Raw genomic sequence first — 57671 nt, 5'->3', positions numbered from 1 at the left:
CCCACCCATGGCGAATTGATCGTCGCTTTTTCACCTGAAGCCTTTGCCAAGGGCCGCCCCGGCGACCCCTTCCAGCGCGCGGAAGTGCTGTTCGACGCCATTATCGGCCAGGGCGCCCGCCTGCCCTCGGGCCGCCGCTTCACTGCCCGCGCTAAATCCGAAAGCGAAGGCATTACGCTTACCGCCGCCGAAATGGCCGGGCTCGACCGGCTGCTGGAAAAGGGGCTGGACGCGGTTTCCTGACCATTTGGATGGGGAAATGGAAAAAAGGCCCGCAATTGCGGGCCTTCATAACGACAACGTCACCCAGCGTTTTTTTGCGACTGCATAGCATCCCCGCCCTGTCAGCCCGGACTAGATCCGGGGTCCAACGCGATCAAGTCCTTGACCGCGGAAGAGACCTTTCATGACGCAGACGCGCCCCGGCTGGATGCCGGATCTAGTCCGGCATGACGGAGGAGAGACATCAAACCTCATCGCATGCAAAAAAGGCCCGCAGTTGCGGGCCTTTTTTTCACAGCAGCAATATCTCAGGCGGCCTTGCAGGCCTGCACTGCGCCCGGCAGCTTGCTCCAGTCGGCGTACCAGCTCTTGAACAGCTTGAACTGTGCTTCGACATAACCCCGCTGGCTGTCCGTCAGTGCATCTGTTTCGTTGAAGTGCAGCGTGTATTCCTTGTCGCCCTTCAGCACCATCATGTGCTTGAAATAGAGAACCAGATCCGGGCCCTCGTCGAAGGACGAAAGAACGGCCAGCGCCTGTTCCAGTTCCAAGGCGCGTGCGCGGGCATCGGCGTCACCCTTGGCGGCAGCCTGCGACAGCTTGCAGAGGTGGATGACTTCCTTCGGCAGCACGTTGCCAATGCCGGTGATGGCGCCGGTTGCGCCGCAATTGACGAAGCCGTGGAAGACAGCGGTGTCGACACCGATCATCAGCGTGACTTCATCGTCACGGCTGGTGATGTTTTCAGCCGCATAACGCATATCCGCCGGGCCGCCGAATTCCTTGAAACCAACGAGGTTCTTGTGCTCGGCGCGCAGCGCGAAGAAGAGATCGGCGCGGGTCGCAAAACCATAATAGGGGCTGTTATAGATGACGGCAGGGATTTCCGGTGCAGCCGAGAGGATTGCCTTGAAGTGAGCCTTCTGGGCGGCGATGACCGAACCGCGCGACAGAACGCGGGGAATGACCATCAGGCCCTTGGCGCCAACCTTCTGGGCGTGGGCGGCATGGGCAACGGCAGACGCCGTGTTGACCGCTCCGGTGCCGACGATGACGGGAACACCGGCCTTCACCAGACGCTCCACGCCTTCCATGCGCTGCTCGTCCGTCAGGAGCGGCCAGTCGCCCATGGAGCCGCAATAGACCACGGCGGACATGCCATCGGCGATCAGTTCCTTGCCCTTGCGAACAAGCGCATCGAAATCGGGGGTGCGATCATCCTTACAGGGGGTCATCAAGGCGGGAATCACGCCGGAAAAAATGCTGGCCGTCATTACTAGCTCCTAAGGGACATGTTTTTCGGGAATGGACGCACGTCCGCGCCACCCTTTCGAGAGGGACATTACTATCTTGTATTTTATTTGTCGACAAGAAATCGACAAGCTACAGATTTATTTCCAGCCGTTCGTTTCGCACCAGCAGTTTCTGCACCTGCCGAACGATCTGTTCAGCGTGCTCCCGCGCCAGTCTTTCGGAAAGAGCGATATCGCGTGCGGCAATCGCCTCGATCATCTCTTCATGATCATCGACAAAGCGCTTCGGCAGACGATCGTCATAGGACTGGTAATAAAGCCTGAGAATGCGCCGCCCCTCGTCCAGCAGCCGCTTGAACAGGCTGGTGAAATAGGGGTTGCGCCCGGCCTCCGCGATGGAAAGATGAAGGGCGGCGTTGGTGGAAATCATCGCCAGCGCATCCTGCTCCTCCACCGCAACGGCGAATTCCGCATTATGGGCGCGAATGCCAGCCAGATCTTCCGGACGGTGATATTGCGCGGCAAGCTGGGTCGTTACCCGGTACATCAAGACCAGCGCATCGAAATAGGTGTGCATGTTGAGGAAATCGATGTTCGACACCATGGTAGAGCGGTTCGGCAGCGTATCGATCAGCCCCTCGCCCGAAAGCCGTACCAGCGCCTCACGGATCGGCGTTCGCGACATCTTGAACCGTTCGGCAAGCTGCACTTCATCGATGGGACTGCCGGGTGGCAGGACGAGATCAAGAATCTCGTCGCGCAGCAGATCGTAGACCATCTTCACACCGGAGCCGCGCTTGCGCTCGGCAGAAGCAATTATATCCGTCATAATCAAATCCTTCTTGTCGACATAAAGAGTACTATTATATTTTTTCGTTATCAACGACGTGTCACCGGGTCGCTGGCTTGCATGACGGAATAATTGTTCAAAAACAACAAAAAGCCGTCGCGAAAATTGCCCGCGACGGCTTTCGATCGTTCGGTTTGTGGCGCAGACGTCTTCATCGCGCTTTCACGGCCGAAGCGGCGGATAGCGGCTTCCAGCGACGACGCGACGCCTTAGTCGGAGATCAGTTCCGCAGGCCGGTGGCCACGACGGAAATCTTGAAAGCACCGTCCAGCGTTGGGTCGAACGAAGCGCCCATCACCACATCGGTTTCCTCGCTGACAGCCTCACGTACCAGCGTCATCGCTTCATCAATCTCGTAAAGCGTCAGGTCGTTGCCGCCGGAAATGGAGACCAGCGCGCCACGGGCTTCCTTCAGCGAGGGCTCGCCGAGCAGCGGATTGGCAATGGCCGCTGCCGCTGCTTCCGAAGCACGCTTTTCGCCCTTGGCCTGTGCGGTGCCCATGAGCGCCCGGCCGCCATTCTTCATGACGTATCGCACATCGGCGAAATCGAGATTGACCAGACCTTCACGCAAAATGAGATCGGTGATGCAGCGCACGCCGAGCGACAGTACCTTGTCGGCGGTTTTGAGCGCATTTTCGAAGGTGGTGCCGGCATCGGCAATGCGCAGCAGGTTCTGGTTGGGAATGACGATGACGGTATCGGCCGTGTTGAGCAGATTGGCAAAACCGTACTCAGCAGCCCGCATGCGGCGCACGCCCTCAAAGCTGAAAGGAAGCGTGACGACACCAACTGTGAGAATGTTCTTTGCACGGCAGGCTTCGGCAATAACGGGTGCCGCACCCGTCCCGGTGCCGCCGCCCATGCCGGCGGTGATGAAACACATATCATAGCCGCTCAGGTGATCCATGATCTCGTCGAGGGAATCGATCGCAGCCTGCCGGCCGACCTCGGGATCAGCACCCGCTCCAAGCCCGCCCGTCAGTTCTGAACTGAGCTGCACGAGCCGTGGCGCATTGGTCTTCTTCAGCGCCTGCGCATCCGTATTGGCCGCGATGAAATCGACGCCGCCAATACCCTCGGCAATCATGTTGTTGATCGCGTTTCCGCCACCGCCACCAACTCCGACGACGGCGATGTTGGGAGTGTTGCGGGCAATGGTGGCGCGCGGAGACTGTGTCATCGTCTAATTCTCTTTCCAAATTCATAGGGTCCCGCGCCGGTTTTGACCGCGGCACGCGATTGATCGGTGGCGTTCCCGCTCTTCCTTCCTGGCGCGCGAAGGAGGCCGTAACGTCTTGAATTTCCATGTAAGCCTTAAGGACCGATTGCGGCCAAAAGACTGGTGCTCCAGTGGCGAGAGATGCGCTACGGCGACGTTCCTCCACCCTTCCCCCGGATGAAAACCAAACCGAATCAACTGCTTCGCTATCAAGAGGTGATAGCCCAAAAGGCACGTTGTTTACACTCCATTCACTATGTTTATCTCACTTTGGAACGAGTTGGCCCGCCGGGTGTTTGCTTGCCGACCGTGCTGAGGCGGCGGGTGATGAGATCAAACAGTCCCGACGCTCCAGATATTGTCGAAGCACCAGACGACCCCAAACCGCGGCGTATTTTTTCAGTTCGGTGCTTGGTAGCGTACTCAATGGAGGCAGGCATATGTTGGCAGACGTTTTGCAGAGTGAACCCGGCTTCCGCATGGAGCAGCCGCGGGTACTGATCGTGGAAGACGAGTTCCTCATCGCCATGGACATAGAGGATTCCATTCTTCAGGCGGATGAAGAGGCAGACGTCATCGGCATCGCCAACAAGCTGGATGATGCCGTGGCACTTGGCCGCCGCGCCGATATTGCATTTGTCGACGTCAATCTTGCCGATGGACAAACCGGGCCGGAAATCGGGCGACGGCTTTCCGAAGAGCACGGTGTGGTGGTCATCTTCATGACCGCAAACCCCGAGGTCGTGGTTAATCTCGGCATCGGCGCCGGCGTCATCGCCAAGCCCGTTCCGCAGGATGCAGTCGAACAATGCCTCACTTATGCACTCGCCAGACGCGCAGGCACCCGTGCCGTGACGCCCATCGGCATGATGGCATTCGACTGAGATATACCAACAAGGAAAACGGTCAAAAACAAAAAAGCCTGCCGCGGGAGGAGGTGCGGCAGGCTTTCTGAAAAGATGAACAGCGATATGGGAGGAGGAAAACCGCTGTCCCCGGCGCAATCCTTTGGGAGGAGGAGTAGGATCACCCGCTTTACGAACAGGATGTGGGAGGAGGTACATCCGTTTCGATGAGAGGAACATACCATTTCCCTGCGCATTTGACAGGCACAAGGTTGCAGCACAGATATGCGCTGAGCGCATGGCGTCCGTCACGAAGGAAGATACCGGGCACCCACCCGCTTATCGCGGACCCGGCCTTTACCGATTTCCCAACCTGCACGGAACCTCGACAGCAATCGAGAAGAATGCGGCACATCCGGTGAGAGCGCCGCCTCGCTGTCAGACACCCCAAATGAAGTGCCTTCATTTTCAAACCAAACAAAAACGCCCGCAAAGCGGGCGTTGAAGCATTCAGAATGTGGCGGTATCGCCCTATTTACTTGCCAACAGCGGCGCGAGCGACACTGGTGATCTGGCTGCGATCGATACCGAGATCGTGCAGTTCACGGGTGCTCATGCGGCCGAGTTCGGTGATGGTCTGACGATATTTGCGCCAATTGTTGAAGCTGCGTGCTACGTTCATGACATTACCCTTTCTGAGGTTTAGGTGACGTCAGTAACGTTTTCGTTCCGGCGTCCTTCGATGACCTCTATATGCGCTTTCCAATGGGGAATTAACAGGCAGAATAAGGCAATCCACCCATGCGTCAGACGCAAGGGTTGCCGGCGCCGGTTTGCGTTGAAACAGAAACGTGGCTGAAATTCAGACAGTTCACAGGACCTTATAACGTCGCGGCGGCTCAGAACTTGTAGCGGACTCCGAACACGTTGGCGTTTGTGGCGCCCTTCATGTTGCCAAGTGTTTTGCCGCCACCGGAACGGTGGTGGAGGCGCCAGAAGAATTCCGTCGAGGAACCCTCGCTGAAAGACACGTTGATTTCCGGCCCCAGATAAAAAAGGACATTGGCGTTGCCGTCGTCCTTGATTTCCTGTTCGCGCTCGCGGCCGGGCTGCGCATCCGTAACAAGGCTGAGCCCTGCTGTAAAACTTGGGGTGATGAACAGTCGCTCTCCAAGCCTGATCTGTTCATAACGCGCGACCGGGCCCGCCCACACCTCGCCGGTGAAGCCCTTGCCGAACCTGACGGCCATGCCGACCTCACCGCCCAGTTTTATATTGCCGATACGGTAAGGATAGAACTGATAGCCGCCGCCGATGACAGCGTTTCTTTCATAGTCCACGGGAATAAGCGCCGCGCTTTTCAGCATGTCTTCTTTTGTCATGGCGCCAGCGAAGCCGAATATCGCCTCACTCGTCTCAGAGGTCATATCCTCCGACGCGAAAGATGATGTGGTAGCCAGTGCGACCATGGCTGCCGTCGACAGACGTGCTGCAATATTCATCGTGCTACTCCTGAACAAAGCCCGCTTTACCCAGCCGTCCTCATAGGCATAATCGCGCAAGGCGAACATACCGTTACCGAACACAATTAATTCAACTTACGTGGAATCGGCTGAAACATGCGCGTGATCCCGATGCTGTCAGCGCAGGAAACGCCTGAACCGGCGAAGCGCAAAAACGAAAAGAGCCGAGCCGATGGCCAGCAGCGCCAGCAGTTGCGGCCAGACCACATCCAGCCCCGCCCCTCTGAAAAGCACCGATTGCGCCAGGATGATGAAATGGGTGTTTGGCGCAAGAAGCATGATGTACTGGATGATATCAGGCATGCTTTCGCGAGGCGTCATGGCGCCGGACAGCACCTGCAACGGCAACAAAAACAGGATCAGCAACATGCCGAATTGCGGCATGGACCCGGCGACTGTCGCGAGAAAAATTCCCATGGAAGTCATGGCGAAGAGTTGCAATGCCGTTCCGAGCAGGAAAAGAGAAAGCGAGCCTTCGATGGGAATGGCAAGCAGGCCCCTCACCACCACGAACAGCGAAAATGCAGAGGCCACCAGCACGACCAGCCCCATGGACCACACCTTGCTGAGCATGATTTCCAGAGGCGTCACTGGCATGACCAGCAGATGCTCGACCGTTCCGTGTTCTCGCTCGCGAATGAGCGCCGCGCCCGTCAGCACGATGGATAGCATGGTAATGGCGGTGATGATGTTGTTGATCGAGCCGAACCAGGACTTGTCCAGTTCCGGATTGAAGCGGGAACGTAGCGTGAGGTCAACCGGCACCGAGGTCGCGCCGCGATAGCGGTCGACATACTCCTGTACTTCGCTCGTCACGATGCTCTGCACGTAACCACCACCGCTGAAAGCCTGGCTCATGCGGGTGGCGTCGATATTGAGCTGGATGGCCGGCTGCTGTCCGGCCATCAGCCGGCGCTGGAAATCCGGTGGAATGTTGAGCGCGAAGGTATCGAGGCCCGCATCCATGCGCTTGTCCATTTCAGCGATGGAAATCTGCTTCGGCGGGGAGAAATAGGGCGGATAAAACGCCGTGCTGATGCGGCTGGAAAGCGGCGACTGATCCTCATCGACAATGGCGATGGCCGCGTTGTTCAGCGTCTCCGGCAGCGCGCTGGAACCGGTATAGATCTGCAGCGTGAAGGCATAGACGATAAGCAGCATCAGCATTCCGTCTCGCGCGAGACCGCGCAGTTCCTTTATGCCGAGCTGGAAGATGTTGGACGAAAAAAGCCTCATGACGCCTGCTTTCTCAAAAGTGCAGCGCCGGCAATGAGGAGCAGTGGAATGGCAATGAGAAGCGGTAGAAACGAGCCGGAAAGTCCGGCGAAATCCAGGCCCTTGGAGAAAGTTCCGCGTGAAATGGTCATGAAATAGGTGGCAGGATAGACGTTGCCGATAAAGGCGCCCGCCCCTTGCAGCGACGAGACGGGATCGATCATGCCCGAATATTGCGTCGCCGGAATGAGCGTCAGAAGAGCCGTGCCGAAGATTGCCGCAATCTGGCTCTTCATGAAGGAAGACATGAGGAGGCCGATGGATGTGGCGATGATGACATAGAGCAGCGCGCCCGTCGCATAAGCGAGATAACTTCCGGTGAACGGCACCTGAAAGATGAAGACCGCAAATGCCGTCAGAAGCACGAAATTGAGCATGCCAAGGGCGACATAGGGAAGCTGCTTGCCGATCAGGAATTCCAGCCGCGTGGTCGGCGTCACGTATAGATTGACGATCGAACCGAGCTCTTTTTCCCTGACGACGCTGAGGGCCGCCAGCATTGCGGGGATGAGCATGAGAAGCAGCGGAATGACCGCCGGCACCATGGCGACAAGGCTCTTGACGTCGGGATTGTAACGATAGCGCGTTTCGATGCTGAAGCCGCTTTGCGTGGCCGCGCTGCCGTAAATCTCGGCGGCCTTCCGCGCCAGCCATGTCTGATGCATGCCCTGCACGTAACCGCGAACGGTCTCCGCCCGCTGCGGCATGGCGCCGTCTATCCAGGCCCCTACCTCCACAGTCTTGCCGCGCAAGACATCGCGGCCAAAGCCAGGAGGAATTTCTATGGCAAGGCTCAGTTCGCCATCACGCATGCGCCGGTCCATATCGGCATAGTCCCGGATAGGTTCCTTCTCGATGAAATAACGGGAGCCGGCAATGTCGAGCACGTAATCGCGGCTGATAGTGGAATCGTCGCGATCCAGCACCGCGAAAGTCAGGTCCTCGACATCGAGATTGATGCCGTATCCGATGACGAACATCAGGATGACGCTGCCGAGCACGGCCAGCGTGCCGCGAATGGGATCGCGCTGCAGTTCCAGTGCCTCGCGGCGCGTATAGCTGAACATGCGCCTGAAATCGAAAAATCTCTTGCGGGAGGGCGCCGCATGTTGCGTCACCGGCACGTCCGCTGCTGCCACAGATGCTGTCGCAGGCGCGTCCCTCGTAACCCCGGAAGCATCTTCCAGATAGGCGACGAAAGCCTCTTCAAGTGTTGCGGCATTACGGCTCCTGGTGATCGCATCGGGCGTATCGCTGATCAACACCTTGCCGGCATGCATCAGCGAAATCCGGTCGCAGCGCTCCGCCTCGTTCATGAAATGGGTGGAGATGAAGATGGTGACATTATCGTTGCGCGAGAGATCGGCGAGGATTTGCCAGAAGCCGTCACGCGCCACCGGGTCGACACCAGAGGTCGGCTCATCTAGGATGAGAATATCGGGCGAATGGATCATCGCCACCGCCAGCGACAGCCTCTGCCGGATGCCAAGCGGCAGGTCGTCTGGCAGCGTGTCCATGACCGCGCCAAGATCGAAACGCTCCGCCATTTCGGCGATACGCGGTTGAATTGCCTCTTCAGGCAGCTTGAACAGGCGGGCGTGCAGATCAAGGTTCTGCCGCACCGTCAGTTCGGAATAGAGCGAGAAGGCCTGGCTCATGTAACCGACGCGGTGGCGGATCGCCATGTCGCTCGCATCCACCTTGTGTCCGAAGAGCTTCGCCTCTCCTTCGCTGGCGGCCAGAAGGCCCGTCAGCATCTTCATGGTGGTGGATTTTCCGCAGCCATTGGAGCCGAGAAAGCCAAAAATCTCGCCGCGAGGAATCTTGAAGCTGACATTGTCGACGGCGGTGAAATCGCCGAAACGCATGCTAAGGTGCGATGCCTCGATGGCATAATCACCCTCAGCGGTCGGCTTTCGTGGCGCGATATGGACTTCGTGGTAATCCTTGCGCTTTTCTTCGGGAAGAAGCGCGATGAAGGCGGCGTCGAGATTGGGTGCCGCGGTGCGGTCGAGAAGTTCGGCGGGCGAGCCGGTGGCAAGAATCTTGCCGCCATCCATGGCAACCAGCCAGTCGAAACCGGCGGCCTCCTCCATATAGGCCGTTGCGACGATGACGCTCATGCCCGGACGCCCGGCACGGATAGAGTCGATCAGTTCCCAGAACTGCCGCCGCGATAAAGGATCAACGCCTGTCGTCGGCTCGTCCAGGATCAGCAGGTCCGGGTCGTGGATGAGCGCGCAGCAGAGCCCCAGCTTCTGTTTCATGCCGCCGGAGAGCTTCATCGCGGGACGATCGGCAAAAGGTTCGAGGCCGGTACTCTTGAGCAATTCGGCGATACGCGCCTGCCGTTCCCTTCCGTCCTGTCCGAACAGCCGGCCAAAAAAGTCGATGTTTTCAAAGACCGACAGGGTGGGATAGAGGTTCTTGCCAAGGCCCTGCGGCATATAGGCGATACGCGGGCAGGTATCCTCGCGGTGGCGCGGATCGGACATGTCGCCACCCAGAACCTCCACCTTGCCCTTCTGGATGGCGCGTGCGCCCGAAACCAGCGACAACAGGCTCGATTTGCCGACGCCGTCAGGCCCGATGAGCCCTATCATCAGCCCGGCGGGTATCTCGACCGATATGTCGTCCAGCGCAACCGTGCTTCCGAAGGTCAACCGCACATCGGTCAATTGCGCAACGGGTGCGTTTCTGTCATTCGTTTCGGGAGGCGCGACCATAGCGGCCACCCTCACTTGACGAGATTGCGTTCGAGATTCTCCGGCCAGACGGCCTCCGGATCAAGCCGGACATAGGCCATGCCGGGCAGCCCGGTTTTCACATATTGAATATATTTCTGCAGAAGTGCCTGGGGGATTTGCGCCCTTACCCGGAATGTCAGCTTCTGGCGTTCCTCTTCGGTCTCCACTGTTTTCGGCGTGAACTGCGCGACATCCGCGACGAAGGACACTTTTGCCGGAATGGTGTATTGGGGGGCGGCATCCAGTATCAGTCGAACATCAGACCCCATGGACGTGCGGCCAGCCTCGGCCGTTGGCAGGAAAAACGTCATATAGACGTCGCCGAGATCGACGAGGTTCAGAACCCGTCCACCGGCGGAAAGCACTTCTCCGGGCTGGGCGATGCGATATTGCACGCGACCGTCGCGGGGCGATTTCAGCGTCGCATCGGCTATGTCAGTCTCGATGCTCTCGATGTCAGCCTGTGCGGCGTCTACCGCCGCTTCGGCGTCGACGATCTGCGCCTTGGCGGCGTTGATCGCGGCGTCGGAAGCCGCAAGCGAGGCCTGCGCAGAGGCGAGCGTTGCGCGGGCGGACTGCTCGGCGGCCTCGCTGTCATCAACGATCTGCTGCGAGACCGCATTGCCCGTCAGCAATTGTTTCGAGCGTGCATTGGTCTTGGAGGCGGAATCGAGCTGGGCCTTGCGCTGTTCCACCACCGCAAGCGCCGACGTCTTTTCCGCTTCACGCTGGGCGACAAGACTGTGGGCCGTGTCGATTGCTATTTTCGCACGGCGAAGCTGTGCTTCCGCCTGGCGTTTCCTCGCCTCCAGCTGGGCCGTATCCATCTGCGCCAGAACCTGTCCGGCCTTCACGAAATCACCCTCACGGACCATAATATCCTGAAGGCGGCCGGCGGTCTTGGTGGAGATATCGATCTCGACGGCCTCGATGCGGCCGTTACTGGCCACGAAACCCGAAGGCAGGCCCTCGGCCGTCAGCTTCGACCAGGCGAAATAGGCAGCCACGGCCAGAACCACAACCGCCAGACCAATGAGCAAGCCCTTTTTAGACATCCGTCTTCCCCATGAACCCTTCAGATTTCAACCGTAGTACGATAAAACCGAAGAAGCCAGCCACCATCACGTTCATAATTCGTACCTGGTATTTCCCGCACTGAAAGCGGAATAACCGGTTTCCGGGACTTTCTACGCGAGAGAGCGGCTTGCAGCCTTGACACAAGTCAAGCGGCGAGAGGATTTAATGGAGAGCGTCATCAAGGCGCCCGCCGGTTCGCCGGCTGTTAACCGGCTCACCTTTGAGAACACCGACGGCACCAAGCGATCATACCGATGCCGCGCCATCCCCTCGACAATCGGACGTCATCCTCGAGCTTGTCCCGAGGATGACAGAGTAGGGTCTTCTATAGCGCTTGCGGAAGGATGATGTGGGCTCGCTGCACACCTCCGACCCGTTATTGAGAGCGATGATGTTTACACAGCCCGCGCCCGTTTCACCTCCGCCTGCGTCCATTCCGGCAGCCAATCGCTATGGGCCAGCAGCAGATCGTCCACCAGCGACCAAATCTGATCGAGATCGAGTTCCGCCGCAGTATGCGGGTCCATCATCGCAGCGTGAAAGATGTGGTCGCGGTTTTCGCTCATCAACGCCCGCACGGTCAGCTCCTGAACATTGATGTTGGTGCGCATCAGCGCGGTGAGTTGCGGTGGCAATTCGCCGATGAAGGTGGGCTGCACGCCGTTATGATCGACCAGGCACGGCACTTCCGCCGCGCAATCCGATGGCAGCGAGGTGATGCATCCATTATTGCGCTGGTTGCCGTAGATGACGGAGGGCTCGCCGGTCCAGACCGAATTGATGATCGAGGAGGCATATTCCTTCGACTGCTTGACCTCGATCTTTTCGGCCGAGCGATAGGCGGCTGCCTGGCCCTTCCAGCGCTCGATCTGTTCGATGCAGCGCTTGGGATATTCATCGAGCGGAATGCCGAATTTCTCGATCAGGTCTTCACGTCCCTCCTTGATGAAATAGGGCGTGTATTCCGCGAAATGCTCGGAGCTTTCGGTGACGAAATAACCGAGCCTCGTCAGCATCTCGTACCGCACCTTGTTGGGGCAGCGCGGATTCCAGCCGGGTTTTGGCGCGCGGCCTTCGCGATAGGCGCGCACGAGATCGGGGTAAAGGCTCCTGTAGCTGCCATCGGGCTGGCGATGCTCGAATTCCAGGAAAAACGCCATATGGTTGATACCGGCCGAACGATAGCGGATTTCCTCATAGGGAATATCGAGATCATGGGCGAGTTCCATCGCCGTGCCCTGCACGGAATGGCAAAGACCCACCTGCCGGATCGTCGGGTATTTTTCGGCAATCGCCCAGGTGTTTATCGCCATGGGATTCACATATTGCAGCATGATGGCATTCGGGCAGACGGCCAGCATGTCCTCGCAAATCTTCCAGAGGTGAGGCACGGTGCGCAAGCCGCGCATGATACCGCCGACGCCAAGTGTGTCAGCAATGGTCTGGCGCAGCCCATACTTACGCGGCACTTCGAAATCAGTGACCGTGCACGGCTCGTATCCGCCGATCTGGAACGCCACGACAACAAAATCCGCGCCGGAAAGCGCCTTTTTCTGGTCGGTATAGGTCTCGGCCTTCGCCTTTGCACCGAGCGTCGAAATCAGCTTGTTGACGACGATGGCGCTTTCTTCCAGCCTTTCACGGTTGATATCCATCAGCGCGATTGTGGCGCCGGAAAGGGCCGGACGCTGCAGCACGTCACCGATGATGTTCTTCATGAACACCGTGGAACCTGCGCCGATGAATGCAATCTTGGGATCTCTTGCCATGTCTACCTCCGGCAATTGGGAATTCAAGCGATTTCGAAGGCGGCTCGCAGAAGCCGCTGTGTATATTCAGTTTTCGGCTGACTGAGAACGTCCTCGACAGGGCCCTCTTCGACAATCCGCCCGCGTTGCATGACGATGACGCGATGGCAGAGGGCGCGGACCACTTTCAGGTCGTGCGAGATGAACAGGTAGCTCAAGCCACGCTCATCCTGCAGCTTGCGCAGGAGATCAATGATCTGCGCCTGCACGGAAAGATCGAGCGCCGAGGTCGGCTCATCGAGCAGGATGAATTCCGGCTCCAGCGCCACGGCACGGGCAATGGCGATGCGCTGGCGCTGGCCGCCGGAGAATTCGTGGGGGAAACGTGAGAGGATATTGCCGGGCATACCCGCCGCCTCCAGTGCGTCACGCACCCGGTCCAGCCTTTCAGCTTTCGTTTTTCCGAGACCGTTGATGATGAGGCCTTCCTCGATGATCTGGCCAATGGTCATGCGGGGGTTGAGCGAGGCAAAGGGATCTTGAAAGACGATCTGCATGCGCGAACGCAAGGGGCGCATTTGCGCGCGGGAGCGGCCATCGACCCTTTCGCCATCAAAAATCACCTCGCCTCCGACAGGCTCGTTAAGCCGCAGCAGCGATTGCCCGAAAGTCGTCTTGCCGGAACCGGATTCACCGACAAGCCCCAGCGTCTCGTGCCGCCTCAGCGTAAGGCCGAGGCTGTCGACGGCGATCAGTTCCTTCAATTCCGGTTTGAACAGCCCGCCGTAACGCATCATGAAAGAAACGCGCACGCCGCTCGCCGTCAGCAGCACGCCGGAATTTTCCGGCAGCGGCTTTGCCGTGCCATGCGGTTCGGAGGCAAGCAGCCTTTTCGTATAGGGGTGCTGCGGCGCTGCAAACAGCTTCTCCGTGGTGTTGTGCTCACGCATCTCGCCGTGCTGCATGACATAGACGTAATCGGAGAACTGCTTCACGATCGTCAGATCATGGGTGATGAGGACCACGGCCATGCCGCGCTTCTTCTGGAGATCGCGGATGAGGTTGAGGATCTGCGCCTGCACCGTCACATCGAGCGCGGTGGTGGGTTCGTCGGCAATCAGCACGTCGGGATCATTAGAGAGCGCCATGGCGATCATGACGCGTTGGCGCTGGCCGCCGGAAAGCTGGTGCGGGTATTGTTTGAGCCGCGCTTCCGGCTCCGGTATCTGCACCTGCCGCAGCAGATCGAGCGCCCTCGCCTCTGCCTGCTTCTTGCCGAGTTTCGAATGAACCCGGATCGCCTCAACGATCTGGCTGCCGATCGTATAGATCGGGTTCAGCGAACTCATCGGTTCCTGAAAGATCATCGAGATACGATTGCCGCGCAGCGCCCGGCGCTGGCGCGAGGAGAATTTCAGGATGTCGTCGCCGTTGAAGCGTACCGTTGCGGATTTCGAGACAAAAGCCCGCTTCGTCAGAAGGCCCATGACGGTGCGGGCGGTGACCGATTTTCCCGAACCGGATTCACCGACGATGGCGATGGTCTCACCCCGGTAAAGCTGGAAGGAAATGTCCTTCACGGCCTCCACCGTTCCGTGTTCCACCTTGAAGGTCACGGCAATGTTGCGGGCATCGATGATGGCGTTATCCTGACGATCATCGGCGTCGAAGCGGATGGCGGGGGCGAAGGTGTTGTTCAGGGCAGCGACCATGTCACGCTCCTCTCAATAGGGGTCAACGGCATCGCGCAGGCCGTCGCCCAGCGCGTTGAAGGCAAAGACGGTGACAAGCACGAAACCGACCGGTGCAAGAATCCAGGGATAGGAGCCGATGACCGAATAGGTCGCGGTATCCTGCAGCATCAGCCCCCAGGAGATCAGCGGCGGCTTCACCGCAAAGCCGAGGAAACCGAGGAAGGATTCGAGCAGCACGACGCTTGGAATATGCAAGGTCACGGCAACGATCACATGGCTCATCACATTCGGCAGGATGTGCTGGAAGATGATGCGCCTGTCGGTGGCGCCGACAGCGATCGCCGCCCGGACATAATCGATCCGCGCCAGTGCCAGCGTCTTGCCGCGCACCTCCCGCGACATCTGCGCCCAGCCAAGCGCCGACATGACGCCGACCACAAAGACGAGGAACACGGTGGTTGGTGCGGTGACGGGAATAAGAGAAGTCAGCGCGAGATAGAGAGGCAATTGCGGGAAGGCGAGCACCACCTCCACGAAACGCTGCACCCAGGCATCCAGCGGCCCGCCGAAATAGCCGGAAATCAGACCAACACTGGTGCCGATGACGGTGACGATGGCGACGACGCTTAAGGCGATGGCAAGCGATATGCGTGAGCCATAGATGGCGCGCGACAGCACGTCGCGTCCGAATTTATCGGTTCCCAGGAAATGCACCGGCTGGCCATCGGTTGAGCCGAAGAAATGCCGGCTCATCGGAATAAGACCCAGAAGTTTGTATTCCGCACCCTTCACGAAGAAGCCGAGATAGACGGGATTGTCGTAATCCGGGCCAACAATGGGCTGGAAGGTGACCGGATCGAGCTCTTCCGTCTCCGCAAGGGCATAGACTCGGGGCGCCAGGCTGAAATTGCCGTCCTTGTCGGTGAAACGGACCACCTGCGGCGGCGAAAAGCTGCCATGGGTTTCGAGCGGGTTCATCGGCGCAAAGAAGTCCGCAAAAATGGAGATGAGGATCAGCAGCACCACTAGTACCAGCCCGACCATACCCGTGAAGGATCGTCTAAGACGCCGCCAGACCAGCGCCAGATAGGTCTCGTTGCCACTGGCGGAGCGGTCGGGTTTTGCCGCGACGGCGGTTTCGGTTTTCATCTCGTCAAACGCCATCATCTCAGGCCCTCCCGAATTCGCGAACGCGCGGGTCAAGCATGGCGAGCAGCATATCGGCGATGATGTTGCCGACGATCAGCGTGGCAGCCAGCACCATCATGAAGGTCGCGGTGACATAGACGTCACCCACCGCCATGGAGCCGACGATGGCCGGGCCGACGGTCGGCAACGCGAAGATGATCGCGGTTTCGATCTCGCCGCTCAGCATGTAGGGCAGCACCACGCCCTGATACATGACGAGCGGGTGCACGGCGTTCGGCACCGCATGGCGCATGATGACGGCGCCTTCCGAAAGACCCTTGGCGCGCGCCGTCTCGACATATTGCGCATTCAGCGTATCAAGCAGATTGCCGCGCATCACCCGCATGTTGTAGGCCAGTCCCCCGAAGACGGCGATGGCGACCACCGGCCAGACATGGCTGACGAGATCTACGAACTTGCCCCACGACCACGGCGCACCGCCATATTGCGGCGAGAAGAAGCTGCCGATCTCAGACACATCGAAATGAAACACCATGAGATAGACAAGGATCAGCGCCATCAGGAAGCGCGGGATCGTCATGCCGAGGAAGGCGATGGTGGAGAGCAGGTTATCCACCCAGGAATATTGTCTTGTAGCGGCCCAGATGCCGAAGGCGATGCCAAGTACCGATGCGAAGATGTGGCAGACCAGCGCCAGCGCGATCGTGCGCGGCAGGCGTTCGCCAACCACATCGGCGACCGGCTTGTTGTAATAAAAGCTGTAGCCGAAATCGCCGCGGGTAATGATACCGCCGATCCAGTTGAAATATTGAACGACAAGTGGCTTATCGAGCCCGTGTTCGATACGGTAGGCCTGCGCCTGCGCTTCCGCCTGTTCGAAGGAAGCTCCGCCCTGGTTCATCAGTTGCGAGCGGATGTAGTCCGCGTAGTCGCCGGGCGGCGCCTGAATGATGGCGAAGGTCACCACGCTCAGGATCAACAGCACCGGAATGGCGGATGCCACGCGTATCGTCAGAAATCTCAGCATCGAACGGTCTTCCTCGGTTTGGATTGGCCGTGTGTTGCCGGCCGCGCTTCACGCGCGACCGGTACCGGTGTGCTCCGGGAGGAGTTCTTCAGGGTCTCGGTATTTCCAGCAAAACCGGGGTCCACTTCCTGGAAATGCTTTAGTTGATCGGCCCGCCCTCGCCCGGCTTTCCGGGAAGCTGCTCAGGGAAGAGTTCATATTTGCCCTGCTTGTCGGCCGCGACCCACAGGCGTTCGCGAATGATGGCATCTTCAGCCCAGTTGAACATGAAGATCGGCGTACCCTGCGGCACATTGGAGAACCGCTTGTTGACGATGAGCGCACCGGGATATTCGGTGAGGCCAATCGTGTAGAGGTTCTGCGTGTAGACCTTCTGGTATTGCTTCATCAGCTCGGCCCGCTCGGCATTATCCTGCGAGGAAATGAATTTACGAACGATATCGGCCATGTCCTTCTCGAAGGGCATCAGGTCCAGTTCCTTGCCCTCAGGCGAGCGGTGGTTCCAGCTGGTGCGCGGGCCGACCGGCGCCAGTTGCTCTGTATTCTGCACAACGGATGAAAGCTCGGTGGAATTGCGCCGCACCAGCCAGTCAAACTGCCCGCCATAATGGGCGGCGTCACGCTGGTTTGAATCAAGGCTGTTGATGACAACGCGAAGCCCAAGTTTCGCCATCTGGCCAACGAGACCTTCCGCAAGGCTCTTATCCGTCGCGTACCCGTTGTTGACGAGAAGGGTAATCTCGACATTACGGCCGCCGAGTGTCTCCTTCGGGAAATTCAGGAAGCCATCGCCGTCCGTATCCTTCAGGCCAATCGAAGCCAGTGCAGCCTTGGCAGCCTCTAGGTTGAAGGGGTAATAGACCGTCGAAGCGCGATCATAAAAGCTTGTCCCAGACGAAATGCCACCCGGATAAATCGCCGTGAAAGGCCCCTTGACCAGCGAGTCACCGATCGCCTTGCGATCCAGAGCGGAGGTGACGGCCTGACGAAACACCTCGTTGCGGTTCAGCTCACGAATGGCCTGTCCGCGCTCATCCGGATTGCCCCAGCCATTGGCGGAAAAATTCATCTGCAGATTATAACCGATAAGGCGCGGTCCAAAGGCAAGGCGGGCTGGCGCATTAGGATCAGCGGCGCGTTTCAGCGAGGCAACAAAATTCTCCGGCTGCTCGAGATTGGAAAAATCGCCCGATCCCGCCACAGCCTGCACATCGCGATCCGCCCAGGTAGAAAGCTTGTAGTGGACCTCGTTCAAATAGGGCAGCTGCTGACCCTTTTCATCCACTTTCCAGTAATAGGGGTTGCGACGCAGAACGATGAGATCATCCGGCCGGTATGACACCGGTACCCATGCGCCCATGACCGGCATGTTCATATAGTCCGGCGGAAACGCGTTTTTGAACTGGTTATAGGTGTTCTTGGAATATTTCGGATGCTGCGGTTTCAGAATATGCGACGGCCCGGGGCAGAAGCTCGGATAGGCCATGGTGTAAAGATATTGCTTGGGAAACGCCGCCTTGAAGGTCCATTCGACGGTGTAGTCATCGATCTTCTTGAGCGTCGTTCCTTCACCGAAAGCCTCGGGCGATGCACCGCCGCCAAGCGGTGAGACATTGGGATCAACGACGGCGTCTTCCCAATAGAACATGACGTCATCGGCGTTGAAGGGCTCGCCGTCGGACCACTTGGCACCCTTGACGAGATGCATCGTCAGCTTGTGGCCATCTTCGGACCATTCCCAGCTTTTCGCCAGATTGGGCAGCGGTTCGGTATCCTTGGCATCCACCTGGAACAGCGGTGCGGTTCGCGTCAGGCACTCCGAAAGCGCAATATCGATGCCGCCCCAGCCCTGGCTCTGGCCGGCAATATAGTTCCAGCCCTCCGGTCTGCCGCCGACGACATGGCGCATCGTGTCACCATAAACGCCGGCGCCGTCAGGCATGTTGGCTGCCTTGTAGACCAGCGGCTCCTCGGGCAGGCGTTCTTTCAACGGTGGCAGCTTGCCGGTCTTCTCGAATTTCTCGGTGATCCAGTCGGGTTCGCTATAATTTGGAAGCGCCTTGAATTCGAGGATCGAGTCGCGCGCCACATAGTTGATCTTGCCTTCGGCCGGAAATTGCGGTGGCTCGGGCGGCGTGGTGGTCTCGAAGGCATTCGCATTGAGTGCGATCATCGAAACACTTAAGCCCAGTGCCGCGATGATACCGATCCTGCGTTGAAGTAACATCGTCATTCCTCCCAAATGGCAGCTCTTCGACCGCCCACCCTCTGTGATCGTTTAGACCGGACGGCGAACTCCCTTTCGCCACCGGCCTGTTTCCGTGCTTTTTCCTCAGACAGCCTTCTTCAGTGCCATTTTCTCGGCCCGCAACTCTTCGATGGAACGTACATTGCGGCGTGCAGCACCCGCCCAGTCGCGCGTCTTGACGGTTGATGTTGCCAGCCGCTCCTTCGCAGCCGGAACGGCATCGGCATATTGGGGCAGCCAGCCCGCCTGCGCGACAACCATCTCGTCCACCATCTGCCAGACCTCCTCCGGCGTGGCGACGGCGCCGACCAGCGGGTCATGCAGCACGGCGAGTTTCAAAAGATCGATATCGCCGGTGACTGCCGCATGGACCGACATGCGCTGGACGTTGATGGAGGCCATGCAGGTGGCCGCGCAGGCTTCCGGCAACGTGATGCCGGAAACCATGTTGATGCCGAAACGATCGACAAAACCTGGTGATTCGATGATGGCATCCGCCGGCAGGTTGCTGATGACGCCATTATTCTTGACGTTGAAATGGCCGCGATAGACACGCCCCGTTTCCAGCGCTTCTAGAATGTGGCTTGCATGTTCGTTGGAGCGCTTTGCCGGATCGATCGGCTTGGCGGCCGAGGCGAGGAACTGCGGAAACTCTGTTTCGAACCAGTTGCGTGTTTCGGTGGAGTGGCGCAGATACCCCCCGGTTTCGCCATGAATCCAGTCGGACATATCGATCCAGCGGGCGATTTCCTCTGGCCGCTTGCGATACCATGGCAGATATTCGGAGAGATGGCCGTTGCTTTCGGTCGAATAAACACCGAAGCGCTTCAGCACGTCAATGCGAAGCTTCTCCTGCTGCGAAAAGACCGGATGCGCCTCAAACGCCGCAACCAGCTCTTCCTTACCGATCTTGCGGCCGTTGAGCCTCAGATCGATGAACCATGTCTGGTGGTTGATGCCGGAGCAGATGTAATCGAGATCTGCAAGGGATTTCGCACCGAGAATTTCCGCGATCTGTTCCGCGCCGTGCTGAACGCCATGGCAGAGACCGACCGTATCCACCTTGCCATATTCGATGGCTGCCCAGGTGTTCATGGCCATGGGGTTGGCATAGTTCAGGAATTTCGCACCCGGTGCGGCGACTTCGCGGATATCCTTGCAGAAATTCAGAATGACGGGAATGTTGCGCTGACCGTAGAGAATGCCGCCCGCGCAGATCGTATCGCCCACGCACTGGTCGATGCCGTATTTCAGTGGAATGCGGATATCGTCCGCATAGGCTTCGAGCCCGCCGACCCGCACGCAGCTGATGACGTATTTCGCGCCCTCCAGCGCCCGGCGGCGGTCCGTATGGGCGGTCACCTTGACGGGGAAACCATTGGCCTCAACGATCTTGTCGAGGATCGCCCTGATCATATCCAGATTGTGCTGGCTGATATCCGTGAGCGCGACTTCAATATCGCGAAACTCCGGGACACACAGGAGATCGGTGAACAGTTTTTTCGTGAAACCGACGCTGCCTGCGCCAATTATAGCGATTTTGAAACTCATAACGCCACCTCTGTTGCAAATCGAACGGGTGAAACGGGCCGACGGATCGTAAAATGGCATTGCAGAAAAATACCCGTAAGAATCCCGGAAAACCGGCCTTCCTCTCCAATTTTTCAGCAACAATATCCTGCTGGCTGTCTCCTCGGATCGGGATTATGCGTATAATACCGGCGAGGACCAGAGAAGGATTATGCTTTCATGGGTAATTTTGTGCTGCAGGATTTGATCGATCAGGGACCCGGCATGCGCACCGTCTCCCTGCCGCGCGGCCGCCAGACGTTGCACACCATGCCGACCAGCAGCGGTTATGAAATCCGCCGCAGTGGCAATTACGACTGGGATGGGCGCAAGCGCGGCCAGACGCCCTTTACCGTCCTGCAATATTGCATCAGCGGTCAGGGCAACCTGCGCTATGAGAACCGTCATTACGTGGTGAGGCCCGGCGAAACCCTGCTGCTGCTCATCCCCCACAATCACCGCTACTGGCTGGAAGATGGCAAGGAGTGGGAGTTCTTCTGGATTTCGATGAATGGCGAGGAAGCGCTGCGCATCCACCGCAACATTCTCTCCGTCACCGGCCCGATCCTCAAGCTGCAGCCGGAAACGGTGGATCATCTCGCCGGATGCTGCTCACGTCTCGTCAACGGTGCCGAGACACCGGGGGCGGCGTCCGCTGTCGCCTATGAGGCGGCGATGACGCTTTATGACGATGTCTTCGGCTCGCACCCTTCCTTTAGTGGCGAATATCGCACCATGCAGCAGGTGCTGAGCTATATAGACAGCCACCTTGGCGACCGGCTTTCCGTCAGCGACCTGGCCGCCGTGGCGGGTCTCAGCCGCGCGCATTTTTCCCGAATCTTCACCGCAAGCGAAGGCCTGCCGCCGGCGGAATTCGTCTTGCAAAGGCGCCTGAGACGGGCAGCCAAGCTATTGACCACCGCAGCCAACATTCCAATCAAGGAAGTCTCGGTGCTGTGCGGTTTCGAGGATCCGAACTATTTTTCGAAGGTGTTCCGCAGGCTTTACGGCACCAATCCGAGCGAATTCCGCACCACCGGCATGTATGCCAGTGTCAGGCAGGGCTGACGCGAAACAGGACTTGGTTTTGACATGTTTCAGGCGATTAAGAATAGGCGTTACACCTTCTTTGGAGGCTGGCAGAGGTGAACATCAAAATCCGGACGATTCTCGTCTTTCCGCTCAGGGCGATCATCGTTTTCGCCATGGTCCTCGACGGGATTTTCCGTCCGCTCTACCGGCCGGTCATCAGGGCCCTGTCGAAGCTGACATTCATCCAGCGGCTGGAAAGCCGGATAGCGCAGCTGCCGCGCCTTGCCATTCTACTCTGTCTCGCCGTTCCCTTCGCGATTGCGGAACCGATGAAGATAATAGGCCTCGTCCTCTTCGCCCATGGGGCTTTCAAGTCGGGGGTAGTTCTGACGATCATTGCCCATCTTTCGACCTTCCTGATTGTCGAACGCATCTATCATGCGGGCCGGGAAAAGCTCCTGACCTATTGCTGGCTGGCCTGGATCATGCGCTACGTGCGCTTTGCCCGCGCCTTTTACGATCGCGCCAAGTCCTCCGCGCTTAGCTGGATACGGCTCCGCCTTCTGGCGCAGCAGCGGTAACAATCACCGTTTGCGCCGCAACCTCTTCAGAAGATATTCCGCAAGCGCAGTCGATTGCAGCGAAACGAGGATGATGACGATACCAAGTACAACGCGGGTTTCTGGCACCTCATCGAAGAGGAAATATCCGACAGCGGTCACAAACAGGATCGACAGATAGCTGACCGGCGCAAGGACGCTTGCATCCGCGATACGATAGGCCCGCAGGAAGCAATATTGTCCCATTTGCGCCAGCAATCCGATGCCGAGCAACGGAACCCAGTCAAATGACGCAACCGGCTTCCATGTCCAGATTGCCGGAATGGCAGTGATGACGGCGAGGCCCACCGTGTAGAACACCATCATGACAGTGGTGTTCTCCCGCCGCAGCGCTCGTGTCTGGATAACCGCAAGCGCACCGAACACCACCGATATCAGAACAACAATCACGCCCACGCCAAATTCAGCGCCGCCCGGCCCAATGACGACCAGAACGCCGACAAATGCAAGACAGGCTCCCGCCCAGCGAAAGCGGCTCACGCTTTCGCCAAGAAAGGCGACAGCCATCGCCATCGTCACCAATGGCCGGGAAAAACCAACGGCATTGACGGTCGCAAGCGGCAACAGGGTGATGGCGATGAAATTGCTGGTGAGTGCGATGGCATTGCAGCAGATGCGGAAAATGTTACGCCACGGATATTGGATGCGCACCATTTCTCCCCGGTGCCGCCAGATCAGTGGCAGGATGAACATCAGGCCAATCATCGCCCTGATGAAAACGAGCTGGAAGGCGGGATAGGTGACGCCTTGTGCCTTGACGAGCGCGGTCATACCGCCCGCAACAAGGGTCATGTCCAGCAACAGCCAGCCTATGCCCGCGCGGGTGTCCGTCTCGCGAGGGCCTTGCTGTTCTTCACTTTGATCGTCGCCATTCACGCCGGTTGCACAAGATTGGCCATGAGGCGGAAAGCGCCAGGCACAAGCTTGTCCATCTGGTGATGCAGCACGAGGCTGGTATGGGTATGCCTGCCCTTGCCGATGACGCCCGAAACCAGCGCACCCTTCAGCGGCTGCTCATCGACATCATGCATGGCGAGCAATGGCTCGTAGACATCATCCCAGCGCGACGCGAAATAAAGCCCGCGCTCCTTGTCCCAGCCCCCCCAGTCAGCGGCATCAATCATGTTCGGCCCGGCAAGCAGCGGATGGTCGGGCAAGAGCACCGTTACCTCCGCCTGCGGATCGGTCACACGCCAGCGCAGGGAAGGCTTGCCGATCTCAAGACGCCGGACCGGTGTCGTTTCCGGATTCCACCCGTCAGTCGGCCGGTGATAGAGCGTGACCAGATGACCGCCGTTTTCAACGAAGCGGTGAAGCTTCTCCGTCGCGGCAGCGAGATCCCTGCGGATGCCGAAGGCGAAGATGCCAATAACGATCGTCGTAAAGGAAGACAGGTCCCCGCCAAGCGCCTGAGCGTCGAGGTCGGTGACATCGAGTCCCATTCGCGACAGCCAAAGACCCACCCTGTCAGCACCAACACCGACATAGCCGATCCGCGCCTTCTCGGGCAGCTTCAGGTCCAGCGAGAGGATTTTCAGAACGGACGGCGCCAGAAATCTTGCCCGACCGATGTGCGGATAAGCGATCGGCGTTATCTGAAATGCGGGTTGCGCACCGACAAGCGCCTCGATCTGGGCAAGGCCCACCCGGGCCTCGCCGTTACGTTCGGCAATCCAGTCGCCGCCGTTCTTGCGCAGGTTCCAGCCGCCCGTACTCCTGAACGACAGCGACGCATCGGCGCCCTTTATATGCGCCTGAAAGACATGCGCCTCCTGCCCCTGTCCGAGCGGAACCAGAAGAGCGTCCGGCGCAATGGTCAGCGACTGCGCCGGCGTCACGAAAAACGGTTCCTCAAGGTCGAAGGCGGCCGAAACCGTTCTGCCTTCAACCGTTGCGGAAAGCCGCACTGAGGCATGGCCATTGCCGCCCATGGCTTTCCAGTCAGGCTGATACAGCCCGGAAACAGGTGCATCCTGATCCGCGACAAGCGTAAAGACCCGCGTCTCGCCAAGTGACTGGATGGATGACGATACACCTGATGGCAGGACCGGGGTGACCTCGACATCAATGTGAGCCGCCTTGTCTGAAAGCTCCACGGAAAGAACCGACGTTCCGCCAGGAACGATCTCCGCCGGCTCGGCGTAGGCCCGCTCGAAAACATCAAGCGCCGTCAGGATGGCGGCATCGACCTGCGCCCGCTTGCGCCTGATCCGATGTCCGTGCAGTTCCCTGAAATCCGCAGTGGCGGATTCGTCCACCGTCTGCAAAAGCGCTGCCGCCGCAATAAGTGACGCCGTGATCCGCTGCCTGTCGGGAAAGGCTGATATCGCTTCGCTTATCGCCTGTTCCGCCTTGACCAGCGCCTTTGCCAATTCGGTATCCAGGCCCGGGAACACCGCAAGGTCTGACAACGACGACGGCAGCCCGTCGAGGATCGAGCGTTCTTCGCCCCCTGCATCACTGGCGAGTTCGAGATGCAGCGGCCAGACCTCCTGCGCCAGCTTAGGCCAATGTCCCATTCCCTGAGAAGCGTGATAATAACGCGACCATTCGCCGATCCGGTCATATTGCGCGCCAGTCGCCTGCTCCCTGCCGCGAGCATTTACTGTCAGGGTCGTCTCCGGCGGCGGCACTTCGTCATCATAGGTGTCACCACCGCCCGACCACGCGGGAAGGTAATATTTTGCCACCTGCCACGGCTTCAGCCCCTCTGCAAGATGTTCAGGATAGGCCGCAGGGTCCGCCGCCAGCGCGATGGCGCTCTTTGCCGCTCGCGTCATGGCGCGGTGGTGCCCATGTTGTCCCGGCACATCGAGAAAGGTCGGGATGACGATATCCGGCCGCTCCTTGCGATAGGCGCGCACCAGCCGCTCAATGATGCGCTGCTGCCCCCAGCGGCCAAAGGTCTGGTCGCCATCCTTGGAGAACCCGAAGTCATGAATGAGATCCGCCGGCCCATGGCCGAGCCAGCTGATATCCGCATCGATGACGCGGGCCGCCTCCTCCAGCTCCCGCGAGCGGATGACGCCGAGCGCGCCAAGCCTTTCCGGCCCCAGCGCATTCTGACCGCCCTCGCCACGTGTCGAGCAGGCGATGATGGTACGCATGCCAAGCTCCATGCGGAAATAGGCAAGCAACCCGTTCTGCTCGTCGTCCGGATGCGCGCCGGTATGCATGACGGTCACCGTGGACTTCAGCGCGCTCAGCCTGCGATGCAGGCGTATGAGCCACGGATCGGCCATTTGCCGTTCGATGCGCTCCCGGGGGGTAAGCATGGGCAGTATCCTCCAATATTCAGCCGGGTGCCTGCGCTGCGGCTCCCATGGATGTCTCAAGTTTTGGCGTGACGATATCGAAAAGCGGCAAGGCGGCAGCGCCGAGGGCAGCAGTCAACTGCCCGGACTTGCCATGGATGACACGCGGAAGTTCCCGCTGCCTGCGACTTGCGACCGAGGTCGGCAAAGGCCCCATCCGCGCAATGATTTCACTGATGATGACCTCAGGCAGAGCGCCGCCGAGAATGACTGTCTGCGGATCGAGAATATTCTCGAGCATCGCCACCATGGGCGCCAGATGCGCCGCAGCTTCGTCGATCCATTCCCTCACCACGGGATGGCCTGCCTTGAACAGGGCCTCCAGATCATCAAGTTCCGTATCCGCAACACCGGCGCATACAAGCTTTTCCTTCAGTACATAGACTGAGGCATAAGCCTCCAGGCACCCTCTCTGCCCGCAGGAAGGACAAGGCCTTCCCCTCGGCGAAACAGTCACATGGCCGATTTCGCCGGCATTCCCGAATGCACCGCGATAGGGCGCGCCATCCTGGATGATGCCGAGGCCGATACCGACGCCGAAATAGATCATGCAGAAATTCGGGATCGCCAGACCAGCACCAAACAGCCGTTCCCCAACTGCTGCGGCCGTGGCATCGTTTTCAACCACGACCGGCTGGCCGCAGGCTTCGCCCAGCATCTGCCGGGCATCAATGCCGCCCCAGCCGGAAAGCGTCGTCGGCCCCACCGAAGTCATGCCATCGATCTCGAAGGGACCGGGCATGACGACCCCGGTGCCAAGCAGCCTGCAGCCTAGATTTTTGGCAACGGCGTCATGCTCGGCGGCAAAGGTCTTGAATATGGCTTCCGGTGTCGTGTCCGAGAGCGGCGTGATGCGCTGCGTGCGAAGAACGCCGGCGAGATCAAGACCGACGGTGACCATATGGTCGGCGGCGATTTCCACGCCGATCGTCGCCCCGCCATCCGGGTTGACCGAAAACTGGATCGGCGGCTGGCCGCGACCGGTGCGACGACGGCCGAGTTCCTTCAGCAACTCCTCGCCCATGAGTTCATCGACGATATTGGCGACCGCCTGCGGTGTCAGATGCGTGATCTTGGCGATCTGGGCGCGGCCCAGGGACCCGTGCCGCCGAACAATATCGAGGACGACTCGCCTGTTATGTTCGCGGCTTCGCTCAGGGTTTTTTCCGATTGCTACGGGATAAGCGTCCACCGTGTGCACCGTCATCTCTTCAACTTCCCGTCTGTTAGAAAATTAATAGCGTCGAACCGACGATAAGCGCAATATAATAATTCAAGTAAATTATCTTATTGACAAATGCCTGCCTTCAGAGAACCGTAAGGGCGACCGGGGGTCAGGCTTGCCCGGGCGGAAGAGGAAACTCCGTCACCGGCAAATCGATGAGCGCGCGCGAAAGCGCGGAAAAGGGAACGATCGCTCCGCATCCGGAAGACCGGGCGGAGGAAAAGGAGGCTTACATGCGCAGGGCAACTCTGTTCGCCGGCTTGGTTGCCGGTTTCAGCACATTTGCATTCAACGCCGCGCAGGCGGTTGAAATCGAATATTGGCAATATGTCTTCGACACCCGCGTGAAGGCCATGGACGAGCTGATCGCACAGTTCCAGAAGGCCAATCCCGACATCACCGTCAAGCAGGTAACCTTCCCTTATGCCGATTACCAGACACGCGTGATTGCCGCCAATATGTCCGGCAAGGGCCCGGACGTGATGCAGCTGTTTTACGGCTGGCTCGACAAATTCGCGGCGGGCGGGATTTTGCAGCCACTGCCAACAGACGCTTTCCCGCATGACAAGATCGAAAGCGAATTTTTCCCGATCGTCAGCGCCATGAAACGCGGCGAGGACTATTACGGCCTGCCGACCGCGGTTCGTTCGCTTGCACTGTTCTACAACAAGAAGCTCTTTACCGAGGCCGGCCTCGATCCCGCAAATCCGCCGAAGACGCTCGATGAATTCGTCGCCGCCGCGCAAAAGATCGCCAAGCACGATGCCGCTGGCAATCTCACCGTCGCCGGTTCCACGCTCGATATGGGCGGACAGGATCACCAGTGGTGGCGTGAGGTGCTCATCCGCCAATATGGTGGCGAGCCCTATACCGACAACGACCAGAAGGTCACCTATAACAGCGAGCCGGGCATCCAGGCCCTGAAATTCTATACCAGCCTGCAGCTTGAAAAGAAGATAGGCCAAGTGGGTTTCATGGATGAGGGCCAGGCCGCCTTCCGCGCCGGCAAGGCGGGCATGACCATCGACGGCACTTTCCGGCTGGGCTCGTTCCGCACCATCAAGGATTTCGAGTGGGGCGTGACCGAACTTCCGACCAATGACAAGAATATCCGCTCCAACTATGCGAGCTATTTCGCCAACGGCATCAGCGCCAAGACAACGGGTGAAGAGCTTGAGGCGTCCAAGAAGTTCCTCGCCTATATCTCTTCACCGGAAGCCATGGCGATCTGGCTGAAGACAGTCGGCGAACTGCCGGCGCGACGCTCCGCAGCGCTGACCGAAGAAAACCTGAAGGACCCGATCTACGCGCCGTTCCTGAAGGGTCTGGAATATGCTCACACGACACTGTTCATGGATGAGGCCGCCCAGCGCCAGAACGCCATTGACATGACCAACCGGGTCCTGCTCGAGGGCCAGTCGGTTGAAGATTCCATCAAGCAGGCCGCCGAGGCCGAGCAGGAAATCATCGACGCGGCGAAACCCTGAAAACCGCAGGTCCAACCATGACAGCGACAGATCAACAGGGGGCGGTATCCGGCCGCCCCGGCGGCTCCTTTGGGGACCGTCTTTCCATGCGCACGAAACGGCTCTTATGGATATGGAGCTTTCTGGCGATCCCTATCCTGTTTTACAGCATCATCCGTTTTTACCCGACGCTTCAGGCCTTCTATCTGTCCTTCACCAACTGGGACCTGCTGAGGCCGGCAAAGTTCATTGGCGTCACCAATTACGTCAAGCTCTTCAAGGACCCGCAATTCTGGAAGGTGTTCAAGAACACCTTTACGTATCTCATCGTCGGCACGCCGATCAGCCTCGTGCTCGCCTTCGTCATCGCCTTTTATCTCGACCGCGTACGCATCCTGCACGGTTTCATCCGCGCGCTTTATTTCCTGCCCTATCTGACGACGGCGGCCGCGATGGCCTGGGTCTGGCGCTGGTTCTATCAACCGCCGCCCATCGGCATCATCAACGACGTCTTCGCACTTCTCGGCATTCCGCAGCAACCCTTCATCCGCTCTACGGACCAGGCGCTTTATTCGATCATGGTGACAGCCATCTGGGCAGGCCTTGGCTTCCAGATCATCATCTTCATGGCCGGGCTGCGCGCCATTCCAACGACATTTTACGAAGCCGCCCGCATCGACGGGCTGGGCGAATGGGCGATCCTGCGCAAGATCACGCTTCCGCTTCTGAAACCCACCACGGTCTTCCTCGTGGTCTTCTCGTCCATCGGTTTCCTGCGCATCTTCGACCAGGTCTACAACATGACGACCAATGATCCGGGCGGACCGCTCGGCTCAACGAAACCGCTGGTGCTGATGATCTATCAGACGGCGTTCAATTCCTATGCCATGGGTTATGCGGCAGCGCAGACGGTCGTCCTGTTTACCATTCTTCTCGTCGTATCGCTGATCCAGCTCTGGGTCCTGAGGGAAAAGAAATGAGCGAAGCAAAGCCACTTTCCCACGCCCGTATCCGCCCCGGTCGCATTCTCGCCTGGACGTTGCTGTTCATCGGCGGCCTGATCATGGTTTCGCCGCTACTATTCATGTTCTCGACCTCGTTCAAGACGGCGGACCAGGTCTATGATCTCAGGCTCATTCCCGCGGCACCGACGCTTGCCAACTATATCACGGTCATGGCCGACGGCCGTTTCCTGCGCTGGTTCTTCAACTCCATGCTGGTTGCGGTCATCGTTACCGTCTCCAACTGCTTCTTTGACAGTCTGGTCGGGTACACGCTGGCGAAGTTCGAGTTTCGCGGCCGCTATTTCATCTTCCTCGCCATCCTGTCGACGCTGATGATCCCGACCGAAATGCTCGTCATTCCCTGGTATCTGATGTCCAGCCAGCTGGGCTGGCTCGACAGCTACTGGGGCATCATGTTCCCGGGCATGATGACGGCCTTCGGCACCTTCCTGATGAAGCAGTTCTTCGAGACGGTTCCGAACGACTTCATCGAGGCCGCGCGCGTCGACGGGCTGAACGAATTCCAGATCTGGTGGAAAGTCGCCCTGCCGCTGGTGACGCCCGCGCTCTCCGCGCTCGCGATCTTCACCTTCCTAGGGAACTGGACAGCATTCTTCTGGCCGTTGATCGTCACGACAAGCAAGGAGCTCTACACCCTGCCGGTCGGCCTTTCGAGCTTTGCCGTGGAACAGCAGATCCAGTGGGAAATGATCATGACGGGCGCAGCCATTGCGACCATCCCCACCCTCATCGTCTTCATCGTCCTGCAACGCTACATCGTTCGCGGTGTGATGCTGGCGGGCCTGAAAGGATAACATCATGGCCGATATCAACCCGCGCCAGTCGGATACCAGCAAGTTTCCCGACCCTGTCTACAAGGAAACCGTGCTGCGCCCGCTTTTCGAGGGCGCCAAGAACCACCACGTAGATGGGTTCCGCCGCATAGACCGCGCCCACCTTGTCATGCTGCGCGAGACCGGTATTCTCGATGCCGATACGGCGGCCAAGATCGCCGGCGCACTCGAAGACATCGACAAAACCATAGAACCCGCGGAGCTTGTTTATACCGGCGAAGTCGAGGATTTCTTCTTCCTGATCGAGAAAGAGCTGAAAGCCCGCATCGGCGTCGATGTCGCCGGCCGCCTGCACACGGCCCGTTCGCGCAACGATATCGATCACACGCTGTTCAAGATCGGCCTCAAGGACAAGATCGACACGCTCACCGTCAAGGCGCGTGTCCTGCTGAAAGCGCTGATCGATGCCGCCGAACGCAATCAAGCCACGCTGATCGTGGCTTACACCCATGGGCAGCCGGCCCAGCCCACCACCTTCGGCCACTACCTTTCGGCAGCGATCGAGGTGCTGATCCGGGATATCGAACGTTTTGCGGAGGCGCGCCGCATCGTCGATCTTTCGCCGATGGGCGCTGCCGCCATCACCACCTCGGGCTTTCCCATCGATCGGGCGCGGGTCGCCGAATTGCTGGGCTTTGCTGCACCCTTACGCAATTCCTATTCCTGCATCGCCGCCGTGGATTACACGACCGCGACCTATGGCGCGATCGAGCTCATGTTCCTGCATCTCGGACGGCTCATCCAGGATTTCCAGTTCTGGACGAGTTTCGAGGTTGGCCAGATCTACGTGCCGAATGCGCTGGTGCAGATTTCCTCGATCATGCCGCAGAAGCGAAACCCGGTGCCAATTGAACATCTGCGCCACCTCGCCAGCCAGACATTCGGGCGGGCGCGCACGGTGCTGGATGTGATGCATAATACGCCCTTCACCGACATGAATGACAGTGAGGGCGAAACGCAGGGCATGGGTTATGAGGCCTTCGCCTCTGCCGGCCGGGTTCTCGATCTTCTTGCCAGCCTCGTTGGCCAGATCAGCATCGATCCCGAAAGGGTCGACCAGAACATCCGCCGGTCGTGTATCACCATCACGGAACTGGCGGATTCGCTTGTCCGCATCGAAGACCTGTCTTTCCGCCAGGCCCATGAGATTGCCGCGACTGTTGCCAAGAGCGTCGTCGCGCTGAAAGGCGATCTGCCGAACGACGGTTACCAGCCGTTCCTCAAGGCGTTCCATGAGCTGACAGGGCGGCAAACCGGGATCGATGAGGAAAAATTCAGGCAGATCGTTTCGCCCGAGCACTTCGTTGCCGTACGCAGCCGTTTCGGCGGCCCTGCCCCCGAACCGATGCGGGAGGCGATTGCCACCTATCGCAACAGGCTTGCTGCATTCGAGGCGGAAGCACGGCGATCCGCCGATCACGAAGCGGCAAAGGCCGCGGAACTCACAGAGAAATTCACCGCCCTGACGGGAGCCCGATGATGGCGACAATCGAACTCAATAAACTCGTGAAGCGCTACGGCAAGGTCGAGGCGGTCAAGGGCATCGATCTTGCCATTGAAGACGGCGAATTCGTCGTTTTTGTCGGCCCGTCCGGCTGCGGCAAATCCACCACCCTCAGAATGATCGCCGGGCTGGAAGAAATCTCCGACGGAGCGCTGAAGATCGGCGGCGACATCGTCAATGAGAAGGAACCGAAACAGCGCAACATCGCGATGGTCTTCCAGAACTATGCGATCTATCCGCATATGACGGTTCGCCAGAACATCGGCTTTGGCCTCTACACCTCGAAGCTTGACCGCGAGGAAAAGAACCGCCGCATCGAGGAGGCCGGCCGGGTGCTCGGTCTGGAGGCCCTGCTCGACCGGCGGCCGGCGGCCCTGTCAGGCGGCCAGCGGCAGCGTGTCGCCATCGGCCGCGCCATGGTGCGCGATCCCGCCGCCTTCCTGTTCGATGAGCCACTGTCAAATCTAGACGCCCAGCTGCGCGCACAGATGCGTATTGAAATCAAGCGCTTGCATCAGCGTCTTAAGACGACAACCGTTTATGTCACCCACGATCAGGTGGAAGCCATGACCATGGCCGACAGGATCGTCGTCATGAAGGACGGCCACATCCTGCAGGTCGGCACGCCAACGGAACTTTATGAAACACCCGTCGATATCTTTACCGCACGCTTCATCGGCAGCCCCTCGATGAACCTGCTGCGCGGAACCAGAGCCGGCGACAGCGTCGCGCCGTCCGCCACGGGTGAGCTTCTGATCGGCGTCCGGCCGCATGATCTGCTTGTTGGGGAGTCTGGGTCCGCTCAGGGGACGTTTACCCTGGAAGGAACGGTAACGGCAGTCGAGCCGCTCGGGCCGGAGACGCTTGTTCATCTGGACACCGATACCAGTTCTGTGATTGCCACGGCGAGAAGCAAAACCATTCCGGCCGTCGGCAGCAGGCTCCAATGCCAGGCGGAGCGAGGTTCGCTTTATCTTTTCGACGCCAAGACGGAAAAGCTTCTGGGCCGCGCATGATGACAACGGAAAAAACTGCCGTCATCAGCGTCGGCCGGATCTATTGTGACCTCATTTTCACCGGTCTTAATGAACTGCCAGTGCTCGGCCGGGAACTGTTTGCCCGAGACATGGAAATCGCCCCCGGCGGCGGAGCCTTCATTGCCGCAGCCCATTTCGCCCACGTCGGACGCCCGGTTGCTCTGCTCGCAAGGCTCGGCACCGATACGTTTTCGCGCGACATCGGTGAGAAAATGGCGCAAAGCGGCGTCGACCTGCGGTTTCTGGAACATGCAGCAGATGCCGGACCGCAGGTGACGGTGGCGACGGTGGTTGGCCAGGACCGGGCATTTTTGACGCGCCGTGCCGGCGCCGCCCGTCCCTCGACGCTCGATGCCGCCTTCGCGTGGGATAACGCCCGGCATCTGCACATCGCCGAGTTCGCCACGCTGCATGAGATGCCTGATCTGGTTTCACGCGCCAAGGCAAGCGGATTGTCAGTATCGCTCGATCCAAGCTGGGATGCTTCGCTGATCTACGACAAGGGGCTGCTGAAGGCCTGTGCCGGTGTCGACGTGTTTTTGCCCAATCTTGAAGAGGCGGGAGCAATCACGGGGCATTCTGACCCGGAAAGAGCCACCCACGCCCTGTCAGAGGCCTTTCCCGTCGTGGCGCTGAAAGGCGGCGCGCAGGGCGCTTGGGTATCTTGTCGAAGGGGCTTGCAGCATCTGGCAGCCCAGGAAGTACCCGTGATCGATACGACCGGCGCCGGCGACGCCTTTAATGCCGGTTTTCTTGATGCCTGGCTTCAAGGCAGGGACGAACAGCAATGCCTCACAGCCGGGGTTGCCGCGGGCAGTCTTGCCGTGCAGGCGGCGGGCGGCGCTCCGAGGGTGTCGACCACCGCTTGAGGCACCTTGCCCGCCTCACTCGCCGCGCGGAAAACGCTGGTTTTCTTCCAGCACGTTGAGGTCCATGTGGTTACGCATGTAGCGTTCCGAAGCCTTCTGCAAGGGTTGGTAGTCCCACGGGTAATAGGCGCCGTTGCGCAGCGCCTTATAGACCACCCAGCGCCGCGCCTGACTTTCGCGAACGGCGGCGTCGAACACCGGCAACTGCCACCGCCGGCCAATTTCGGCGGAAAGCAACGAGAGCACGTCGCTGAAAGCGGGATCGCCAGCGAGATTGGTGCGCTCTTCGGGATCGGCGTCCAGATCGTAAAGCAGCGGCGGATCGGCCTCACAGACGGACAATTTGTACCGACCGTCCCTGATGGCGACGAGCGGCGAGATCGAGCCTTCGGCCGCATATTCCATCGGCACCGGGCCGCGCCCGCCGGTGCCAGCAGCCAACGGCGCCAGATCCTCGCCATCCGTCCAGCGTTTAAGCGAGGTGATATCAAGCCCTGCCAGACCGCACAGCGTCGGCGTCACATCCAGTGTCGAGGCCGGCGTATCGATCAATGCCGGCTGCCAGCCCGGCGCGGCGATCATCAGCGGTACGCGGGCCGAGCCCTCGAAGAAGCACATCTTGAACCACAGGCCGCGCTCACCCAACATATCGCCATGGTCTGAAAGGAAGAGGACGATGGTGTCCTCCTCCATCCGCGTCGCCTTCAGGACGCCAAGGATTTCGCCGATCTTCTCGTCGATATAGGAGACGTTGGCGAAGTAACCGCGGCGTGCCCGGCGTATCTGCTCCGGCGAAATATCGAAGGCATTGTGGTCACAGGCTTCCAGCAACCGTTTCGAATGCGGGTCCTGCTGATCGAAAGCAATGGCCTCCGACTGCGGATCGAGCGCCGGGCAATACTCATAGAGATCCCAGAATTTCCGCCGCGCCACATAGGGATCGTGCGGATGGGTGAAGCTGACCGTCAGACACCACGGCCGGTCATCGAGCCGACGAGACAGGTCATAGAGCTTGCGGGTGGCGTGGTAGGCTACCTCGTCGTCATACTCCATCTGGTTGGTGATTTCGGCAACCCCTGCACCCGTCACCGAACCCAGATTGTGATACCACCAGTCGATCCGCTCGCCCGGCTTGGTATAATCGGGCGTCCAGCCAAAATCCGCGGGATAGATGTCGGTCGTCAGACGCTCTTCGAAGCCGTGCAGCTGGTCAGGCCCGACGAAATGCATCTTGCCTGAGAGACCGGTGTAATAACCGGCTGCCCGCAGATGGTGCGCATAGGTCGGAATGTCGGAGGCGAACTCGGCGGCATTGTCGTAAACCCGCGTCCGGCTTGGCAATTGCCCGGACATTAGGGAGGCGCGGGCCGGCGCACAAAGCGGGCTGGCCGTATAGGTATTGGCGAAGCGTACAGACCGCTCCGCCAAGGCTTTCAGATGCGGTGCATGGAGAAAATCGGCCGGTCCATCGGGAAACAACGTCCCGTTGAACTGGTCGACCATCAGAATGAGGATATTGGGACGCGGCATTTCCACTTTCCGGCTCAGAGACCAAGCTTGCCCTTAACGGCATCCGCACCCGGTTTTCCATCCAGCGTGGTAACGCCCTGCAGCCAGCCATCCAGCGCTTTGGGGTTGGCCTTCACCCAGGCCGCTGCCGCGGCTTTGGAATCCTCTCCGCCGAGAATCGAACCCATGAGGGTATTTTCCATGCCGATATCGAACTTCAGGTTTTTGAAGAGCGCCGCCGCGTTGGGGCATTTTTCCGGCCAGCCGGTGCGGGCAAGCGTATAAACCTCTGCGCCGCCGAAATTCGGGCCGAAATAGGCGTCACCGCCGGAGAGATAGGCGATATCGATCTTCTCGTTCATCGGATGCGGCGCCCAGGCAAGGAAGACCACGGCCTTCTTATCCCGGCCCGCCCGTTCCACCTGCGCCAGCATGGCCTGCTCACCCGATTCGACGAGCTGCCAGCCTTTAAGGCCGAAATCATTGGCGTCTATGATCTTCTGGATATTCTGGTTGGCGGGTGCGCCGGGCTCGATACCGTAAATCTTGCTCTCGAATTCATCGGCATGTTTGGCGAGATCGGCGAAATCCTTCACGCCCTTCTCCGCCATGTAGGAAGGCACCGCCAGCGTGAACTTGGCGCCCTCGAGATTCTTCGTCAAGACCTCGGCAGCTTTCGCCGAATTGAGGTCATCTACGAAGGATTTCTGCGCCGGCATCCAGTTCCCGAGGAAAACGTCGATTTCGCCGTTCTTCATCGCCTGATAGCCAATGGGCACGGAAAGCGTCTTGACGTCGGCTTCATAACCCAATGCATCGAGCAGTACCGAGGCGACGCCATTGGTTGCGGTAATATCCGTCCAGCCGGGATCGCTTAGACGTACGAGCTTGCAGGACGCGTCATCGGCCGCCTGAAGCGGGGTGGAGAAGGCCGCCACGGACAGGAACAGGCCGGCGGCGATGCGGTGCAGATGAGAAACGGTTTTCATTGCGGCTCCCCTTGTATTAGTCCAGTTTATTGAACACCACATTGTTTTTGCCTGTGAAGCGGGTATTTTTCGATAAGTGATATAAGGAAATTTAATGTCAGACCGGCCGCTCGATCTCGGATGGATGCGCATCTTTACCGAGGTTGCCCGCCAGGGCAGCCTGACGGCGGCGGCGGGCTCCCTGCGGCTCACCCAGCCTGCCGTCAGCTATCAGATGCGCAGGCTCGAAGAGGAGCTTGGGGTGGCGCTCATCCGCCGCAAACATCGCGGCATCGATCTGACGGCAGAGGGACAAAGGCTGTTCGAGATCGTCTCCCGTAATGTCGATGCCATTGATCTCCTCGCGCAGCAGCTTCGGCGGACGGAGGAACGCCAGACCATCCGCCTGCATACGGACTATGCCTTTTCGTCATTGTGGCTCATTCCGCGGATGCACGGATTTCGAGCGCTCAACCCTGACATCAACATCCAGATCGTTGCCACGCAGGACCCGTTGGGTCAGGGCAAGCATGACAGCGACGTGATGATCATTTTCGGCACCCGGCAGGAGGCGGGTGACGGGGCCGTACTGCTGCTTTCGGAAAAAGTCACGCCGGTCTGTTCACCTGCGTTTCTGGCAGCAACGCCAGCGCCCGCAGGCGTTGCTGATTTTTCACGGCGGAAACTCATCCACCTCGAAAATACCTCATCAGCGCACTGGTTCGACTGGCCTTCCTATTTCAAGCATTTCGGCGTTCAGAGAGGCCCCGAAAACGACGGCGGCGACATCAGCTTCAACAATTACACCATGGTGGTTCAGGCGACCACCGGAGAACAGGGCTTTGCGCTCGGCTGGGCCGGGCTCGTCGATCCACTGCTCGAGGCTGGCGTACTGGTCACGGCAGGCCCTAGCCTCGATGCACCGGGGCGCGGCTACTGGTTGATGCGGCCGAAAAGCAGCGACAGCGCGGTGAGAAAACTCACCGGCTGGCTGATCGACGAGCGGCGGTGAGGCCGCCGCAGCCGCCCCCGGCGTCCGGTTCAGATCGGATAATGCAGCGGCCCGTCCTGCAGCGTGACCCAGCGTAATTCGGTGAATTCCGCAATGCCCGCCGTGCCGCCGAAGCGGCCGTAACCGGAGGCCTTGACCCCGCCGAAAGGCATCTGCGCCTCATCGTGAACAGTCGGCCCGTTGATGTGGCATATGCCGCTTTCGATCCGCGCGGCAATGGCAAGCGCCCGCGCCTGGTCCCTGCCGAAAATCGCGGCGGAAAGACCAAACTCTGTTTCATTGGCTATGCTTACCGCCTCATCGACGCTGCCGGCCCTGATGATGGAAACGATCGGACCGAAACTTTCCTCGGAATAAAGCCGCATGGCGGGAGTGACGCCATCGATGGCGATCGCATCCAGCATGGTGCCGGTGCCGCCACCACCCGCGACCAGCTTTGCGCCTTTGGACACGGCGTCGTCCACCAGCGCCCTTATGCGTGACGTCGCTTCGGCGCTGACCAGCGAGCCTAGCGGTGTTTTTCCCTCGCGTGGGTCTCCGGCCGTGAGGTTGGACGCTTTTTTGGCGAAGGCCTGCACGAATGTATCGGCAACGCTGTCGAGCACGATGATGCGCTCCGTCGACATGCAGATCTGGCCCTGGTTCATGTAGGCGCCGAAGGCGGCCGCCGCTACAGCGGCGTCGATATCGGCATCATCAAGCACGATGAACGGCGCTTTGCCGCCGAGTTCAAGCAGCGCCGGTTTCAGGTAACGGCCGGCCGTTTCGGCAATCACGCGGCCAACGCGGGTTGACCCGGTGAAGTTGACGCGTCTGACAGCGGAGTGCGCAATCAGCGTGTCGACGATCTTTGCTGCATCCTCCGGCGCATTGGAGACGGCATTGAGCACGCCCTTCGGCAGACCTGCCGACGCCACCGCCTCGATGATCAGCGCATGGGTACGAGGGCAAAGCTCCGAAGTCTTCATCACAACCGTGTTGCCGCAGGCGAGCGGCGTGGCGATGGAACGTACGCCGAGAATGACCGGCGCATTCCACGGCGCGATGGACAGCACAACGCCCGCCGGCTGGCGCAGCGCCATCGCCATGGTGCCGGGACGGTTGGAGGGAATGATCTCGCCCTTGATCTGGGTGGTCAGGCTTGCGGCCTCCACCAGCATATCGCTTGCGAGCTTCACATTGAAACCAGCCCAGGCATCGGTCGCGCCGATTTCTTCCTTCATCGCCTGGGTAATGTCAGGCCCGGCGGCGAGTAGCGCCTGAGCCGCCGCCAGCAGCAGGCGGCGGCGCTCGCCGGGCGATGTGGCCGACCAGACGGGAAAGGCGGCAGCGGCAGCGTCGGCCGCACGGGTAGCGTCCTCCACCGTTGCCGCCGCCGCGCTGGTCGCGACGTCGCCGGTGATCGGATTGTGACGCGAGAAGCGCTTTCCGCTCGCGGCCGGGCAATGGTCGCCACCGATGAAAAGATTGACAGTCTGCATGGTCTTCCTCCTGAATTCAGACAATGGCGGCGGTGGTGCCGCCGAGAAACGCCCGTTGCACGGCGGTATCGGCAGAGAGGGCTTCAGCTTTGCCTGCCCCGACGATACGCCCCGCTTCCAGCAAATATCCGCGATCGGCAAGCGCGAGGCTTTCGCGCACATTCTGCTCCACGAGCAGAATGGAGAGGCCGGTCTTCTTGATCTCCGCCAAGGCGGCGAAAAGTTCCTGCGTAACGATGGGCGCAAGGCCAAGGCTCGGCTCGTCCAGCAACAGATAATCCGGTGCCGACATCAGCGCCCGCCCGATGGCGACCATCTGCTGTTCGCCGCCGGACATGGTGCCGGCAAGCTGCTGCCGGCGTTCGGCGAGACGCGGAAACAGCGAGAAAATATGCTCCCGCGTCACATTTTCTGCTGAACGGGCATGGCGGGGATTGGCGCCGAGGCGAAGATTATCCTCCACTGTCAGCGCCGCGAAAATTCCGCGTCCTTCTGGCACCAGCGCCACGCCGCGGTCCACGATCCGATGAGGAGGGAGAGCGGCAAGCGACGCATCGTCGACGCGCACTTCGCCGGATGCCGGCACAACCATGCCGCCGACGGCTTTCAGCAGCGACGACTTGCCGGCGCCATTGGCGCCAAGCAGAACCACTGTTTCGCCCTTCGCAACATTGAGCGATATGCCATCAACAGCGAGATGTTTGCCGTAGCGGATTGTTAGCGCATCTATTTCAAGCATGTGGCGCTCCCAGATAGGCGGAGATGACCTGCGGATCATCAAGCACCGCTGCCGTCGGCCCGTCGGCGATCTTGCGGCCGGCCGCCATGACCACGGAGCGCGGGCAAAGAGCGCGCACGGCCGCCATGATATGTTCCACCAGCAGAATGGTCGTTCCTTCCGATGCCAGCCGCCGGATCAGCGCGATCCCCTCCTCCAACTCCGTGGGGTTGAGGCCCGCGAGCCATTCGTCAAGAAGCAGAAGCTTCGGTTCGCCCGCAAGCGCACGCGCCAGTTCGAGGCGTTTCTGATCGATATAGGTGAGATCGCCGGCCGGCATGACTTCCCGCCCCGCGAGCCCTATTCTTTCCAGACAGGTGCGCGCGACCTTCTCCGCCGCGGGGCGGGACAACCGCTGCTGCCCGAACATGGCCGAAACCGCGACATTGTCCAGCAGGGAGAGCGAAGGCAAAAGCCGCACGAGCTGAAAGGTGCGCGCCACGCCAGCGCGCGCAATCGCATCCGGCCGCCGGCCGGCAATCTCCTGCCCTTCCAGCCGGATCGATCCCTCCGTCGGCTTCAGCGCGCCCGAGATCAGGTTCATCAGCGTCGTCTTTCCGGAACCGTTCGGCCCGAGCAGCCCCACGACCTCGCCGGCCTTGATAGTCAGGCCCAGACCATCCACTGCCTTCAGCCCGCCGAAGGTCTTGCGGATATCAGCAATTTCGAGAACGGTGCTCATGCCGTCTTCTCCTTTTTGCGCAACTTCTCCAGCGCCGCCAGCACGCCGTCCGGCAACACGAAGACGATGAGGATGAAGAGAGCGCCGAGAATGATGGAAAAATGGTTGGGGAAATTGGCGCCCAGCCATTCGAACAGCAGGAACAGCGGCACAGCACCGAGGATGGGTCCCCAGCGGCGCGCGGCTCCGCCAAGCAGGGCCATGATCACGGTGAGGAAGGAAACCTGAGGATTGAAGACGATGGCCGGCTCGATATAGACCCAGCGCGGGGCCTGGATGGCGCCAACAAGCGTGATGATGGTGGCGGACAGCACGAAGAGCGTCAGCTTGGTGCGGGCAAGATTAATTCCTGCATGGGCGGCCACCACCTCATCATCGCCGATCGCCTTCAGCGCCAGGCCGAGCTTGCTGCGGTCGATGAGCGTCGACAGGACAAGAGTAACGGCGGCCAGCACCAGCAATTGCCAGAGGACATGCTGCGGCTCCAGCGGCAGGAAGATATAGCGCCCTAGCGTTCCGGTCACATTCACTTCATACCAGGTGATGAGCTGGCGGATGAGTTCGGCGAGGCCGAAGGAAAAGATCACGAAATAAATGCCGGCGACGCGCAGCGTGGAAAGCCCGACGACGAAAGCAAGCGCGGCGCCGACAAGGGCGGAGCACAGCAGGACGAGCGGCCATGGCAAAACCTCGCTCAGCACCGCGACCGTATAGGCCCCGACACCGAAAAAGGCGACGGTGGCGAGCGATATATAGCGGGTCGGACCGGAGAACATCGCCCAGGCGGAAGCAAGCGTGGCATAACCGAGAAGGCCGATGATGACGCCGACACCATAGGCATCGAAGAAGAAGGGGGAAAACGCCAGCAGCGCGGCTGCGGCGAGGCCGATCAGAAGCGGAATCATTTGCCCCTCCTTGCGAAGATGCCTTCCGGACGCCAAAGCAGGACCACGAGAAAGAGCAGGTAGGTGGCGGCAAGTGTGAGGCCGGGATCGACATAAACCAGCACAAAGGTTTCCACGAGGCCGAGCAGCAGGCCGGCGACCAGCGCGCCGAGCAAATTGCCGACACCGCCCATGATGACGACGACAAGCGCCTTCATGGTGAAGACCACGCCATAGGAAGCGGAGAAGGTCTGGTACATCGAGATCATCACCCCGCCCGCCACGGCGAGTGCGCCACCGAGAGCAAAGCCGAGGGAAGCCACGCGGTTCACATCGATACCGACCAGCGGCGCGGAACGGGGCGACAGCGCCACTGCCCGCAGGTTAAGACCCCAGCGGCTGCGGGTGAGCGCCAGATAAAGCCCACCACCAATCAGGACCGACAAGCCGAAAGACAGAAGCCGGTTCAGTGCCACCGTCGTGCCGAAGATATCAACACCATCGGCGAGATAGGAATAAGAATGGTAGTTGCCGCCGAACGCCACGAGCATGATGCCCTGAATAACGAAGAGCAGTCCGAAGGTTGCCAGAATCGAATCGACTTCCAGACGGCCGGAGCCGCCTGAACGGCGCACCAGCGGCCGCATCATGACCCGGTAGATCACGAAAGACAGGGCGTAACCGAGCGGCACGATGATGAAAAGCGACCAGAGCGGCGAAAGGCCGTAACCGGAAAACAGAACGAAGGTGATGAAGGCCGCCGCGATCAGCACTTCGCCATAAGCGAGGTTCATGATGCGAGCGATGCCATATTGCAGCGAAAGTCCAAGCGCGATCAGCGCATAGGTCCCTCCCAGCATCAAGCCGAAGATGAGGGTGGATAAGAACAAGGAAATGTCTCCAGTCTGGAACATGGCCGAAGCCTTCCGGCCGGGTTCACGGGTCCCGGCCGGAAAGGGCTTACCATTGCGGCTTCGGGACCACGGGTTTGGCCGCACCGGGACGATCCGCAGGTGCAATCGCCACAAAACGCTCGCTCTGCCATTGCCCCGCCCACCACAGCTGACGAAGCTGGTTGTCTTCAAGTTTGACCGGGCCGATAACGGTGTCGAAGCTTCCCGTCGAAAGCTCGCCTGCCACCGCCGCCTTGTCGAGACCGACACGCTGGATTGACTGGGCCAGCATTTCGAGGCTCGCATAGGTGATGGCGCTTGCCCAGCTGTCCGGCTTGGTGCCGATGAAAGCTTCGTGACGCTTGAAATAATCCTCGATCCTGTCGCTGCTGCCATCGACGCCGCCGATGCTGATGACGCCTTCCTGCTTGCCATCGGAAACTTTCGGGAAAATCGGGAAAGCACCGCCGACACCGACGTAGAACACCTTCGGATTATATCGTGCAGTCTGCGCCTGCTTCGTTACCGCGAAACTGTCCGGCGGGTAGGAGAAGGCGATGAAACTGTCCGCACCGCTTGCCGCGGCCTCGTTCACAAGCGCGGCAAAATCGGAGGTGCCGACCGGATAGGTCTTGTCATAAGCAAGCGTAAAACCCGCTTCCTTCAGCGCGGGTCGCGCAGCCTTTATGAGATCGATGCCGAAACCGTCCGCGACAGATATCACGGCCACCTTGTCATTGATCTGGCCTGCTTCGCGGGCGGCTTTCAAAACATCGGCCAGTGCATTGGCATAGTCGTGCCCCCCGCCCAGCATCCAGAAGCTCTTCTTCCAGCGCGCGGCGAAATCGGGCGCCTTGTCGGTGACGCCGGTGACCGCGAGCTGCGGATAACCGAAACGGTCATAAAGCGGCGCAACCGCCAGATTAAATCCCGTGCCCCAGGGCGGCAGGATGAAATCCACCTTGTCCTGGCTGGCCAGCCGCTCGGTGAACCGCACCGCGTCCTCGGCCGAGGAACGGTCGTCATATTCGACCACGTCAACTGGCAAGCGCTTGCCATCGGGCAGCGTGAGGCCGCCGGCATCGTTGACCTCCTTCACCCATAATTTGTAGTTCGGAATGGTCGTGATACCCGCGCCGGTGGCATTGGCGCCGCTTTTTGACACGGCATAGCCAATCTTTACCGAAGTGCGGTCCTGCGCAGTGGCGTGATTGAAAGACACTGCCGACAGGGCAGCACCGGAGAGCAGGCAGAACAGTGTTCTGCGCTTCAAATTGTTCATGATGTTCCTCCCAAAGCGCTCGATCGGGCAGCCCTTCTCCTCAAGACTCCCCGCGCGCTGATCAAAGTTTAGCAATGACAGTCGCATATAAAATGCACTAGTGTAGTGCATTATTGCACTTTTGGAGTTTGAATGCCGCTGCACAGCCAGTTTGCCGCCAATCGCGTGGAGATCACGGCACGCTCCTTCGCCTCCTCGCTGCGCGTATCGGAGTTCCGGCTGGAATCAGACAGCGCCCATCTTCTTTTGCTTTCTATCGGGGAAGCGGAGATCACGCAGGGCGAAAAGAGGCTGGATGCCCCTTCGCCGGGGCTCATCTGGCTGCCCATAGGGCCAGCAGGCCGCGTGAGACTGAGCGCCGGAAGCCGCGGATCGCTGTTGACGACAACCGAAATCGGGCTGGCTCACGCGATGCCGACGGGCACGAGCGCAAGCGCCGTACGCGCGATACTGCAGCGTATTCTGGTACAGACGCCCGAAGAACAGGACCAAAAGGAACTGGAGGCTTATCTCCAGACAATCGCGAGCGAAAATGTCCGCGCAACGACCGGTTCCGACACGATCATCGCCAACCTGCTCTGCGTCACTCTTGTCCGCATCTGCCATCACGCCATCGCCGATATTGCCGCCGCCGTCTCCACCCCGGGCGGCCTCACCGAACGTTTCGTCCTTCTGGTGAGCCAGCACAAGCACGATCAATGGGCCGTCGAAGATTATGCACACCATCTCGGCGTTACCCGCGAGCGACTGGGATTTGCGGTCCGCAAGGCCACGGGGCTTTCGCCACAGGCCTATATCCACCGGGAACTCCTGTCAGAGGCGCGCGACCTTCTTCTGAACTCTTCGCTGCAAGTCGCTGAAATCGCGTTTCGATTGGGTTTTCAGGACCCCGGCTACTTCAATCGCTTCTTCACCCGCAACGAGGGGACCTCTCCCGGCCGTTTCAGAAGAACGGCAAGGCAGAAGCAGAACATGCCGCCGCCATCCTATGCGGCCTGGCCGTGACGGGACAGGAGGCTGACAACTACGCGGCTTCCAATTCCTTGATATTCGCAAGGTCCGTTTCCAGCCTCGTTGCAGCCGCCTTAATGTCAAAAGCGTTCTGCAAGTTCAGCCAATATTCCGGGGTGGTCTTGAAAAACTTTGCCAGACGCAAGGCGGTGTCCGCGGTGATACCAAGTTTCTCTCCCGCAATCCGTTCTATGCGGGTGCGCGGAACATTGAGGTGCCTTGCGAGCGCGTATGCCGACATCCCCAGCGGCTCAAGATAGAGTTCCCGCAGGATTTCGCCCGGATGGATCGGAGGCGATTTACTGATTGTCATGCTCGCTGGCCCTCCTTGGCCGATTTGTCATGAGCCTTTCCACGAGAATAACCGACTAGTGATAGTCGGTTATTTCCACGTTTTCCGGTCCTGCTTGCGTCCAGACGAAGCAGATGCGCCACTGCTTGTTGATCCGGATCGAATATTGTCCCTCACGGTCGCCGGAAAGCTTTTCCAAACGATTACCGGGCGGTGACCGAAGGTCTTCAACCGTAGTCGCCGCATCCAGGACCGTGAGCAGTTGCTGGGCGCGGCGTAGCATATCGGAGGGAAATCCCTTCTTCACAGATCCGTCGTCAATCGAAGCAGTCAGCTTGTTTTTGAAAGAACGGATCATCGCCTGCCTCTTGATGTTCGTATCATAAATAGATACGCGCAGAAGTCAACGAAACCGTATCTCAAAGAGATACGTTATTGCGTGCTCTGCACGGTCCGATGCCGCCCGATCGGCAGCATCATCGGTTTGCCCGATGTCGGATCCGTGATGACACGGCTTTCAATACCAAAAACGTGGCGGACATTTTCTTCCGTCAACACGTCTTCCGGGGTGCCGAAGCCATGCAGCTTTCCGTCCCTCATGGCGACGAAATGATCGGCATAACGGGCTGCGAGATTAAGATCGTGCAAGACCATGACGATGGTGGTCTCACGCGACTGGTTGAGGTCTGTGAGAAGGTCCAGCACCTCGACCTGATGGCTGATATCGAGGAAGGTCGTCGGCTCATCCAAGAGCAATATGTCGGTCTGCTGGGCAAGCGCCATGGCGATCCACACGCGTTGCCGCTGACCGCCCGATAATTCATCCACCGGCCGCTCGGCAAGCTCGACCGTGTCGGTGGCGACGAGTGCTGCGGCAACCGCTTCGTCATCCTCACGTGCCCAGCGTGCGAACAGGCCGTGATGCGGATGTCGCCCACGGCTGACAAGATCGGCAACCACGATACCTTCAGGCGCTATCGGCGATTGCGGCAGGAGACCCATCCGTTGAGCCAGCTCCCGGGAAGGCAGGCGATGGATCGATTTCCCATCGAGCAGAACCTGACCGGCGCGCGGCGCAATGAGCCGCGACATGCTGCGCAGCAGAGTGGACTTGCCGCAGGCATTGGCGCCGACGATCACGGTGATCCTCCCGCGCGGAACGGCGAGATCCAGCCCTTCGATGATGAGGTTTTCGCCGTAGCCGGCCGACAGGCCGTTCACGGAAAGGGAGTGGCCGGTCATAACGAGCCTCCGCTGCGGTTGACCCGCACGATCAGATAAATCAGATAGGGCGCACCGAGCGCGCCGGTAACGACGCCGACCGGATAGCGGCCCGGCAACAGGAACTGGCCACAATAATCGCCCACCAGCACCAGCGCCGCCCCAACCAGCGCCGCAGGAAGGAGCAGCGATCCATTGCTGCCAACGATACGCGCTGCAATTGGTCCAGACAGGAACGCAACGAAGGCGATCGGCCCCGAGACAGCCGTAGCAAAGGCGATCATGCCAACGGCTGCGACGATGACGATGATGCGTGTCGCTCCCACCCGAACGCCGAGTGCTGCGGCGGCGTCATCACCGAGCCTGAGCGTCTCGAGATCCCGCGCACGGCTGAGAAGCAGGCCGCCGAAGAAAACCAGCGCGATGGCAAGCGGCAGTGTCTGGGCAAGTTTGGCGCCGTTGACGCTGCCGGTCAGCCAGCGCATCGCCTCCTGCAACGTCCATGCCGGCGCAACGGAGAGGATATAGGCGATGAAGCTTTCCAGCATCGCTGAAACGCCGATGCCGACGAGGATCAGCCGCGTTCCGGCCACGCCGTTGCGGAAGGACAGGAGATAGACGAGGAGCGCGACGCCAAGACCGGCCGCGACGGCGAAGACCGAGACCAGCGGCCCGTTCATCTGCAGGACGACGATGGCGAAAACGGCTGCCGCGCTCGCCCCGGAACTGATGCCGATAATATCGGGGCTGGCGAGCGGGTTACGCAGCATGATCTGGAAGGCGACGCCGCCAAGCCCGAAGCTCAAGCCTGCCAGAACGGAAAGCAGCGCGCGCGGCAGGCGCAACTGCCCGACGGTGAAGGTGACGCCGGCAATGTCCTCCCCCAGCAGAACGCGAATGACATCGCCGGGCGGCGTGAAGGATTGCCCGAGCATCAGCGTCGTTGCGAAAGCGGCAATCAGAAGCGCCGACAGGGCAGCGATGACACAGCGACGCCGGCGCTGACGGGCATGGCGATTGAAGACGAGATTTTCGATGACGGGAGCGTAGATGGTCACAATTCACGCACCCTCTGGCGTCTGACAATCCAGATGAAGAAAGGCGCACCGACAAGGGCGGTGACAATGCCGACATCGAGTTCGGACGGCCGCGCCACGATGCGCCCGACAATATCGCCGGCAAGCAGCAGGCACGCCCCGCCAAGCGCCGAGAATGGCAAAAGCCAGCGATTGTCCACACCGACGAGCAGACGGCAGAGATGCGGCACCACCAGCCCGACAAAACCGATCGGCCCGCAAATGGCGGTGGCAGCGCCGCACAGAAGAATGGCGCCGAAGGACGCCACGGCTCGGGCGATCGCAACATTCTCGCCAAGCCCGGCCGCGAGTTCATCTCCGAGCGCCAGAGAATTCAGCTTGCGCGCCGAAAGCAGGCTGATGATGAAGCCGGCGGCCAGAAAGGGCAGCACCGTCTCGATGCGCTCGAAAGTCGCCCCGCCGACGCCGCCGATCTGCCAGGAGCGGATGCCGCCGGCAATATCGCTGCGCGGCAGAACCACGGCGATGACGAGTGAGGAAAAGGCGACGGAGGTGGCGGCACCCGCAAGTGCGAGTTTCAGCGGGGTCGCCCCGCCTCGGCCGAGCGAACCGACAACATAAACGAAAACCGCCGATACCCCCGCCCCCGCAATTGCGACGATGATGAAGACATGAGCCGAGGCGATGCCGAACCAGACGATGCCGATGACGACGGCGAGCGACGCCCCCATGTTCACACCGAGAATACCGGGATCGGCAAGCGGATTGCGCGTGACACCCTGCATGATGGCACCGGCCAGCCCGAGTGCCGCCCCGGAAAGCAGAGCAAGCAGCGTGCGCGGCAAACGCACGGCAACCGCTGCCTCGGCAACCGTCTCCACGCGGCCGCTGAGCCCACCAACAATATCCGTAAATGAGACGTCACGCGTGCCGATGGCGACGGACAGCGCACAAAGCAGCGAGAGAAGCGCCAGCACCGCGCCAAGCCATGCCGATCGCACGCGGTTGGAGCGTCCGGCGAGCAGCACGGCCGTCGCTTTGCCGGATCCAGACATCGTCACTGCGATTTCCCGGAGGATTTATCCGCAGCTTTTGCCAGAAGATCGGCATAGTCCTTCAACACCCACGAAATCGACAGAGGTGTGGGATTGGAGGCGGTGCCGAGCGGATCGCGCCCCAGCATAACGACAGCATCGTTTGAGACGGCGGGCATCCGGGCGAGAAGCGGATCGGCGCGCATGGCATTCAGCAGCGGCTCGCTACCATAGGTCACTATGATATCGACATCGTCGAAGGCATCGACGCGCTCGGCGCTGATACCGGCAGCGAATTGCCCAGGCCTCGTTGCCTCCGCGACGCTTTTGGGGGACGCAAGGCCAAGATCTTTGAAGAACTTCACTCTGGTATCATTGGCCGTATAGAAATTGACAACGCTGAGATTTGTGGCGTCGAGATGGGTGACAAACATGGCCGACTTGCCCTTCAGTTGCGGGTGTCCGGCAACGACCTCGGCTATTTCGCCCTCGATGCGCTTGATGAGCGCCTCCCCTTCTGCGGCCATTCCAAGACCGGCGCTATTCAGCCGGATCATGTCGCGCCAGTCGGTCGCCCATGGAGAGACAGGATAAGCGACCACCGGCGCGATCTGGCTGAGCGTGTCGTAGTCGGACTGGCTGAGGCCGGAATAGGCCGCGAGGATGACATCCGGCTGCGTTGCCGCCACAGCCTCGAAATCGATGCCGTCACCCTCATCGAACAGCACAGGCTTTGGCGCGTCTAGTTCGGATAGCCGTTTCGCCACCCAGGGCAGCAGCCCGTCACCGTCATCATCGCCGAAGTTGGCGGCGGCAAAACCGACGGGCACGATGCCAAGCGCCAGCGGCACTTCATGGTTGGCCCAGGCGACGGTAGCGACCCGCTCGGGCTTCTTCGCAATCGTCGTCGTGCCGAACGCGTGTTTGATGATGACGGGATAGGGTGCCGTCTCCTCCGCCACAGCGATATTCTGTGCGATTACGGACAGAAAAAACACGAAGACCGGTAGAAGACCACAAAACAGGCGGGGCATGAGCGAGGCTTTCAAAGTTCAAAAGTGGACTTGAACTCTCAGCTTCAATTGCCCCCGTCAAGTCTGAGAAGTAAATGCTGCCGCAACAGCGGTGAAATTTCCGGGGTTTTGTACAAAACCGCAAAAATCTACAATACCGGACAAACTTTCTCAAGTTATTGGGCGCATCGAGAGTGGTCCGTGAAAACGGCGATCGGGGCATTAATTTCTGGAACCTACCAATGAATATCGACATCCAAGGCAGAAACCGCAAAACCGCGCGACATCTCCACGGGAAAGCGGCCCTGCTGGCCTGCACGGCGCTTGCCGCATCCATGCCCGGCCTTCTCATGGCGCAGGAGGCTGCCAACACAGGCGGAAGCACGGTTCTGGAGACCATCACCATCGACAGCGGTGACAATGATCAGAAATCCATCGTCGCCAACCGCACGACGAGCGGCAGCAGGATGGCGACCGATATTTTCGACACACCGGCCTCTGTCTCTGTCATCACCGCCAAGGAAATGCAGGAGCGCGGCGTGCAGACGGTAGAAGAAGCACTGCAATATACCGCCGGCGTCACCACGGATTTTTATGGATCCGACGACCGTTTCGACTATTTCAAGATCCGCGGTTTCGACGCTTACATGTACCGCGACGGCCTCACGCTCGGCCGCCCCTTCGGCGCGCTGCGCGAAGAAACCTATGCCTATGAGCGCGTCGAAGTCTTAAAGGGCGGCAACTCCACGACCTTCGGTGTTTCGGACCCCGGTGGTTCGGTAAATTACTCCACAAAAGTGCCGAAACATGCGCGTTTCGGCGAAGCTTATGTGACCGGCGGTTCTTATGGCCGCGCCGAGACCGGCTTCGATTTCGGCGACAACATCACCGGCGACGACACTCTGTCCTATCGTCTGACTGGCAAGCTTCGCAACGCCGATGCGGAATATGACTATTCCCGCGACGATGAGAAATTCTTCATGGGCGGCCTTACCTGGCGTCCGACCGACGCCACCAGCCTCACTGTCGTTTACGACCATCTTAACAAGGATGGCGTTCCCGGCGGCGGCGGCCATCCCGTCGGCTCGCATTTCGATCGGAGCCGCTTCTTCGGCGAACCCGACTACAATTATCGCGGCACGAACCGCAACTCGCTGAGCGTGATGTTCGATCACGATTTCGGGTCCGGTCTGACGCTGAGTTCCAACGCCCGCTACAGCAAGGCGAATACGGACTTTGGATACGCGTATATATCGTCGACGCCGACCAACGGTTCGACCATCGCCAATCGTTCCTATTTCGGCAACGATACCGAGACCGAAAACTTCCTGATCGACACGCGCCTGCAATATGACACGCGGTTCGACAACGTCGAAAGCCGCAGCCTGGTCGGTGTTTTCTATAATGACTACACCTCCGGCAGCAAAAGCTACTTTGGCGCTGCACCGGGCATCAACTGGATGAACCCGATCTATACCGGCGCGCCCTCTTCCGTGCCGCTCTATGCGGACTCCCTGACTGACCAGAAGACGAGAGCGCTCTATCTGCAGCAGGACCTGACCTTCTTCGACAGGCTCACCATCAGCGCCGGCCTTAGAAACGACTGGATCGACACCGACCAGACAAACCGGCTGAACCGCACGACGGCGAGCGGCGACATCAGCGAACTCACGAAGCGCATCGGTGTGTCCTATAAGATAACCAACGAGATCGCGCCCTATATCAGCTATGCTGAATCGGTTGTGCCCGCGTCCGGTCTCACCGTCGAGCCGGAGCGCGGCGAACAGATCGAACTCGGCGTGAAGTACAGGCCGGACGCTTTTCCGGCTCTCTTCACCGCCTCGATCTACGATCTGAAAAAGAACAACATCACCGTCACAAGCCCGATTACCAGCCTGCCCACAACGATCGGCGAGGTGCGTGTGCGTGGTCTTGACCTCGAGGCCAAGGCTGAGGTCACAGACAATTTGAGCCTGACGGCAGCCTATTCCTATCTCGATGCGGAAATCACCGAAAACGGCACTGGCGGCAATGTCGGCAACAGGCCGCAGTTTGTGCCCGAACATCAGGCCTCACTATGGGTCAGCTATACGCTTGCGGGCAACGACCATTTCGGTGACATGACGTTCGGTCTCGGCGGCCGCTATACCGGCGCCTATTATTTCGACAACGCCAACAAGGTCGAAACCGGAAGCAGTGTGACCGTGGATGCGGCATTCAGCTACAAGATCCAGGAAACCGCCTCGCTGGATGTCAATGTCTCCAACCTTTTCAACGAAAAACACGTTTCTTATGGCGGTTTCGGAGCAGACTTCTACAATCCAGGCAGGGCGTTTTCGGTTACCCTGCGCAAGACATGGTGATGTAAGATATCCACAATATTTCAATATATTGTGGATATTTCCTGATGCACGATGTCATGCTCTGGCTTGGCCCGAGATTCAAATAGGCGGCCGCCCACCACGGCCTACGCATCAGGACAAATCCCGCCTTTTCAAAGCAGCCTGTGCAGACGTCGCCAGGCAGCGGGCGTGTTACCCACGGACTGACGGAAAGCCTTGGTGAGATGAGCCTGATCGGAAAAACCGAGCTGGGCAGCAATATCGGCCACCGTCAGATCGCCTTCCAGCAGAAGTTTCTGTGCGGCATCGATACGCCGCTCAAGTTGCCATTGCAGAGGTGTTTTGCCGGTTGTCTGGCGAAACACTGTGGCGAACCAGCTTTCCGACAGCCCGACAATATCGGCCATCTCGGCGACCGTCATGCGGTCATCACCGCGCTTTTCCACGCGGGCGAGCAACCGGTTCATCTGCGCCTGCGTCAACCTGCCATTGGCCTGCTCGGGCGTTGGTCCGGGAATATCCAGCAAGCCGGCAACAATACTGCCGACGAGGCTTTCGGCATAAAGCGGATGTTTCTGCGGCTTGGCCAGTTCATCGACCAGCAGACCAGCCAGGGTTTCCACCGCGCCGATATCCTGCATCTCGACAGGACGGCGCAACGCGGTCATGGCTGCCGAACCGCCGACCGCCGGGGACAGGAAGCGGAGAAGCCGGTCCTTGTGGATATGCAGGTTGAGATGGGAAAAACGATGCGTGGCGTTGCTGCCCGTCCACATGGGCACGCCTGCCGGCACGTAAACCGCCCGCGTCATCGGCCGCGAATGTTGCGAAAGCTCGCCGTCGCGATTTGATATGCGGATTCGCGACGAGACGTCGTTGAAGAAAATCATGATGCGCGGATCGGCGGCGAGATAATACCCCTTCGCCCCCACTTGGCTCTCCGCCTCCCAGAAAGCGCTGACCAGCCCGTCGAACTGGCGCCACTTGACCGGCGCGGTGACGCTGATCCCTTCCGTGTACCAGGTCATGGAATGCCAGAAACCCAATGCAATTACCGTCCGGTTGTCGAGCCGAGGCCGAGGCGTGGAAACAAACGTGGCACAGGGCGATCGTGGCAATCACCCTGCACGCCGCCATAACATGACTTATCTATTCATGTTAATAGCAAAGAACATTATGAATAGAAACATTCTCCCCCGCGAAAAGGCTGGAACCTCTGGCTGGGACGACCGTTGAATTCCTGACAGGAACCAAACGAGGGAGATTATTCATGGACCGCAACAAGGAACCCGGCGACTTCGCAGAGAAGAAGCGCGAGGAACAGGGCCGCGGCGTCATCGTCGCCGGACCGGATGCCCACGAGAATGAAAAGAGCGGCAGAACCCCGTCGCAAGGGGCGGAGAAATCATCCCCGGAGCGTCCGGTACCGTCTTCCGACCGTCGGTGAGCCGCCGCCGCGTCCAGCACATTTACGCAACGCATGTGAGGGCGCCAAGCCGATCTACGAGAAGCCGAAAACAAAAGCGCCTCCCCGATCGCTCAGGGAGGCGCTTCTTAATGGCAAACAGGCTCGTTACAGAAGATCGAAACGGTCGGCGTTCATCACTTTCGTCCAGGCGGCGATGAAGTCGCGGACGAATTTTTCCCTGTTGTCGTCCTGTGCGTAGACTTCCGCATAGGCACGCAGGATCGAGTTCGAGCCGATCACGAGATCGACACGAGTGGCGGTGTACCGTGCCACGCCAGTCCTGCGGTCACGAATCTCATAGAGATTGTTGCCGGTCGGGACCCAGGAATAGGCCATATCCGTCATCGTCGTGAAGAAGTCAGTCGTCAGGGCGCCGGGCTTGTCAGTGAACACGCCATGCGCCGCACCGCCGTAGTTGGCGCCGATGACGCGCAGACCGCCGACAAGTACTGTCAGTTCCGGCGCAGTCAGGCCGAGAAGCTGGGCGCGGTCCAGCAGCAGTTCTTCGGGGCTGACAACATAGTCCTTCTTGATCCAGTTGCGGAAACCATCCGCCAGCGGCTCGAGCGGAGCAAAGCCGTCAGCATCCGTCTGCTCGGCGGAAGCGTCGCCGCGGCCCGGTGCAAACGGCACGGCGATATCGAAGCCGGCCGCTTTCGCGGCCTGTTCCACGCCGTAATTGCCGGCCAGAACGATGACATCCGCGATGCTCGCACCGGTTTCACGGGCAATCGGCTCGAGAACCGAAAGCACGTGGGAAAGACGGGCGGGCTCGTTGCCTTCCCAGTCCTTCTGCGGAGCAAGACGGATACGTGCGCCATTGGCGCCACCACGCTTGTCCGAACCGCGGAAAGTGCGGGCGCTGTCCCAGGCGGTGGCAACCAGATCTGCGACCGGAAGGCCGGAAGCGGCGATCTTGGCCTGCACGGCAGCCACATTGTAGCTCGTGGAGCCTTCAGGCACCGGGTCCTGCCAGATCAGGTCTTCTGCGGGAACGTCCGGTCCGAAGTAACGGGATTTCGGCCCCATGTCACGGTGCGTCAGCTTGAACCAGGCGCGGGCGAAGACTTCCGAGAAATGATCCTGATCATCCTTGAACTTCAGCGAAATCTCACGGTAGATCGGATCGACCTTCAGTGCCATGTCGGCATCGGTCATCATCGGGATGGTGCGGATCGAGGCATCCTCGACGTCAACAGGCTTGTCTTCTTCGGCAATGGTGATCGGCGCCCATTGCGATGCACCGGCGGGGCTATGCGTCAACGTCCACTCATGCTTGAACAGCATGTCGAAGAAGCCATTGTCCCACTTGGTCGGATGGCTCGTCCACGCGCCTTCGATACCCGAGACGACCGTATCACGACCGATGCCGCGGCCCTTGGTGTTGATCCAGCCAAGGCCCTGATATTCCGGGCCTGCGGCTTCGGGATCGGGGCTGAGATTGGCCGCGCTGCCATTGCCGTGCGACTTGCCGATCGTGTGGCCGCCGGCGGTGAGCGCCACGGTTTCCTCGTCGTTCATGCCCATGCGCGCGAAGGTCTCGCGCATCTGCGCCGCCGTCGCCAGCGGATCGGATTTGCCGTTCACGCCTTCCGGATTGACGTAAATGAGACCCATCTGCACGGCGGCAAGCGGGTTTTCCAGCGTTTCCGGCTTCGTCACGTCGCCGTAACGACCGTCGCTCGGAGCCAGCCATTCCTTTTCATCACCCCAATAGGTGTCCTTTTCCGGAGCCCATATGTCTTCACGGCCGAAGGCGAAGCCGAAGGTCTTCAGGCCCGCAACGTCGTAGGCAATGGTGCCGGCGAGCGCGATCAGGTCTGCCCAGGAAATCTTGTTGCCGTATTTCTTCTTGATTGGCCACAGCAGGCGGCGACCCTTATCGGTGTTGACGTTATCAGGCCAGGAATTCAGCGGTGCAAAACGCTGGTTGCCGGTGTTGGCGCCGCCGCGGCCGTCCGTTACGCGATAAGAGCCGGCGGCATGCCAGGTGACACGGGCCATCATACCCACATAGCTGCCCCAGTCGGCCGGCCACCAGTCCTGACTGTCGGTCATCAGGGCCCGAAGATCGGCCTTGAGAGCCTCTACATCAAGCGTCTTCAGCGCTTCGCGATAGTTGAAGGAGGTGCCTAGCGGATTGGTCTTGGTGTCATGCTGATGAAGAATATCGAGGTTCAGCGCGTTCGGCCACCAGTCGGTCACCGATTTGCCGGAAGCCGTATTGCCTCCGTGCATGACGGGACATTTGCCAGCCGGTTTTGAAGTTGCGTCCATTTCACCCTCCGATGGGTTTAGCAATTAAACAAAATAAGTTCGACACGGGCAGCGGTGTGAATCAGCGTTCGCAACGGGTTACTGCCAACCGCCGCGACACTGATAGCCTTTCACAGCTACAGCCTCTTTCTGTCATGAAGATGACTAACAGGCGGGTTCCATAATTTCCAATTGTATATTCTAAAGGCTGCGATATGCTGAGCTTATGATTTCGCTCTCCATGAAACATCTCCGCTATTTTGACGCTTTGGCGAAGATCGGCCATTTCGGGCGTGCTGCCGAAGCCTGCGCCATTTCGCAGCCCGCCCTTTCGCTCCAGATCCGTGAACTGGAAGAACTGATCGGTGCGCCGCTGGTCGAAAGAGGCAGCCGACAGATCAGGTTGACCGCTCTTGGTGAGGAGTTTGCCGAGCGCACCCGCGCGATCCTTCAATCGGTCGATGAGCTGCAGGATCTGGCGCGGGCTCGGCACGGCCCGCTCAGCGGCCGCCTGCGCATCGGCGTCATTCCGACCGTTGCTCCCTATCTTCTGCCGCAGGTCATCAAGACGCTTACAAGACATTACCCAGGGCTGGAAGCGCGCCCGCGAGAGGCGGTAACGCAAAAACTGATCGAGGACCTTTTGGAGGCCCGGCTGGACATGGCCATCGTCGCCCTCCCCGTCTCGGAGCCGTCACTCGAGGAAATCCCGCTGTTTTCCGAGGAATTCATCCTGGTGCGGCCGATGGAGGATGCGGGCATGCCGGTGCCGAGCGCCGACAAGCTCGGCGAGATGCGCCTGCTGCTTCTGGAGGAAGGCCACTGCTTCCGCAATCAGGCGCTGTCCTTCTGCAGTACAACGAATGCGCCTCCCCGCGTGCTGATGGAGGGCAGCTCACTGTCCACCTTGGTGCAGATGGTCGGTGCCGGCATCGGCGTCACGCTCATTCCACAAATGGCCGTCGACATGGAGACACGGCAGTCCACGGTCTCGGTCTTCCGTCTGGCGGAACCGCGACCGTCCCGCACGATCGGTATCGTGTGGCGGAAGAGTAACCCGCTTTCGGCGCAGTTCGCTCATATTTCGGAGATCGTCCGAGACTGTGGTTGTCAGAAGCTCGGCCTCACATCCTGATGGCTACGGTCTCAGGATCGCGCTGGTCCTGCGGTCTTCATGCGCTTCGGCCTTGCGGGCCCTTCCGTTTGCCCTTTGGCTTGAAATCGACCAGCAGCGATTTCAGCTCGATATCCCTGACCCTTCTTGCCGCCTCGTCCGGGCGAACCCATTCCACCAGACGCTCGCCACGCTCCTTGAATTTGGTTTCCGCACCCGTCACTTCGATCTGAAACACGTCCACGACGCAGGGCACGACTTCGCCATTATCCAGCATCTTGAGATAGGTATAGCGGCCGACCGCTTCCTTTCTGACCCGGCCACGAACACCGGCCTCTTCCCAAGCCTCGATTGCCGCGGCCTCATGAGGCTTCTTGCGCTTCATCGGCCAGCCGCGCGGAATGATCCAGCGGCCGCTGGTGCGTGACGTGACAAGCAGGATTTCGACATTGTCATCGCCCCTGCCATATCGAAAACACAGCGCGGCATATTGCTGCCGGAAAGCGCCTGTGAAGAGCTTTTCCGGAACCGCAGCAAGCTGCTGAAGCAATGTCAGGGGGCGGGCCGGGCGGGATTTCCGGCTTTTTTTCGTCGATTTCATATCCGTTGATAGTGCTGATTTTCCGGGTTGCATCAATGCCCCGCGTGCATTTATGACAGTTTTATGACAATTACCCCCCACAACATAAAAAGCGCCACTGAGGGCCAATTCGCATGATGAGCATTTTCCGCAAACTGATGCCGCGCGAGGATCGTTTCTTCGACCTGTTCAGCAAACATTCCGAAACCGTCATCAAAGCGGCCGAAGCCCTCGATAGCCTGTTGAGCGGCGTCGAGGTCGAAAAGAACTGCGATCTCATCGTTGCCCTCGAACATCAGGCGGACGACATCACCCGCGACGTGTTGCTTGCGGTGCGACGCAGTTTCATTACGCCCTTCGACCGCGGCGATATCAAGGACTTGATCCAGTCCATGGATGACGCCATCGACATGATGCACAAAACGGTCAAGACCATCCGCCTCTTCGAGCAGAGCGAATTCGACCCGCTGATGAAGGAGATGGGCCATGAGATCGTGCGCGCGGCGAGCCTGATCGCAGAGGCCATTCCGCTTCTCGAAAAGGTCGGCACCAATGCCCAGCGCCTGTCATCCATCGCCGAAGAGATCACCCGCGTCGAGGGGCGCTCCGACGACCTGCACGACCAGGGACTGAAAGACCTGTTCCGCCGCCATGGCGCCGCCGGCAATGCCATGGCCTATATGATCGGCAGCGAGATCTACGGCGAACTCGAAAAGGTGGTTGACCGCTTCGAGGATGTGGCCAACGAGATCAGCGGCATCGTTATCGAGAACGTCTGATGGATGTCGCACTTGCACTGCCGCTGCTTGTCGGCCTCATCGCCATTGCACTGTTCTTCGATTTTCTGAACGGTCTTCACGACGCCGCAAATTCCATTGCCACGATCGTTTCCACCCGGGTGTTGCGGCCGCAATATGCCGTTGCGTGGGCGGCCTTCTTCAATTTCATAGCCTTCCTCTTCTTCGGCCTGCATGTGGCGGAAACGCTCGGTACCGGCATCATCGATCCGGCCATCGTATCTCCGCAGGTGATTTTCGCGGCGCTGATCGGCGCGATCGTCTGGAACATCGTCACCTGGATTTTCGGCATCCCCTCCAGTTCGTCGCACGCCTTGATCGGCGGCCTCGTTGGCGCAGGTCTGGCAAAGGTCGGCTTCAATTCCATCGTCTGGTCGGGTCTGCTGAAGACAGTCGGCGCCATCTTCATGTCGCCGGCAATCGGCTTTTTCCTCGCGCTGCTTCTGGTGCTTGCGGTATCGTGGCTTTTCGTGCGGCAGACGCCCTTTGCAGTGGATCGCACCTTCCGCGTCATGCAGTTCATCTCCGCCTCGCTATATTCGCTGGGCCATGGCGGCAATGACGCGCAGAAGACCATGGGCATCATAGCCGTGCTGCTGTTCAGCCAGGGACATCTCGGGGAGAGTTTCTACGTGCCCTTCTG

51 protein-coding genes (2 of these 51 cut by a window edge) are annotated in these 57671 nt (G+C 59.6%); 17 read left to right on the top strand and 34 right to left on the bottom strand.

What is annotated here, in order from left to right:
* A protein-coding gene (locus ACZ47E_RS18195) for an Ldh family oxidoreductase (RefSeq protein WP_037092545.1) crosses the window boundary here: on the top strand, window positions 1-243 show its end. The gene continues 795 nt to the left of window position 1, outside the view; only the last 243 of its 1038 coding nucleotides appear in the window; its start codon lies beyond the left edge, outside the window; it ends in the stop codon at window positions 241-243.
* 287 nt (window positions 244-530) lie between these two features.
* Here ACZ47E_RS18195 and ACZ47E_RS18190 read toward each other — a convergent pair whose 3' ends face one another.
* The 3 genes from ACZ47E_RS18190 to ftsZ form a co-directional block, all read right to left on the bottom strand.
* Window positions 531-1496: a dihydrodipicolinate synthase family protein gene (locus ACZ47E_RS18190; RefSeq protein ID WP_108081321.1), complete on the bottom strand. Its 966-nt coding sequence runs from the start codon at window positions 1494-1496 to the stop codon at window positions 531-533.
* Window positions 1497-1605: 109 nt separating this feature from the next.
* On the bottom strand, window positions 1606-2304 hold the full coding sequence (locus tag ACZ47E_RS18185; RefSeq protein ID WP_004444640.1) for a GntR family transcriptional regulator: 699 nt from the start codon (window positions 2302-2304) through the stop codon (window positions 1606-1608).
* Between the two features lie 241 nt (window positions 2305-2545).
* Complete coding sequence (gene ftsZ, locus ACZ47E_RS18180) at window positions 2546-3508, bottom strand: cell division protein FtsZ (protein ID WP_004444641.1); 963 nt, start codon at window positions 3506-3508, stop codon at window positions 2546-2548.
* A 479-nt stretch (window positions 3509-3987) separates the two neighbouring features.
* Between ftsZ and ACZ47E_RS18175 the strand changes: the two genes are divergently transcribed.
* On the top strand, window positions 3988-4431 hold the full coding sequence (locus tag ACZ47E_RS18175) for a response regulator (protein ID WP_006700295.1): 444 nt from the start codon (window positions 3988-3990) through the stop codon (window positions 4429-4431).
* A gap of 496 nt (window positions 4432-4927) precedes the next feature.
* Here the strand turns inward: ACZ47E_RS18175 and ACZ47E_RS18170 are convergent, their stop codons facing one another.
* From ACZ47E_RS18170 to melA (ACZ47E_RS18120), 11 genes are all read right to left on the bottom strand, one after another.
* The gene (locus ACZ47E_RS18170) at window positions 4928-5074 is read right to left on the bottom strand and encodes a DUF1127 domain-containing protein (RefSeq protein ID WP_004444643.1); all 147 of its coding nucleotides are present in this window, start codon (window positions 5072-5074) and stop codon (window positions 4928-4930) included.
* 217 nt (window positions 5075-5291) lie between these two features.
* On the bottom strand, window positions 5292-5894 hold the full coding sequence (locus ACZ47E_RS18165) for an acyloxyacyl hydrolase (protein ID WP_162699387.1): 603 nt from the start codon (window positions 5892-5894) through the stop codon (window positions 5292-5294).
* 138 nt (window positions 5895-6032) lie between these two features.
* Window positions 6033-7151 (bottom strand): ABC transporter permease, encoded by a 1119-nt coding sequence (locus ACZ47E_RS18160; protein WP_077987562.1) that lies wholly within the window; start codon window positions 7149-7151, stop codon window positions 6033-6035.
* Window positions 7148-9916: a ribosome-associated ATPase/putative transporter RbbA gene (gene rbbA, locus ACZ47E_RS18155; RefSeq protein WP_464017109.1), complete on the bottom strand. Its 2769-nt coding sequence runs from the start codon at window positions 9914-9916 to the stop codon at window positions 7148-7150. The genes ACZ47E_RS18160 and rbbA overlap by 4 nt, the downstream gene beginning before the upstream one ends.
* 11 nt (window positions 9917-9927) lie before the next feature.
* Window positions 9928-10992: an HlyD family secretion protein gene (locus tag ACZ47E_RS18150; protein WP_112766413.1), complete on the bottom strand. Its 1065-nt coding sequence runs from the start codon at window positions 10990-10992 to the stop codon at window positions 9928-9930.
* A gap of 417 nt (window positions 10993-11409) precedes the next feature.
* Window positions 11410-12783 carry an alpha-glucosidase/alpha-galactosidase gene (gene melA, locus ACZ47E_RS18145; protein ID WP_035209541.1) on the bottom strand — a complete coding sequence of 458 codons (1374 nt, stop codon included), beginning with the start codon at window positions 12781-12783 and terminating at the stop codon, window positions 11410-11412.
* A gap of 23 nt (window positions 12784-12806) precedes the next feature.
* Complete coding sequence (locus ACZ47E_RS18140) at window positions 12807-14474, bottom strand: ABC transporter ATP-binding protein (protein WP_112766412.1); 1668 nt, start codon at window positions 14472-14474, stop codon at window positions 12807-12809.
* 12 nt (window positions 14475-14486) lie between these two features.
* Window positions 14487-15623, bottom strand: a complete 1137-nt coding sequence (locus ACZ47E_RS18135) for an ABC transporter permease (protein ID WP_464017108.1) — start codon at window positions 15621-15623, stop codon at window positions 14487-14489.
* Between the two features lies 1 nt (window position 15624).
* On the bottom strand, window positions 15625-16632 hold the full coding sequence (locus tag ACZ47E_RS18130; RefSeq protein WP_112766410.1) for an ABC transporter permease: 1008 nt from the start codon (window positions 16630-16632) through the stop codon (window positions 15625-15627).
* Window positions 16633-16771: 139 nt separating this feature from the next.
* Entirely contained in the window at window positions 16772-18859 is a 2088-nt protein-coding gene (locus tag ACZ47E_RS18125; RefSeq protein WP_112766409.1) for an ABC transporter substrate-binding protein, read from the bottom strand.
* A 105-nt stretch (window positions 18860-18964) separates the two neighbouring features.
* Complete coding sequence (gene melA, locus ACZ47E_RS18120) at window positions 18965-20431, bottom strand: alpha-galactosidase (protein ID WP_464017107.1); 1467 nt, start codon at window positions 20429-20431, stop codon at window positions 18965-18967.
* 198 nt (window positions 20432-20629) lie between these two features.
* Here melA (ACZ47E_RS18120) and ACZ47E_RS18115 point away from each other — a divergent pair, with 198 nt between their 5' ends.
* Together ACZ47E_RS18115 and ACZ47E_RS18110 are read left to right on the top strand one after the other, a co-directional pair.
* Window positions 20630-21517 carry an AraC family transcriptional regulator gene (locus ACZ47E_RS18115; protein ID WP_112766407.1) on the top strand — a complete coding sequence of 296 codons (888 nt, stop codon included), beginning with the start codon at window positions 20630-20632 and terminating at the stop codon, window positions 21515-21517.
* Window positions 21518-21594: 77 nt separating this feature from the next.
* Window positions 21595-22062 (top strand): hypothetical protein, encoded by a 468-nt coding sequence (locus tag ACZ47E_RS18110; protein ID WP_112766406.1) that lies wholly within the window; start codon window positions 21595-21597, stop codon window positions 22060-22062.
* Between the two features lie 3 nt (window positions 22063-22065).
* On the opposite strand, the gene ACZ47E_RS18105 is transcribed toward ACZ47E_RS18110, so the two are convergent.
* From ACZ47E_RS18105 to ACZ47E_RS18095, 3 genes are read right to left on the bottom strand one after another with little or no spacing between them, the layout of a single operon-like run.
* Window positions 22066-22977, bottom strand: a complete 912-nt coding sequence (locus tag ACZ47E_RS18105) for a DMT family transporter (protein ID WP_112766405.1) — start codon at window positions 22975-22977, stop codon at window positions 22066-22068.
* A complete protein-coding gene (locus tag ACZ47E_RS18100; RefSeq protein ID WP_112766404.1) occupies window positions 22974-25376 on the bottom strand; it encodes a PIG-L family deacetylase in 2403 nt (800 codons plus the stop codon). Before ACZ47E_RS18100 ends, ACZ47E_RS18105 begins: the two co-directional genes overlap by 4 nt.
* A gap of 19 nt (window positions 25377-25395) precedes the next feature.
* A complete protein-coding gene (locus ACZ47E_RS18095; protein WP_112766403.1) occupies window positions 25396-26622 on the bottom strand; it encodes an ROK family transcriptional regulator in 1227 nt (408 codons plus the stop codon).
* 251 nt (window positions 26623-26873) lie between these two features.
* Here ACZ47E_RS18095 and ACZ47E_RS18090 point away from each other — a divergent pair, with 251 nt between their 5' ends.
* The 6 genes from ACZ47E_RS18090 to ACZ47E_RS18065 are packed head-to-tail and all read left to right on the top strand — an operon-like array spanning window position 26874 to window position 33374.
* Window positions 26874-28127 (top strand): extracellular solute-binding protein, encoded by a 1254-nt coding sequence (locus ACZ47E_RS18090; RefSeq protein ID WP_428191152.1) that lies wholly within the window; start codon window positions 26874-26876, stop codon window positions 28125-28127.
* A 17-nt stretch (window positions 28128-28144) separates the two neighbouring features.
* A complete protein-coding gene (locus tag ACZ47E_RS18085; RefSeq protein ID WP_112635942.1) occupies window positions 28145-29086 on the top strand; it encodes a carbohydrate ABC transporter permease in 942 nt (313 codons plus the stop codon).
* Entirely contained in the window at window positions 29083-29925 is an 843-nt protein-coding gene (locus ACZ47E_RS18080; RefSeq protein ID WP_006697289.1) for a carbohydrate ABC transporter permease, read from the top strand. Before ACZ47E_RS18085 ends, ACZ47E_RS18080 begins: the two co-directional genes overlap by 4 nt.
* 4 nt (window positions 29926-29929) lie before the next feature.
* Window positions 29930-31444, top strand: coding sequence for an argininosuccinate lyase (gene argH / locus ACZ47E_RS18075; protein WP_112766402.1), 1515 nt, complete (start codon window positions 29930-29932; stop codon window positions 31442-31444).
* A complete protein-coding gene (locus ACZ47E_RS18070) occupies window positions 31444-32484 on the top strand; it encodes an ABC transporter ATP-binding protein (protein ID WP_112766401.1) in 1041 nt (346 codons plus the stop codon). Before argH ends, ACZ47E_RS18070 begins: the two co-directional genes overlap by 1 nt.
* Window positions 32481-33374, top strand: a complete 894-nt coding sequence (locus tag ACZ47E_RS18065; RefSeq protein ID WP_112766400.1) for a carbohydrate kinase family protein — start codon at window positions 32481-32483, stop codon at window positions 33372-33374. Before ACZ47E_RS18070 ends, ACZ47E_RS18065 begins: the two co-directional genes overlap by 4 nt.
* A gap of 15 nt (window positions 33375-33389) precedes the next feature.
* Here the strand turns inward: ACZ47E_RS18065 and betC are convergent, their stop codons facing one another.
* Window positions 33390-34904 carry a choline-sulfatase gene (betC, locus tag ACZ47E_RS18060; RefSeq protein WP_112766399.1) on the bottom strand — a complete coding sequence of 505 codons (1515 nt, stop codon included), beginning with the start codon at window positions 34902-34904 and terminating at the stop codon, window positions 33390-33392.
* A gap of 14 nt (window positions 34905-34918) precedes the next feature.
* Window positions 34919-35872 carry a choline ABC transporter substrate-binding protein gene (choX, locus tag ACZ47E_RS18055; protein WP_080823145.1) on the bottom strand — a complete coding sequence of 318 codons (954 nt, stop codon included), beginning with the start codon at window positions 35870-35872 and terminating at the stop codon, window positions 34919-34921.
* A gap of 94 nt (window positions 35873-35966) precedes the next feature.
* Between choX and ACZ47E_RS18050 the strand changes: the two genes are divergently transcribed.
* Window positions 35967-36863 (top strand): choline sulfate utilization transcriptional regulator, encoded by an 897-nt coding sequence (locus ACZ47E_RS18050; protein ID WP_464017106.1) that lies wholly within the window; start codon window positions 35967-35969, stop codon window positions 36861-36863.
* A gap of 29 nt (window positions 36864-36892) precedes the next feature.
* Here ACZ47E_RS18050 and ACZ47E_RS18045 read toward each other — a convergent pair whose 3' ends face one another.
* From ACZ47E_RS18045 to ACZ47E_RS18020, 6 genes are all read right to left on the bottom strand, one after another.
* The gene (locus ACZ47E_RS18045; protein WP_112766397.1) at window positions 36893-38344 is read right to left on the bottom strand and encodes an aldehyde dehydrogenase; all 1452 of its coding nucleotides are present in this window, start codon (window positions 38342-38344) and stop codon (window positions 36893-36895) included.
* A gap of 16 nt (window positions 38345-38360) precedes the next feature.
* Window positions 38361-39083 (bottom strand): ABC transporter ATP-binding protein, encoded by a 723-nt coding sequence (locus ACZ47E_RS18040; protein WP_112766396.1) that lies wholly within the window; start codon window positions 39081-39083, stop codon window positions 38361-38363.
* Entirely contained in the window at window positions 39076-39804 is a 729-nt protein-coding gene (locus tag ACZ47E_RS18035) for an ABC transporter ATP-binding protein (protein WP_107340372.1), read from the bottom strand. Before ACZ47E_RS18035 ends, ACZ47E_RS18040 begins: the two co-directional genes overlap by 8 nt.
* A complete protein-coding gene (locus ACZ47E_RS18030) occupies window positions 39801-40709 on the bottom strand; it encodes a branched-chain amino acid ABC transporter permease (protein ID WP_034497968.1) in 909 nt (302 codons plus the stop codon). Before ACZ47E_RS18030 ends, ACZ47E_RS18035 begins: the two co-directional genes overlap by 4 nt.
* Window positions 40706-41578, bottom strand: coding sequence for a branched-chain amino acid ABC transporter permease (locus tag ACZ47E_RS18025; RefSeq protein WP_112766428.1), 873 nt, complete (start codon window positions 41576-41578; stop codon window positions 40706-40708). The genes ACZ47E_RS18030 and ACZ47E_RS18025 overlap by 4 nt, the downstream gene beginning before the upstream one ends.
* 70 nt (window positions 41579-41648) lie before the next feature.
* Window positions 41649-42863, bottom strand: a complete 1215-nt coding sequence (locus ACZ47E_RS18020) for an amino acid ABC transporter substrate-binding protein (protein ID WP_112766395.1) — start codon at window positions 42861-42863, stop codon at window positions 41649-41651.
* Between the two features lie 132 nt (window positions 42864-42995).
* Here ACZ47E_RS18020 and ACZ47E_RS18015 point away from each other — a divergent pair, with 132 nt between their 5' ends.
* The gene (locus ACZ47E_RS18015; protein WP_112766394.1) at window positions 42996-43868 is read left to right on the top strand and encodes a helix-turn-helix transcriptional regulator; all 873 of its coding nucleotides are present in this window, start codon (window positions 42996-42998) and stop codon (window positions 43866-43868) included.
* Window positions 43869-43887: 19 nt separating this feature from the next.
* On the opposite strand, the gene ACZ47E_RS18010 is transcribed toward ACZ47E_RS18015, so the two are convergent.
* The 6 genes from ACZ47E_RS18010 to ACZ47E_RS17985 form a co-directional block, all read right to left on the bottom strand.
* On the bottom strand, window positions 43888-44187 hold the full coding sequence (locus ACZ47E_RS18010) for a HigA family addiction module antitoxin (RefSeq protein WP_112766393.1): 300 nt from the start codon (window positions 44185-44187) through the stop codon (window positions 43888-43890).
* A gap of 55 nt (window positions 44188-44242) precedes the next feature.
* Window positions 44243-44524, bottom strand: a complete 282-nt coding sequence (locus tag ACZ47E_RS18005) for a type II toxin-antitoxin system RelE/ParE family toxin (protein WP_045533913.1) — start codon at window positions 44522-44524, stop codon at window positions 44243-44245.
* Window positions 44525-44598: 74 nt separating this feature from the next.
* Window positions 44599-45408, bottom strand: coding sequence for an ABC transporter ATP-binding protein (locus tag ACZ47E_RS18000; RefSeq protein WP_112766392.1), 810 nt, complete (start codon window positions 45406-45408; stop codon window positions 44599-44601).
* Entirely contained in the window at window positions 45405-46445 is a 1041-nt protein-coding gene (locus ACZ47E_RS17995) for a FecCD family ABC transporter permease (RefSeq protein WP_112766391.1), read from the bottom strand. Before ACZ47E_RS17995 ends, ACZ47E_RS18000 begins: the two co-directional genes overlap by 4 nt.
* Window positions 46442-47479, bottom strand: a complete 1038-nt coding sequence (locus ACZ47E_RS17990) for a FecCD family ABC transporter permease (RefSeq protein WP_464017191.1) — start codon at window positions 47477-47479, stop codon at window positions 46442-46444. Before ACZ47E_RS17990 ends, ACZ47E_RS17995 begins: the two co-directional genes overlap by 4 nt.
* A 2-nt stretch (window positions 47480-47481) precedes the next feature.
* Window positions 47482-48492 carry an iron-siderophore ABC transporter substrate-binding protein gene (locus ACZ47E_RS17985; RefSeq protein ID WP_112766389.1) on the bottom strand — a complete coding sequence of 337 codons (1011 nt, stop codon included), beginning with the start codon at window positions 48490-48492 and terminating at the stop codon, window positions 47482-47484.
* Between the two features lie 221 nt (window positions 48493-48713).
* Between ACZ47E_RS17985 and ACZ47E_RS17980 the strand changes: the two genes are divergently transcribed.
* Window positions 48714-50834, top strand: coding sequence for a TonB-dependent siderophore receptor (locus ACZ47E_RS17980; RefSeq protein ID WP_112766388.1), 2121 nt, complete (start codon window positions 48714-48716; stop codon window positions 50832-50834).
* Between the two features lie 131 nt (window positions 50835-50965).
* Here the strand turns inward: ACZ47E_RS17980 and ACZ47E_RS17975 are convergent, their stop codons facing one another.
* A complete protein-coding gene (locus tag ACZ47E_RS17975; RefSeq protein ID WP_464017105.1) occupies window positions 50966-51859 on the bottom strand; it encodes a helix-turn-helix domain-containing protein in 894 nt (297 codons plus the stop codon).
* Window positions 51860-52083: 224 nt separating this feature from the next.
* Here ACZ47E_RS17975 and ACZ47E_RS17970 point away from each other — a divergent pair, with 224 nt between their 5' ends.
* A complete protein-coding gene (locus ACZ47E_RS17970; protein WP_004444725.1) occupies window positions 52084-52260 on the top strand; it encodes a hypothetical protein in 177 nt (58 codons plus the stop codon).
* Window positions 52261-52386: 126 nt separating this feature from the next.
* Here ACZ47E_RS17970 and katG read toward each other — a convergent pair whose 3' ends face one another.
* A complete protein-coding gene (gene katG, locus ACZ47E_RS17965) occupies window positions 52387-54558 on the bottom strand; it encodes a catalase/peroxidase HPI (protein ID WP_112766387.1) in 2172 nt (723 codons plus the stop codon).
* 205 nt (window positions 54559-54763) lie between these two features.
* Here katG and ACZ47E_RS17960 point away from each other — a divergent pair, with 205 nt between their 5' ends.
* On the top strand, window positions 54764-55672 hold the full coding sequence (locus ACZ47E_RS17960) for a hydrogen peroxide-inducible genes activator (RefSeq protein WP_112766386.1): 909 nt from the start codon (window positions 54764-54766) through the stop codon (window positions 55670-55672).
* A 37-nt stretch (window positions 55673-55709) separates the two neighbouring features.
* On the opposite strand, the gene ACZ47E_RS17955 is transcribed toward ACZ47E_RS17960, so the two are convergent.
* Window positions 55710-56252 carry an NUDIX hydrolase gene (locus ACZ47E_RS17955; protein ID WP_113380307.1) on the bottom strand — a complete coding sequence of 181 codons (543 nt, stop codon included), beginning with the start codon at window positions 56250-56252 and terminating at the stop codon, window positions 55710-55712.
* A 113-nt stretch (window positions 56253-56365) separates the two neighbouring features.
* Here ACZ47E_RS17955 and ACZ47E_RS17950 point away from each other — a divergent pair, with 113 nt between their 5' ends.
* Complete coding sequence (locus ACZ47E_RS17950; protein ID WP_111814143.1) at window positions 56366-57010, top strand: DUF47 domain-containing protein; 645 nt, start codon at window positions 56366-56368, stop codon at window positions 57008-57010.
* On the top strand, window positions 57010-57671 hold the 5' portion of the coding sequence (locus ACZ47E_RS17945; RefSeq protein ID WP_044458959.1) for an inorganic phosphate transporter. The gene runs 343 nt beyond the window's last position; the window shows 662 of its 1005 coding nt (coding positions 1-662); its start codon is at window positions 57010-57012; the stop codon falls past the right edge of the window. Before ACZ47E_RS17950 ends, ACZ47E_RS17945 begins: the two co-directional genes overlap by 1 nt.

The sequence above is a fragment of the Agrobacterium sp. 5Ca39 genome (assembly GCF_055382365.1).
This window is presented reverse-complemented; position numbering and strand designations above follow the sequence as displayed.

What these genes read in the sequence shown, in the direction of transcription:
- argH (WP_112766402.1), top strand. Translation starts at nt 29,930, where the DNA reads ATGGCCGATATCAACCCGCGCCAGTCGGATACCAGCAAGTTTCCCGAC.
- ACZ47E_RS18135 (WP_464017108.1), bottom strand. Translation starts at nt 15,623, where the DNA reads ATGATGGCGTTTGACGAGATGAAAACCGAAACCGCCGTCGCGGCAAAA.
- ACZ47E_RS17970 (WP_004444725.1), top strand. Translation starts at nt 52,084, where the DNA reads ATGGACCGCAACAAGGAACCCGGCGACTTCGCAGAGAAGAAGCGCGAG.
- ftsZ (WP_004444641.1), bottom strand. Translation starts at nt 3,508, where the DNA reads ATGACACAGTCTCCGCGCGCCACCATTGCCCGCAACACTCCCAACATC.
- ACZ47E_RS18010 (WP_112766393.1), bottom strand. Translation starts at nt 44,187, where the DNA reads ATGACAATCAGTAAATCGCCTCCGATCCATCCGGGCGAAATCCTGCGG.
- ACZ47E_RS18165 (WP_162699387.1), bottom strand. Translation starts at nt 5,894, where the DNA reads ATGAATATTGCAGCACGTCTGTCGACGGCAGCCATGGTCGCACTGGCT.
- ACZ47E_RS18095 (WP_112766403.1), bottom strand. Translation starts at nt 26,622, where the DNA reads ATGACGGTGCACACGGTGGACGCTTATCCCGTAGCAATCGGAAAAAAC.
- ACZ47E_RS18080 (WP_006697289.1), top strand. Translation starts at nt 29,083, where the DNA reads ATGAGCGAAGCAAAGCCACTTTCCCACGCCCGTATCCGCCCCGGTCGC.
- ACZ47E_RS18150 (WP_112766413.1), bottom strand. Translation starts at nt 10,992, where the DNA reads ATGTCTAAAAAGGGCTTGCTCATTGGTCTGGCGGTTGTGGTTCTGGCC.
- ACZ47E_RS18115 (WP_112766407.1), top strand. Translation starts at nt 20,630, where the DNA reads ATGGGTAATTTTGTGCTGCAGGATTTGATCGATCAGGGACCCGGCATG.
- ACZ47E_RS18005 (WP_045533913.1), bottom strand. Translation starts at nt 44,524, where the DNA reads ATGATCCGTTCTTTCAAAAACAAGCTGACTGCTTCGATTGACGACGGA.
- ACZ47E_RS18015 (WP_112766394.1), top strand. Translation starts at nt 42,996, where the DNA reads ATGCCGCTGCACAGCCAGTTTGCCGCCAATCGCGTGGAGATCACGGCA.
- ACZ47E_RS18175 (WP_006700295.1), top strand. Translation starts at nt 3,988, where the DNA reads ATGTTGGCAGACGTTTTGCAGAGTGAACCCGGCTTCCGCATGGAGCAG.
- ACZ47E_RS17955 (WP_113380307.1), bottom strand. Translation starts at nt 56,252, where the DNA reads ATGAAATCGACGAAAAAAAGCCGGAAATCCCGCCCGGCCCGCCCCCTG.
- ACZ47E_RS18100 (WP_112766404.1), bottom strand. Translation starts at nt 25,376, where the DNA reads ATGCTTACCCCCCGGGAGCGCATCGAACGGCAAATGGCCGATCCGTGG.
- ACZ47E_RS18045 (WP_112766397.1), bottom strand. Translation starts at nt 38,344, where the DNA reads ATGCAGACTGTCAATCTTTTCATCGGTGGCGACCATTGCCCGGCCGCG.
- ACZ47E_RS18050 (WP_464017106.1), top strand. Translation starts at nt 35,967, where the DNA reads ATGTCAGACCGGCCGCTCGATCTCGGATGGATGCGCATCTTTACCGAG.
- ACZ47E_RS18130 (WP_112766410.1), bottom strand. Translation starts at nt 16,632, where the DNA reads ATGCTGAGATTTCTGACGATACGCGTGGCATCCGCCATTCCGGTGCTG.
- ACZ47E_RS18170 (WP_004444643.1), bottom strand. Translation starts at nt 5,074, where the DNA reads ATGAACGTAGCACGCAGCTTCAACAATTGGCGCAAATATCGTCAGACC.
- ACZ47E_RS18040 (WP_112766396.1), bottom strand. Translation starts at nt 39,083, where the DNA reads ATGCTTGAAATAGATGCGCTAACAATCCGCTACGGCAAACATCTCGCT.
- ACZ47E_RS18020 (WP_112766395.1), bottom strand. Translation starts at nt 42,863, where the DNA reads ATGAACAATTTGAAGCGCAGAACACTGTTCTGCCTGCTCTCCGGTGCT.
- ACZ47E_RS18030 (WP_034497968.1), bottom strand. Translation starts at nt 40,709, where the DNA reads ATGATTCCGCTTCTGATCGGCCTCGCCGCAGCCGCGCTGCTGGCGTTT.
- katG (WP_112766387.1), bottom strand. Translation starts at nt 54,558, where the DNA reads ATGGACGCAACTTCAAAACCGGCTGGCAAATGTCCCGTCATGCACGGA.
- ACZ47E_RS18160 (WP_077987562.1), bottom strand. Translation starts at nt 7,151, where the DNA reads ATGAGGCTTTTTTCGTCCAACATCTTCCAGCTCGGCATAAAGGAACTG.
- ACZ47E_RS18035 (WP_107340372.1), bottom strand. Translation starts at nt 39,804, where the DNA reads ATGAGCACCGTTCTCGAAATTGCTGATATCCGCAAGACCTTCGGCGGG.
- ACZ47E_RS18070 (WP_112766401.1), top strand. Translation starts at nt 31,444, where the DNA reads ATGGCGACAATCGAACTCAATAAACTCGTGAAGCGCTACGGCAAGGTC.
- melA (WP_464017107.1), bottom strand. Translation starts at nt 20,431, where the DNA reads ATGAGTTTCAAAATCGCTATAATTGGCGCAGGCAGCGTCGGTTTCACG.
- ACZ47E_RS18065 (WP_112766400.1), top strand. Translation starts at nt 32,481, where the DNA reads ATGATGACAACGGAAAAAACTGCCGTCATCAGCGTCGGCCGGATCTAT.
- rbbA (WP_464017109.1), bottom strand. Translation starts at nt 9,916, where the DNA reads ATGGTCGCGCCTCCCGAAACGAATGACAGAAACGCACCCGTTGCGCAA.
- ACZ47E_RS18190 (WP_108081321.1), bottom strand. Translation starts at nt 1,496, where the DNA reads ATGACGGCCAGCATTTTTTCCGGCGTGATTCCCGCCTTGATGACCCCC.
- ACZ47E_RS17980 (WP_112766388.1), top strand. Translation starts at nt 48,714, where the DNA reads ATGAATATCGACATCCAAGGCAGAAACCGCAAAACCGCGCGACATCTC.
- ACZ47E_RS18090 (WP_428191152.1), top strand. Translation starts at nt 26,874, where the DNA reads ATGCGCAGGGCAACTCTGTTCGCCGGCTTGGTTGCCGGTTTCAGCACA.
- ACZ47E_RS17950 (WP_111814143.1), top strand. Translation starts at nt 56,366, where the DNA reads ATGATGAGCATTTTCCGCAAACTGATGCCGCGCGAGGATCGTTTCTTC.
- ACZ47E_RS18085 (WP_112635942.1), top strand. Translation starts at nt 28,145, where the DNA reads ATGACAGCGACAGATCAACAGGGGGCGGTATCCGGCCGCCCCGGCGGC.
- ACZ47E_RS18140 (WP_112766412.1), bottom strand. Translation starts at nt 14,474, where the DNA reads ATGGTCGCTGCCCTGAACAACACCTTCGCCCCCGCCATCCGCTTCGAC.
- ACZ47E_RS17990 (WP_464017191.1), bottom strand. Translation starts at nt 47,479, where the DNA reads ATGTCTGGATCCGGCAAAGCGACGGCCGTGCTGCTCGCCGGACGCTCC.
- melA (WP_035209541.1), bottom strand. Translation starts at nt 12,783, where the DNA reads ATGGCAAGAGATCCCAAGATTGCATTCATCGGCGCAGGTTCCACGGTG.
- ACZ47E_RS18000 (WP_112766392.1), bottom strand. Translation starts at nt 45,408, where the DNA reads ATGACCGGCCACTCCCTTTCCGTGAACGGCCTGTCGGCCGGCTACGGC.
- choX (WP_080823145.1), bottom strand. Translation starts at nt 35,872, where the DNA reads ATGAAAACCGTTTCTCATCTGCACCGCATCGCCGCCGGCCTGTTCCTG.
- ACZ47E_RS17960 (WP_112766386.1), top strand. Translation starts at nt 54,764, where the DNA reads ATGATTTCGCTCTCCATGAAACATCTCCGCTATTTTGACGCTTTGGCG.
- betC (WP_112766399.1), bottom strand. Translation starts at nt 34,904, where the DNA reads ATGCCGCGTCCCAATATCCTCATTCTGATGGTCGACCAGTTCAACGGG.
- ACZ47E_RS17985 (WP_112766389.1), bottom strand. Translation starts at nt 48,492, where the DNA reads ATGCCCCGCCTGTTTTGTGGTCTTCTACCGGTCTTCGTGTTTTTTCTG.
- ACZ47E_RS18125 (WP_112766409.1), bottom strand. Translation starts at nt 18,859, where the DNA reads ATGTTACTTCAACGCAGGATCGGTATCATCGCGGCACTGGGCTTAAGT.
- ACZ47E_RS18185 (WP_004444640.1), bottom strand. Translation starts at nt 2,304, where the DNA reads ATGACGGATATAATTGCTTCTGCCGAGCGCAAGCGCGGCTCCGGTGTG.